Annotated in this window: 28 protein-coding genes, 1 rRNA gene and 1 pseudogene (1 of these 30 running past the window's edge); 19 read left to right on the forward strand and 11 right to left on the reverse strand. The window is 31.3% G+C overall.

Annotated elements, in window-relative coordinates:
• Nucleotides 1–28: 28 nt before the first annotated feature.
• Both RH82_RS02325 and RH82_RS02330 read right to left on the reverse strand, forming a co-directional pair.
• A complete protein-coding gene (locus RH82_RS02325; protein ID WP_034057746.1) occupies nucleotides 29–982 on the reverse strand; it encodes a transketolase family protein in 954 nt (317 codons plus the stop codon).
• 23 nt (nucleotides 983–1,005) lie between these two features.
• Nucleotides 1,006–1,851, reverse strand: a complete 846-nt coding sequence (locus RH82_RS02330) for a transketolase (protein WP_034057747.1) — start codon at nucleotides 1,849–1,851, stop codon at nucleotides 1,006–1,008.
• Nucleotides 1,852–2,041: 190 nt separating this feature from the next.
• Here RH82_RS02330 and tgt point away from each other — a divergent pair, with 190 nt between their 5' ends.
• The 10 genes from tgt (at nucleotide 2,042) to RH82_RS02380 (ending at nucleotide 12,746) form a co-directional block, all read left to right on the forward strand.
• Nucleotides 2,042–3,172: a tRNA guanosine(34) transglycosylase Tgt gene (tgt, locus tag RH82_RS02335; RefSeq protein ID WP_034057748.1), complete on the forward strand. Its 1,131-nt coding sequence runs from the start codon at nucleotides 2,042–2,044 to the stop codon at nucleotides 3,170–3,172.
• A 91-nt stretch (nucleotides 3,173–3,263) separates the two neighbouring features.
• On the forward strand, nucleotides 3,264–4,337 hold the full coding sequence (locus RH82_RS02340) for an LptF/LptG family permease (RefSeq protein WP_081979164.1): 1,074 nt from the start codon (nucleotides 3,264–3,266) through the stop codon (nucleotides 4,335–4,337).
• The gene (locus RH82_RS02345) at nucleotides 4,324–5,238 is read left to right on the forward strand and encodes a DMT family transporter (RefSeq protein ID WP_034057751.1); all 915 of its coding nucleotides are present in this window, start codon (nucleotides 4,324–4,326) and stop codon (nucleotides 5,236–5,238) included. The genes RH82_RS02340 and RH82_RS02345 overlap by 14 nt, the downstream gene beginning before the upstream one ends.
• A gap of 41 nt (nucleotides 5,239–5,279) precedes the next feature.
• A complete protein-coding gene (locus RH82_RS02350) occupies nucleotides 5,280–6,233 on the forward strand; it encodes an acetyl-CoA carboxylase carboxyltransferase subunit alpha (RefSeq protein ID WP_034057752.1) in 954 nt (317 codons plus the stop codon).
• Nucleotides 6,234–6,481: 248 nt separating this feature from the next.
• Complete coding sequence (gene dnaB / locus RH82_RS02355) at nucleotides 6,482–8,011, forward strand: replicative DNA helicase (protein ID WP_034057753.1); 1,530 nt, start codon at nucleotides 6,482–6,484, stop codon at nucleotides 8,009–8,011.
• 70 nt (nucleotides 8,012–8,081) lie between these two features.
• Nucleotides 8,082–9,107 (forward strand): AI-2E family transporter, encoded by a 1,026-nt coding sequence (locus RH82_RS02360; protein ID WP_034057755.1) that lies wholly within the window; start codon nucleotides 8,082–8,084, stop codon nucleotides 9,105–9,107.
• A 57-nt stretch (nucleotides 9,108–9,164) separates the two neighbouring features.
• A complete protein-coding gene (locus RH82_RS02365) occupies nucleotides 9,165–10,088 on the forward strand; it encodes an aminotransferase class IV (RefSeq protein ID WP_034057757.1) in 924 nt (307 codons plus the stop codon).
• On the forward strand, nucleotides 10,075–10,800 hold the full coding sequence (locus tag RH82_RS02370; protein ID WP_034057758.1) for a sulfotransferase-like domain-containing protein: 726 nt from the start codon (nucleotides 10,075–10,077) through the stop codon (nucleotides 10,798–10,800). The genes RH82_RS02365 and RH82_RS02370 overlap by 14 nt, the downstream gene beginning before the upstream one ends.
• Before the next feature lie 125 nt (nucleotides 10,801–10,925).
• The gene (locus RH82_RS02375) at nucleotides 10,926–12,110 is read left to right on the forward strand and encodes a hypothetical protein (protein WP_034057759.1); all 1,185 of its coding nucleotides are present in this window, start codon (nucleotides 10,926–10,928) and stop codon (nucleotides 12,108–12,110) included.
• 3 nt (nucleotides 12,111–12,113) lie between these two features.
• On the forward strand, nucleotides 12,114–12,746 hold the full coding sequence (locus RH82_RS02380) for a hypothetical protein (protein WP_156112394.1): 633 nt from the start codon (nucleotides 12,114–12,116) through the stop codon (nucleotides 12,744–12,746).
• 168 nt (nucleotides 12,747–12,914) lie between these two features.
• On the opposite strand, the gene RH82_RS02385 is transcribed toward RH82_RS02380, so the two are convergent.
• The 4 genes from RH82_RS02385 to RH82_RS02400 all read right to left on the reverse strand — a co-directional run bounded on the left by RH82_RS02385 (nucleotide 12,915) and on the right by RH82_RS02400 (nucleotide 18,504).
• Complete coding sequence (locus RH82_RS02385; RefSeq protein WP_034057762.1) at nucleotides 12,915–13,619, reverse strand: response regulator transcription factor; 705 nt, start codon at nucleotides 13,617–13,619, stop codon at nucleotides 12,915–12,917.
• Nucleotides 13,620–13,622: 3 nt separating this feature from the next.
• Complete coding sequence (locus RH82_RS02390; protein ID WP_034057764.1) at nucleotides 13,623–15,473, reverse strand: 7TM diverse intracellular signaling domain-containing protein; 1,851 nt, start codon at nucleotides 15,471–15,473, stop codon at nucleotides 13,623–13,625.
• Between the two features lie 397 nt (nucleotides 15,474–15,870).
• Nucleotides 15,871–16,515 carry a DNA-binding response regulator gene (locus RH82_RS02395; protein WP_034057765.1) on the reverse strand — a complete coding sequence of 215 codons (645 nt, stop codon included), beginning with the start codon at nucleotides 16,513–16,515 and terminating at the stop codon, nucleotides 15,871–15,873.
• A gap of 3 nt (nucleotides 16,516–16,518) precedes the next feature.
• Nucleotides 16,519–18,504 (reverse strand): sensor histidine kinase, encoded by a 1,986-nt coding sequence (locus RH82_RS02400; protein ID WP_034057767.1) that lies wholly within the window; start codon nucleotides 18,502–18,504, stop codon nucleotides 16,519–16,521.
• 388 nt (nucleotides 18,505–18,892) lie between these two features.
• Between RH82_RS02400 and RH82_RS02405 the strand changes: the two genes are divergently transcribed.
• The 8 genes and pseudogenes from RH82_RS02405 to RH82_RS18740 all read left to right on the forward strand — a co-directional run.
• A complete protein-coding gene (locus RH82_RS02405; RefSeq protein WP_034057769.1) occupies nucleotides 18,893–21,580 on the forward strand; it encodes a T9SS type A sorting domain-containing protein in 2,688 nt (895 codons plus the stop codon).
• Nucleotides 21,580–21,984 carry a hypothetical protein gene (locus RH82_RS02410; RefSeq protein ID WP_156112395.1) on the forward strand — a complete coding sequence of 135 codons (405 nt, stop codon included), beginning with the start codon at nucleotides 21,580–21,582 and terminating at the stop codon, nucleotides 21,982–21,984. The genes RH82_RS02405 and RH82_RS02410 overlap by 1 nt, the downstream gene beginning before the upstream one ends.
• Before the next feature lie 385 nt (nucleotides 21,985–22,369).
• On the forward strand, nucleotides 22,370–23,440 hold the full coding sequence (locus RH82_RS02415; protein WP_162182442.1) for a T9SS sorting signal type C domain-containing protein: 1,071 nt from the start codon (nucleotides 22,370–22,372) through the stop codon (nucleotides 23,438–23,440).
• 46 nt (nucleotides 23,441–23,486) lie between these two features.
• Entirely contained in the window at nucleotides 23,487–24,473 is a 987-nt protein-coding gene (locus tag RH82_RS02420) for a hypothetical protein (RefSeq protein ID WP_034057774.1), read from the forward strand.
• Between the two features lie 35 nt (nucleotides 24,474–24,508).
• The gene (locus RH82_RS02425; protein WP_034057775.1) at nucleotides 24,509–26,659 is read left to right on the forward strand and encodes a hypothetical protein; all 2,151 of its coding nucleotides are present in this window, start codon (nucleotides 24,509–24,511) and stop codon (nucleotides 26,657–26,659) included.
• A gap of 73 nt (nucleotides 26,660–26,732) precedes the next feature.
• Nucleotides 26,733–28,535, forward strand: a complete 1,803-nt coding sequence (locus RH82_RS02430; protein ID WP_034057778.1) for a hypothetical protein — start codon at nucleotides 26,733–26,735, stop codon at nucleotides 28,533–28,535.
• A gap of 79 nt (nucleotides 28,536–28,614) precedes the next feature.
• Nucleotides 28,615–35,403, forward strand: coding sequence for a hypothetical protein (locus RH82_RS02435; protein ID WP_034057779.1), 6,789 nt, complete (start codon nucleotides 28,615–28,617; stop codon nucleotides 35,401–35,403).
• Nucleotides 35,404–35,975: 572 nt separating this feature from the next.
• Nucleotides 35,976–36,047 (forward strand): annotated as a pseudogene (locus RH82_RS18740) (EF-hand domain-containing protein); the annotation flags it as partial.
• A gap of 11 nt (nucleotides 36,048–36,058) precedes the next feature.
• Here the strand turns inward: RH82_RS18740 and RH82_RS02440 are convergent.
• The 5 genes from RH82_RS02440 to thrS all read right to left on the reverse strand — a co-directional run bounded on the left by RH82_RS02440 (nucleotide 36,059) and on the right by thrS (nucleotide 40,311).
• Nucleotides 36,059–36,880: an HAD family hydrolase gene (locus RH82_RS02440; RefSeq protein ID WP_034057781.1), complete on the reverse strand. Its 822-nt coding sequence runs from the start codon at nucleotides 36,878–36,880 to the stop codon at nucleotides 36,059–36,061.
• Between the two features lie 162 nt (nucleotides 36,881–37,042).
• Nucleotides 37,043–37,387 (reverse strand): 50S ribosomal protein L20, encoded by a 345-nt coding sequence (gene rplT / locus RH82_RS02445; protein WP_034057782.1) that lies wholly within the window; start codon nucleotides 37,385–37,387, stop codon nucleotides 37,043–37,045.
• 108 nt (nucleotides 37,388–37,495) lie between these two features.
• A complete protein-coding gene (gene rpmI / locus RH82_RS02450; RefSeq protein ID WP_034057784.1) occupies nucleotides 37,496–37,693 on the reverse strand; it encodes a 50S ribosomal protein L35 in 198 nt (65 codons plus the stop codon).
• A 102-nt stretch (nucleotides 37,694–37,795) separates the two neighbouring features.
• Nucleotides 37,796–38,305, reverse strand: a complete 510-nt coding sequence (infC, locus tag RH82_RS02455) for a translation initiation factor IF-3 (protein ID WP_262494836.1) — start codon at nucleotides 38,303–38,305, stop codon at nucleotides 37,796–37,798.
• Between the two features lie 71 nt (nucleotides 38,306–38,376).
• Nucleotides 38,377–40,311 carry a threonine--tRNA ligase gene (gene thrS / locus RH82_RS02460; protein ID WP_034057787.1) on the reverse strand — a complete coding sequence of 645 codons (1,935 nt, stop codon included), beginning with the start codon at nucleotides 40,309–40,311 and terminating at the stop codon, nucleotides 38,377–38,379.
• Nucleotides 40,312–41,310: 999 nt separating this feature from the next.
• Between thrS and RH82_RS02465 the strand changes: the two genes are divergently transcribed.
• Nucleotides 41,311–42,500: ribosomal RNA gene (locus tag RH82_RS02465) — 16S ribosomal RNA — on the forward strand (it continues 329 nt past the right edge of the window).

A 42,500-nucleotide genomic window follows, 5' to 3' on the forward strand; every position in this document is an offset into this window, starting at 1 on the left:
TCTTTTTATTTTTATATCTAAAAGAAAGTTACTTTCTTTTTATCACTTTTTCACAAGCTTTTATAATAGCGTCAGCATTTAAACCATACTTTTCCATTAGTTGAGCAGGTGTTCCAGACTCACCAAAAGTATCGTTTGTAGCAACAAATTCTTGAGGCGTTGGTTTGTGTTGCGATAATACTCTTGCAACACTTTCTCCAAGTCCCCCCATATAGTTGTGCTCTTCGGCAGTAACAATACAATTTGTTTTACTTACTGAATCTATAATTGCCTTGGCATCTAAAGGTTTAATAGTATGAATGTTAATGACTTCAGCAGATATCCCTTTTTCATTTAAAGCCTTTGCAGCTTCAAGTGCTTCCCAAACTAAATGTCCAGTGGCAACAATAGTGACATCTGTTCCATCTAATAAATGCAACGCTTTTCCTATTTCAAATTTGTGATCAACAGGTGTAAAGTTGGCTACTTTTGGTCTTCCAAAACGCAAATAAACTGGTCCCTCATGTTCTGCAATGGCAATAGTTGCTGCTTTGGTTTGGTTATAATCACATGTATTAATTACAGTCATTCCTGGTAGCATTTTCATTAATCCAATGTCTTCAAGAATTTGATGAGTTGCACCATCTTCTCCAAGTGTTAAACCTGCATGAGAAGCACAAATTTTTACATTTTTATCTGAATAGGCTATACTTTGTCTTATTTGATCGTAAACACGACCTGTAGAAAAGTTAGCAAAAGTTCCAGTGAAAGGAATTTTACCGCCAATAGTTAAACCAGCTGCAATACCCATCATATTAGCTTCTGCTATTCCTATTTGAAAAAAGCGTTCTGGATTTTCTTCTATAAATTGATCCATTTTTAGCGAACCAATTAAATCCGCACAAAGTGCTACCACATTAGGATTTGTTCGTCCTAATTCTGTTAATCCTGCTCCAAACCCTGAGCGTGTATCGTTATTTCCTTGATTTTCGTATGTTTTCATCTTTTGTCTCTTAATTTGAAGGATTAATAATCGCCTAAAGTTTCAGCATTCTGTGCCAATCCAGTAGCTAACTGAGCATCGTTTGGTGCTTTTCCATGCCAAGCATGTGTATGCATCATAAAATCTACGCCATTACCCATAACTGTTTTTAATAATACACAAACAGGCTTTCCTTTGCCAGTTAAAGACTTTGCCTCTGCCATACCTTTTAAAATAGCATCAACATTGTTTCCTTTTTCAATTTCTAAAACGGTCCAGCCAAAAGCTTCAAATTTACCTTTGATGCTTCCCATTGGTAAAACAGTATCGGTAGAACCATCAATCTGCTGTCCATTTAAATCTATAGTTGCAATTATATTATCTACATTTTTTCCTGCAGCATACATAATAGCTTCCCAATTTTGTCCTTCTTGTAATTCACCATCACCATGTAAACTATAGATTACGTGTTTGCAACCGTTTAATTTCTTGGCTTGTGCAGCACCAAGTGCAACACTCATACCTTGTCCAAGAGATCCAGAAGCTATTCTAATTCCTGGCAAGCCTTCATGTGTAGTTGGATGCCCTTGTAAACGTGTGTTAATTATTCTAAAGGTGTTCAACTCATCTACAGAAAAATAACCAGCTCTGGCTAAAACACTATAATAAACTGGTGAAATATGACCGTTTGAAAGGAAGAATAAATCCTCACCAATACCATCCATATCAAAACCATCTTTTCTGTCCATAATCTCGTTGTAAAGTGTTACAAGAAATTCTGCACAGCCTAAAGATCCTCCTGGATGTCCAGAATTTACTTTGTGAACCATTCGTAAAATATCTCTACGAACCTGAGTTGTAATGTCCTCTAATTGTTGTGTGTTTGCCATTGTTTTTAGCTTGGTTTATAAAGCATCAAAAATAGCTTTTTAAAGAGGGAATACAATATTAGTACAAAGGCACTTATTAACGAATTGATACGATTTGCTAACAATTTCAAACTTTTTTGAATTTTATTAAATGTTTAAGAACGTATGTTATTTTGTTAATTATCTTTACGAGCTGAATATTTTCATAACTATGACATTCGATTTAAAAGGAAAAGATGCACAAAGTAGTGCGAGAGCTGGAGTACTTACTACAGATCATGGCGTTATAGAGACACCAATTTTTATGCCTGTTGGTACTGTTGCTTCTGTAAAGGGAGTGCACCAGCGCGAGCTAAAAAATGATATCAATCCAGATATTATTTTAGGAAACACCTATCATTTATATTTAAGACCACAAATAGATGTTTTAGAAAAAGCTGGAGGTTTACATAAATTTATGAATTGGGATCGTAATATTTTAACCGATTCTGGTGGTTACCAAGTGTATTCTTTATCTGCAAACAGAAAAATTAAAGAGGAAGGCGTAAAATTTAAGTCTCATATAGATGGAAGTTACCATACGTTTACACCAGAAAGTGTAATGGAAATTCAACGTAGCATTGGAGCAGATATTATTATGGCTTTCGATGAGTGCACACCATATCCTTGCGATTATAACTACGCTAAACGTTCTATGAAAATGACGCATAGATGGTTAGACAGATGTATTAACCATTTAGAAAAAGTGCCTTTTAAGTACGATTATTCTCAGGCATTTTTCCCAATAGTTCAAGGGAGTTGTTATAAAGATTTACGTGTGCAATCTGCGGAATATATTGCAAATGCAGGAGCAGTAGGTAATGCTATTGGAGGCTTGTCTGTTGGTGAGCCTGCGGAAGAAATGTATGCTATGACGGAAATAGTAACAGCGATACTTCCAGAAGATAAACCACGTTATTTAATGGGAGTTGGAACACCAATTAATATATTAGAAAATATTGCACTCGGTGTCGATATGTTCGACTGTGTTATGCCAACACGTAACGCTAGAAATGGAATGTTATTTACAGCTCATGGTTCTATAAATATTAAAAATTTAAAATGGCGTGATGATTTTTCTGTATTAGATGACATGGCAATTACTTGGGTAGATACAGATTATTCTAAAGCATACGTTAGACACTTATTTACCGTAAACGAAAGATTAGCAGCACAAATAGCAACCATACATAATTTAGGATTTTACATGTGGTTAGTACGTGAGGCAAGAAAACATATCTTAGCAGGAGATTTTAGGACATGGAAAGATATGATGGTAAAACAAATGGATAAAAGACTTTAGAGTTTAGAAGTTAATTAAGAAAGTTGATAGAGAAGAGAAAAGAGATAAAAAGAACAGGATTGTCACTCTCGTTTTGAGAGCTTAAGAAAGAATGAAAATACTAGATTGGTACATATTAAAGCGATACTTACTCACATTTTTAATGATGATATTATTGTTTATCCCTATTGGAATAACAGTGCATCTTGCAGAGAAAATTGGTAAAATATTAGAGCGAGAAGCACCTTTTGGTGAAGTCATGGTTTATCTATTAGATTTTACTGTTTACTTTGCGCACTTACTATTTCCTTTATTTTTATTCCTGTCGGTAATATTATTTACTTCCAAATTGGCCAACAATACAGAGATTGTTGCTTTCTTAAGTTCGGGAGTTTCCTTTTCAAGGTTTTTAAGACCTTATTTAATTGGTGCTACTATTGTGGCTATGATCTCAATCGTTTTAGGTTTATATTTAGCACCTAATGCTAGTAAAGGTTTTAACGATTTTAAATATAAATATTTAAGTGGTAAAAAACACAATCAAAACCAAAAGCTTTTTAAACAGATTAATGATAACGAAATTATATATGTTAGCAGTTTTGATGCTAAAAGAAATCAAGGCTTAAATTTTTCATTGGAACATTTTGAGGACGATAAATTGGCCTATAAAATTGAAGCAAACAGTATTAGATATGTTGAGAAAGATTCTACATATAGATTAAGAAATTACTTTAAACGTTCTATTACTGAAGGTGATGATATTCTTGAAAGCGAAAGAAGAAAAGATACTATTTTTAATTTCGAATTAGAAGATTTAGTTCCAGACGACTACATAGCAGAGACCTTAAACTATATAGACTTAAAGCGATTTATTTCACGTGAAGAAAAACGAGGTTCGTCGAGCATAGGACGGTACAAGTTAGAATTATATAGAAAATGGAGTTTACCAGTTTCGGTATTTATATTAACAATAATAGCAGTTGCTGTATCCTCAATAAAAAGAAGAGGAGGAATGGGTGTAAACCTTGCTTTTGGTATTACTATCGCCATGATTTTTGTTTTCTTCGATAAGGTCTTTGGTACAATGGCAGCACAATCAGATTTCTCTCCACTGATAGCAGTTTGGTTTCCAAATGTAATTTTTGGTATTTTAGCTGTAATACTATTGTACAATGCTAAACGATAAACTTAAAAGTTATTTACACCTACATTTTTTAGTTTTTATAGCTGGATTTACTGCTATTCTTGGAAAACTTATTACTATCGAAGCGGTCTCTCTAGTTTGGTATCGTATGGTAATTGCATCTATATTTATGTTTGTTTACATAAAAATAGCGAAAGTAGATATCTCTATAAATATAAAAACACTTATTAAGTTTTCTGTAGCCGGAATTATTATAGCTTTGCATTGGATTACTTTTTTTGCAGCAATAGACGTTTCTAATATATCCATAACATTAGCTATGTTTTCTACTGGAGCTTTTTTTGCCTCATTTATTGAACCAATAGTCTATAAGCGAAAAATTATTTGGTATGAAATTCTCTTCGGGATTGTAGTAATTATTGGTATTACAATCATTTTAAAAACCGAGATGAAGCATATTATGGGAATATTATTGGGTATTTCATCCGCCTTTTTTTCATCACTATTTGCTGTATTAAACGGTAAGTTTCTTGAAAAAGATTCAGCGACAAAAATTTCATTTTACGAGTTTATTGCTGGCGTTATTTTTATTTCACTTTTTATATTAATATTTGGAGAGGGTTTTTCTTTAGAATACTTGCAATTAAGTGCTAAAGATTTCCTTTACTTGTTACTATTAGCATCTATTTGTACTGCTTATGCTTTTATTGCTTCAGTTTATGTTATGAAACAAATTAGTCCTTACACGGTTGTACTGACCTATAATTTAGAACCTATTTATGGCGTTATTTTGGCATTAATAATATTTCCGAAAACGGAAACGATGTCACCCTCCTTTTACTATGGTGCATTTATTATATTATCCACGGTATTATTAAATGGAATAATAAAAAACACAAAAGCCTTTAAAAATAAGAATACACAAAACCAAAAAATTGTGTAATTTTGTAACCTAACTAAGAAACTATATTAATACAATTCTCAATGGAATATTTAGAATTTGAATTACCAATAAAAGAGCTAGAAGACCAATTAGACAAATGCCAAGTTATTGGTAAAGAGAGCAATGTTGATGTTACAGAAACCTGTAAACAGATAGAGAAAAAGCTTGTTGTAACTAAAAAGGAAATTTACAAGAACTTAACGCCTTGGCAACGTGTCCAAATGTCACGTCATCCAAACAGGCCATATACTTTAGACTACATTCAAGCTTTATGTGGAGACTCTTTTTTAGAGCTACATGGAGATCGTAATTTTAAAGACGATAAGGCTATGATTGGTGGTTTAGGCAAAATTGGAGACCAGAGTTACATGATTATTGGTCAACAAAAAGGATACAATACTAAAACAAGACAATATAGAAATTTTGGGATGGCAAATCCAGAAGGTTACCGTAAAGCATTACGCTTGATGAAATCTGCTGAAAAATTTGGTATTCCTGTAATAACACTTTTAGATACTCCTGGAGCGTATCCTGGTTTAGAGGCCGAAGAACGTGGTCAAGGAGAAGCTATTGCTAGAAATATTTTAGAAATGACACGTCTTAAAGTACCAATAATTACTATTGTAATTGGTGAAGGTGCCTCTGGAGGAGCTTTAGGAATTGGAGTAGGAGATAAGGTGCTAATGCTAGAAAATACTTGGTATTCTGTAATCTCTCCAGAATCTTGTTCTTCAATCTTATGGAGAAGTTGGGAATATAAAGAACAAGCTGCTGATGCTTTAAAGCTGACTGCAACAGATATGAAAAAAATGAAGATTGTAGACGAAATCGTTAAAGAACCATTAGGTGGAGCGCATAGCGATAGAGAAAAAACATTTTTAGCAGTTAAAAATGCGATTATAAAATCTTATGAGGAGTTTAAAAACTTATCACCAAAAGATTTGGTTGCTCAACGTATGGATAAATATTCTCAAATGGGAGTTTATAAAGGCTAACAGTTACAAATACTGAAAACATTAAAATCTGAAAGCTGGTCTTTCAGATTTTTTTTATGCTTATTAACAAAATTATTGACTTATTAACAGTTCAATTGTTAAGATTGAACAGTATTAAAATTCACATGCTCTTAACAATTGTTTTACTTTCGCTTAACATGAACCAAGCCAAAATCAAAGCTAAATCTATGTCCGAATCCCTTAATGGCGAACACCATCTGACATTTAATAAAAATAGAAAATAACAGATGAAGCAACCACAAAATATATCTGGATATAAAGTAGATAAAAGTACAATTATTTCTCTTGAAAAAGGAAAAATACCACCGCAGGCTCTAGATTTAGAAGAGGTTGTACTTGGAGCGATGATGATTGATAAAAAAGGTGTCGATGAAGTTATCGATATTTTAAGTGCAGATGCTTTTTATAAAGAAGGGCATCAACATATTTTTGAAGCTATCTTTATGTTGTTTCAAGAAAGTCAACCAATCGATTTATTAACCGTTTCTACACAGTTAAAGACTAATGCAAAGTTAGATTTAGCAGGAGGCGATTTTTACCTTATTTCTCTTACGCAAAAAGTATCTTCTTCTGCACATATTGAGTTTCATGCACGTATTATTTTACAGAAATTTATTCAAAGAAGTTTAATTAAAATTTCAAGTGAAATTATTGAAACGGCTTATGATGAAACTCAGGATGTTTTCGATTTATTAGACAAAGCAGAATCTAAGTTATACGAAGTTACACAAGGAAATATTAAGAAATCGAGTGAAACAGCACAAGATTTAGTAATACAAGCCAAAAAGAAAATTGAAGAGATTTCCAAGAAAGATGGAATGAGTGGTGTTCCTTCTGGGTTTGATAAGCTTGATAAATTGACATCTGGCTGGCAACCAAGTGATTTAGTTATTATTGCTGCACGTCCAGGAATGGGTAAAACAGCCTTTACTTTAACCATGGCTAGAAATATAGCCGTAAACCATAATATTCCTGTGGCATTTTTCTCTTTAGAGATGGCATCTGTGCAGTTAATAACTCGTTTAATTTCTAGTGAAACGGGATTGTCTTCAGAGAAATTAAGAACTGGGAAATTAGAAAAACACGAATGGGAGCAACTAAACGTAAAAGTAAAAGCACTTGAAAAAGCTCCATTATTTATAGATGATACACCATCACTCTCAATTTTCGATTTGCGAGCAAAAGCGAGACGTCTATCATCTCAGCATGGTATTAAAGTGATTATGGTAGATTATTTGCAATTGATGACGGCTGCAGGTAATGGCGGAAACCGAGAGCAGGAAATTTCTACTATTTCTAGAAACTTAAAGGCACTAGCCAAAGAATTAGAAGTGCCTGTAATAGCGCTCTCGCAATTATCGCGTGCTGTAGAAACTCGTGGAGGAAGTAAAAGACCTTTACTATCAGATTTACGTGAATCTGGAGCTATTGAGCAAGATGCAGATATTGTGTCGTTTATCTATAGACCAGAATATTATAAAATTGACGAATGGGATGACGATGATCAATCTCCAACGGCGGGACAAGGTGAATTTATTGTTGCCAAGCATAGAAATGGTGGCTTGGATAATATTCGTTTAAAGTTTATTGGCAACTTAGGTAAGTTTGATAATTTGGATGATTTCGATACGCCATTTGGTCAAGAATTTCATAGTAAAATGAATGCCGCCGCTAACGACGATACTTTTAAAGCTGATAATTTTTCAGCTTCTCCAGAAGACGCCTTTGGCGCTCCAGACGATGAGGTGCCATTTTAACAACTACTGTTAAATTCTATCAAAAAAGAAATCATTAAATTATATTTACATAAAAATAAGCGTAACAATAATGGATAAACTCCGTACCACAAATTATTTACTATTAATTGTAGTAATACCAATAGTATTTTATTTACTTAAAACGCTATCGTTCATTTTTGTACCACTGGTGTTTTCTATGTTTATCGCGTTGATGTTTTTACCACTATTGCGTTTTTTAAAACGTAGAGGAGTACATAAAATCATTAGTATTTTTATAGTAATATTAATTATTATTCTTGGTGTAAAATTAGGGGTGGAGTTGGTTAAGCTTACAAGTAAGCAAATAATGGAAAGCGATTCGTCTTTCTTTTTAAAAGCGGAAACTAAAGTTAACGATTTGGTGTACGAAGTACAATCTGTTTTAGGAACTGAAACGATAAAAAACGACCATGCAAAACTAACACGCTTTCTAAATAAAGATACTATTTTTAATAATTTTGGAAACACTTTAACGGTTATAAGCCGAACGTTAACAGCTCTGTTAATGACTATTTTCTTTGTCGTACTTTGGTTAGCAGAATCTATAAATATAGAAAACCTTCTCAATCAAACCTTATTAAGGAAAAGACACCAATCTATTAAAACATTCATTAAAATTGAAAACGAGTTAATAAAGTTTATTAAAGTAAAAGTATTAGTTAGTTTTCTCACTGGTTTGTTTACTGGGCTAGCATGTTTTTTCTTCGATGTTAGTTTTCCAATTTTTTGGGGATTATTTGCCTTCCTTATAAATTTTGTACAAATGGTGGGCTCTTTTATTACAGTTATATTACTATCAATTTTCGCATTTGTAGAACTAGAAGCATCAAGTACATTGCTATTCTTTATACTTGCAATTGCAGGGACACAAGTACTTTATGGTAGTATTCTAGAACCAATATTTATGGGAAAATCTTTTTCAATAAACATTATTACAGTTCTTGTATCGCTAATGTTTTGGGGATTTATTTGGGGAGTTCCAGGTTTAATAATGGCGATTCCTATTACTGTTTTTCTTAAGATTATCTTCGAACAATTTCCGAGTACTAAAACAATATCAAATTTAATTTCTTAGATTAATTACCGTCTTTTTTGCTATCTTTCTTTTTTAAAATAAAAAGATAATAATTTTATGGTTCATGGTACACATAATGCAGTAGAAGACAGTAGAAATAAAGATATTCAAATTTATATTAATAAAGAATTTTTTAAACGGGAAGATGCTAAAATTTCAGTTTTTGATAGTGGTTACCTTGTAGGAGATGGTATTTGGGAAGCGCTACGTTTACACAAAGGTGTTTTAGTTTTTCTTAAAGACCATTTAGATAGATTATGGCAATCCGCAGCAACTGTTGGGATGAAATTCCCTTTTACTAAAGAAGAATTAGTTGCCGAAGTTTGGAAAACCTTAAATAAAAATAATATGCAAGACAATGTTCATGTTCGTATTATGATTACAAGAGGCATTAAAAAAACACCATCTCAAGATCCTAGACTTACTATTTCTGGCCCAAATGTGGTTATTTTACCCGAGTATAAAAAAGCTTCGCCAGAAAGTAAAGAAAAAGGAATAACATTATTTACAAGTACTGTTCGCCGTGGTTCGCCAGATTATTTAGATCCAAGATTAAACTGCCATAGCAAATTGCATGAAGTGCAAGCGCTAATTCAAGCTATTGAAGCCGGAGCAGACGAAGCTTTAATGCTAGATGTTAATGGTTTTGTTTCAACATGTAATGCAACCAATTTTTTTATTATAAGAGATCAAGAAGTGTATACATCTACAGGACAATATTGCATGAATGGAATTACTAGAGCAAAAGTAATTCAAGCATGTAAAGAAAATAATATTGTATGTCATCAAAAAGATTTCTCGTTGTTTGATGTTTATGGAGCAGACGAGGCTTTCGTAACAGGAACATTTGGAGGATTAACTCCTGTAACTAAAATTGATGGAAGAACAATAGGAGAGCAAACCTATGGAGATTTCACCAGGAAATTAAGTAGTTTATATCACGAATTAATAGTCAAAGAAGTAGAAAGTGATAAATACTAAACGCATCTGTTTATGGTCTGGACCAAGAAATATCTCTACAACATTAATGTATAGCTTTGCACAAAGACAAGACACCAAAGTATTTGATGAGCCTCTATATGCACATTATTTAAGTAATACAGATGCAAAGGAATACCATCCAGGAGCGCAAGATATCTTAAATTCCTTAGAGCATGATGGTAATAAGGTGATTGAAAAAATGTTGACTAATAATGAAAAGCCAGTCTTCTTTTTTAAAAACATGACACATCACTTATTGCATTTAAATCGAGACTTCATGAATGAGGTGTATAATGTTATACTAACTCGAGATCCTATAGAAATGCTACCTTCCTTTGATAAAGTAATAAAGAATCCAAGTCTAGATGATGTTGGGTATGCTAAACATACTGAACTCTTAAATTATTTTGAAGCTAATAACATTAAACCAATAGTTTTAGACTCTAAACAAGTATTATTAAACCCAAAGAAAGTATTAACACAATTGTGTGCGTTTATAGGTATTCCTTTTGATGAAAATATGCTGCATTGGCAAGCAGCAGCAAGACCAGAAGATGGTGTCTGGGCTAAATATTGGTACACAAATATTCATAAATCAACAGGGTATTTACCATACAAACCAAAAACTAAAACTTTTCCTGAGCATCTTAAGCCATTATTAATGGAATGCACTCCACATTATAAAAAACTGCTTAAATATGCAATCCGTTAAAATTGTACTAAAACAGTTTTAGACAGACTATTTTTTGATTAACTTTCGGACCCATGAAAAAACTAGTAAAACTAATAATACTATTATTTGTAACGCAAAGTTATGCATCGTACATATTGGTTCCTATGGATGCCGAAACACAGGAAAATCATCTAAAAGCTTATGGTATCACCTATTGGTCTTTAGCTAAGGACATAAAAGTTAAATGGCTATTAAACTACAGAGGCGGTTCATTTTTATTACCAGATACAGCCGAAATTCAAAAAGAATGTAAAATTCGAGGTGTAAGCTTCGAGGTTTTAAGTAATGACAAAGCAGAAAGCATTCTTGAAGATATTAGCAGTCCAAGTAAAAATATGGAAGCTGTAGTTTTAGAGAAAGCACCTAAAATTGCAGTTTATACTCCAAAAGGGAAATTACCTTGGGACGATGCCGTTACAATGGTATTAACCTATGCAGAGATACCTTACGAAACTATCTACGATGAAAATGTATTAAAAGATGAACTCATTTTATACGATTGGTTGCACCTACATCATGAAGATTTTACAGGACAGTTTGGTAAATTCTACTCACGCTATAGAACAGCTGCTTGGTACATAGAGAAGAAAAATCAAGCTGAAGCTTTGGCAACAAGACTTGGTTACAGTAAAGTGTCTAACGAAAAAAGAGACGTGGCGTTAAAAATTAGAGACTATGTTGTTGGAGGTGGTTTTATGTTCGCCATGTGCAGTGCTACAGATAGTTTTGACATTGCATTATCTGCAGAAGGAGTAGATATTTGCGAGCCAATGTTCGACGGAGATGGAAGCGATGCAAACTACCAATCTAAAATAGAATACCGTAAAACATTCGCATTTAAAGATTATAGATTAGAACGTAGTCCATTGGTGTATGAGTTTTCAAGCATAGATATGACTAGAAAACGAAAAATCCCTAAGCAAACAGACTATTTCTCATTAATGGATTTCTCTGCAAAATGGGATCCTATACCAACCATGTTATGTCAAAATCACACGGCTTTGGTTAAAGGTTTTATGGGTCAAACCACTTCTTTTTCGCGTGAGGAAATTAAAAGTAATGTACTTGTAATGGGAGAAAACAGAACAAATGGTGAGGCAAAATACATTCATGGTATTAAAGGAAAAGGCTTTTTCACATTCTATGGCGGTCATGATCCAGAAGATTACACACATAAAGTTGGCGATCCTAAAACAGAACTAGACTTACATCCAACATCACCAGGTTATAGACTTATTTTAAATAATGTGTTATTTCCTGCAGCTAAAAAGAAGAAGCAAAAGACTTAATTTATGGATTTTTTATTCGTTTTTATTATTAGTTTACTTGGATTGTTTTTTTTATTGTTCAATACCATTTTGTTTGCAACCAATAGTGATGTTAGGAAGAAAGTGTATAAAATGTTTTTGGCATATTTGATAGCATTGTCAATAATAGAAATTGCTTGTCATATAATAGGCTTTTTACATCCTAATTTAAATTTTTTTATTTCTCATTTTTACTTTATTTTTCAATTTGCCTTTTTAAGTAGCTTATTTTATAAGTTGTTTAAAGAAAAAGGAATGAAGCAGTTAATTGTTTTAATTTTTATTGTACAAATAATAATTTTAATATGGACATATTATTCAAATCCTCAATTGTTTTGGAGTTTTAATATTTATGAAATTAGTTCAACATCTTTCATTTTAGTGGCGTATGCGCTATTGTTTATTTTTAAAAATCTAGATGTAGAACACAATTATTTTAATTTTTCAATTGGTTTAATTTTGTATTTATGCTGTAGTAATTCAATATTTTTATCAGGAAACTTAGATTTAGTATTATTAGAAAACCCTTATATAGATATATGGGTTTTTAACTCATTATTTTATATTATTTTTCAGTATATGGTTTATAGAGAGTATTTATTCTTTAAAAAACAATAAAAGGTTAACTATAGAAACATAAAGTTGGTGGTCCTGAAACAGAATTAGACTTCCAACAGCTCCAGGTTACGGACTTATTTTGAATTCTGTACTCTTTCCTGCTGCTAAAGAAAAGAAACCATAAATCACATCTATTTACTACATAATCAATTAGATAAAGATGTTAGATTAATCAAGAAAAGTGACATCTTTAATTTGTTCTAAGAAATTCTCCTTATAGGTTCTTCCTAATGGGAGGTTTTTATTATTTACTCTTACATATTGGCTATTATAGCCTTGTATAGTATGTTTGTTAATTATTACAGATTTGTGGATTCTAATAAAAATAGTTGTATAGAGTTCTAAAAATTCAGCTAAAGATTTTCTAACAAAATGTATTTTTTCGCTAAAGGGATAGATATTAATATAATTACCATCTGCTTCAACGTACTTAATTTTAGAAAGTAATATATGATCTTGCATACCTTTATTTGTATAAGTAAAACAAGCTTTATCATTTATAGAATTTAAGGCCATTGCAACATTTGCATAAATTGTAGTAGTAATAAAAGGTTTTACTATATAGCTAGAAGGCTGCGTTGTTTTAGCTTTTTCTATTGTTTTTTCATCAGCATTTGCAGTGATATAGATATAGATAAAATCATATTTTTGGAGCAAGTGTTTTATTAGGTCTATACCATCCAAAGCACTATTGCCACCTAAATTAATATCCATTAATACCAAGTCGTACGTTTTTATTGTAAACAGTTGCTTCGCTTCTTCAACATCACCTGCTACATCCACACAGTTATAACCATATTTATTTAGAATAAACCGTAAATTTTCAGCAATAATAAGCTCATCTTCGACAATTAATATTTCTTTATTCTTCATCTTTTAATCTTTATATTCTTCTATGGGTATTATTAATTCTGTAACAAATAATTTTGCATCAAAGTAACGTGTAATCGTTCCACGTAATTGTTTCGTTAATGATTTAACTAAAAATAATCCTAAATATTTTTTAACATCTTGTTTTTGTGTGTTATGGTCAAAACCAATACCTGAATCTGCTACTATTAACACCCAGTTTTTTTCTTTCTGACTTATAGCAATTTTAATTATATTATTGACATTAGTTTTTAACCCATATTTAAAGCTATTTGCTAGTAATTCATTTACAATTAATCCTAAAGGAACAGCTTTATTTATAGGCATGTCTTTGTTGTCTATCAATAACTGATATTCAATTTTCGTATCGCCTGGGTAATAGCTGTCTCGTATATAGGTAAACAATTCCTCTATGTAACTTTTTACATTTATTCTAGCCAAATTATCAGACTGATATAGTTTTTGGTGTATTAAGGACATAGAGTACACACGCGATTTACTTTGCGCAAGTATCTCTTTATTTTTGCTGTCTGTTATAGAAGCTACTTGTAAATCTAATAAGCTAATTACTATTTGTAAGTTGTTTTTAACACGATGGTGAATTTCTTTTAGTAATACCTCTTTTTCGCTTAGTGAAGCTTCTAATTCTGCAGTTTGAATGGTAACTAATTCCTCTAGTTCTGCTCTGGTTTGATTTTCTAAACGATTTTTTTCTATTCCTACTAAAGAATATTTGTGTCCTAATGCAAAGGATAATAATATGACCTCCAAAAAAGTACCAAAGTGCATAAAATGATCAGTAAAGCCATTATGAGGTAAAATCCCAACTGTTTTAAGGGCAAAAACAACCATCCCGAAAAGATAAAAAGTCCAAGCGATAGTAAAATAAAGTGCTATTTTATTTCCTTTAATCAGACTATATAGCGCTGAAGAAAAAATAATTGTAGAAGTTCCAATGATCGCAAGAATATTTATTTTTCTAGATATATAGTCAAACTTCATGAACTCTAAGGCAATATTAAATAGTAGAATTGTAATTGCGAATAATAATAGGTAGTAGAAAAAAATACTGGTCTTTTTTATACTTAAAAAGCGAATGGCAAACAATGCACTAAAAATGCCTGTAAGAGACATAATAATAACAGGGAATCGAAATGAGAATTCTGGTGATTCTGGGCTTAAATAAGGAATTAAAATTCCAAAAATATACCCTTGAGATAAAATGGCAGAAAACAAAGCCAATACATATAAAAGGTAACTAAAGTCTCTAGTACTAAAATATAAAAACAAGTTATATATTCCCATTAACAATAAACCTCCAATAAGTAAACCGCTTATTAAATAAGAATTTACACGTTCTTTATAAAATTGCTCTTTGCTTTTAATAGTAACAGGTACAAATAAAGAAAATCTACTTGTAACTTTAAGGTATACAACAGGAGTTGCTAAATCATTTAAAGGGATATTAAAAGTAGGTAAGTAGTGGTTAAATTTATTTTTAGAATATGGAAACATAACACCCAAAGACTCTTGTACTATTTTATTGTTTTTTAAGGTATATAAAAGCGTTATGGTATCCTTTAATGGTGTTTTAATTTCTATAACAGTTTCTGGGTCTAATATTTTGTGATTTAAATTAATTTTTACCCAAAGTGTACTTTTAGTAATCCCTAAATTAATAAACTTTTCTTTTGAAGGTGTAAATATTCTCTCTTGTACAGACCTAAAAGAATGAGAAGAATTTACATCTTCAAAATAAGACATTTCAAATAAAGAGCCTGATTGCGCTATTACTTTTTGAGTGCTTATTGCATTAATAAGAAAAACGAATACTAAATAAATAACATATTTATGCATGTATAATTTTGTTGATAAAAGTATCAAATTATACAAATTAAAGACATAAGTGTTAACCCTGATTTTTGGTAAAAACAGCGTTTAACACCTAAGGGATAACCCTGATTTTTAGTATCAAGCGTTGAAATACTAAGTATTCTGTTTATTAATTAAAAGCGCATCAATATTAAAGTATTTTTATTTATCATTATAATAAGAGGTCTATAATGGTAAAAACTATGCCGTTTGAAACATAATTATATTGGTCATTACATTTTTTTGAGACTACTAATATTATAAACTAACTTGGTTTTAGTATGCTTTTTTTATTGCTGTAAATCATAAATAAAATAACGATTTACCGTTCATAATAAAAGTAGGGTAGAGTAGTGGTAAAACTTCTATCTAGTGAAAAAAACTAATCCATTAAAGAAAAGAACCCTTTGTTTTCTATTGCCCAAACTAAAAGCGCATTGTTTTTTTTAGTCAGTTCAAGTTTGTTTTTTATATTTCTACGATGGCTTTCTACGGTTTTTTCGGTAATAAACTGTTCTAAAGCAATTTCTTTTGACGACATATTATTAGCTATGCAGTTAACTATAGAGCGTTCTTTAGTTGTTAATTTACAGTACAATTCTGGGGAGAATTCAGCTTTTCTATTATTAAGTTTTTCTTCTAATTTTGGGTTATACCAGTTGTTACCTTTTTCAATTTCATTTAAACATTCTTTTAAGTCATCTATTGCAAATTCTTTTAATAAATAACCATTAACGTTTAATTCCATAGCTTGTTTAAATACGCTTATATCTGTAAACATGGTATAGATAATAATTTTTGTTTTTAAATTTTTGGCACGAATATTTTTAACAATATCTAAACCGCACATGCCAGGCATTTGCATATCTAATAAAGCATAGTCTGGTTTATGTAAACAAATGTTATTAAAAGCATGCAAGCCATTTGTATACAGGCCAATAACATTAAAGCCAAGACCTTTTAAAATGGTTTCCATGCCTTTTGCTGTTATAGGATGATCGTCTGCAATAATAATAGTTTTAGGCATTATTTATGTTTTTATGGTTAAACCTAACTCGGTTCCTTTTTTGGAAGAAATAATATTAAATATTCCTTTTATTGTTTTTGAGCGTTGCTCGATATTCATAAGCCCAAAACTGTTTTTATTATCCTTTAGTTTGTTAGTATCAAAACCTTCGCCATTATCTTTAATTTTTACTTCTAATTTAGATTCTGTACTCACTATTTTAATAAGCGCATGGCTAGCCTTACTGTGCTTAATAATATTATTTAACGCTTCTTCAACAATACGATAAATTTGTAATTCTTGCTGTGTGCTTAATACTTTAATGTAAGATAATTGTGTGGTTATTTGCAAAGGTGTAGTATCCATAAGGTTGCGAGCTAACTCATCAATACTTTTTTCTAAACCAACTTTTTCAAACATTGCTGGATGTAAATTATGACTAATATTACGAACCTGTTCTATAACTGTAGTAAACTCATCGAAAGTTACAAGTTCTCCTTGCTTTGCTTTACTGCTTAGTTGTAGTAATTTATGGTTTACACTATCATGTAAATCTCCTGCAATACGACTACGTTCATGCTCTGTGTTTTGTAAAAGTTGTTTCGTGTAATCTTCTTGCAATTCATATTCTTTTTTTAGCCTCAATTTTTTTCTTTGATTGGCGTATACCATAAACCCTAATCCAGCTGCCAATATACTAAACCCAAGAAAACCAATAATACTATTTCTCTGTAAAAGCGTGTTTTTTTGTTCTATAATTTTTTGTTCTTTCTTTGCTGTTTGATACTTTTTTTCGAATTCATATATTTTTGATTTCAAATCATTATTCCATAAAGAATCACGCATGCTGTTATGGTCTTTTAAATAAAAAAAGGCACTGCTGTAATCCTTAGCTTTTTCTTTTGAAGCAACCATGTCTGCAAGTAAACCTACTGCTCTAGAATAATCTTCATATTTTTTAGATGCTGTGAGCATTTTTGTAAAACGCTCTTTGTTATAACTTCCGTTTTTTGCATACTCTAAATTTAATTTCAAATTATCCATTTGATAATTTGCAAAATAACTGGAAGGATTTATTAATGAATCTGCCTTTATGGCTTCTTTTTCCGCATTGGTAATATCTTTATTATGCAGATAGATATTAGCTTTTATTAAGGAGTTTTTAAATAAGTAAGTCGGTACAGGGTCACTCCAATGTTTTATATAGTGATCTAGACTATCACTATATTTATTAACGTTTTGGTAAGTAGTATCTGTATTTATAGCATTATTCGCATGGCTAGTAAAAGCTAAACAAATATTTACTGTGTCTTTTACGGCTTTTCCATACCGTATCATCTCGTCTAATGCTTTTGTAGCAGAAGCAGTATCGTTTATACTTGACGATATTCTAAAAAGATTATATTGTATCGTACTAATATTTGTAGTGTCTTTGGTTATTTCAAAGACTTTTAATGCTTTAAAAGCATGAAGTTGTGAACTATCTAATTTACTAGTTTGTCTATATAAGGACGCTAGTATTAAGTGAGAAAACCCAACCATAGTTTCTTGTTCCGGGTTTTTACTATAAGTAATAGCGTTTAATAACCATTTTTTGCTTTCCGTTACATTGCTTTCAAAATCGTATTGCGACCCAATAAAGTACCTGATTTCCATGTTTTGGTTCTCACTTATTACAGTATTATGTTTAGTAATAAAGTTAACAGATTGTTTTAAGTAAATAGAATCATACTTTAGGTAATAATCTAAAGCATTTCCTTTTACCATTAACAATTTTGCAACAATAGGGTATTCTTTTTTATCTAAATATTTTTTGTAGGCTTTAGAAAAAGTGATTTCATAAAGTGAGTCCTTAAAATTTTCTCTTTTTTCTAGTAAAGCAAACTCTTCTGGTATTTTTATTTCGTCGGTTGTATTACAACCTATAATCATACTAAATAATAAAATGGGTAGAAGTATAGAATAGAGATATCTTTTAATAAAACAGCCATTTTTTAATTTTATTTTCATGAGCTCAATGTATAAAAAAAATAATCAAATGTTGTAAAAGAAACCAAGGGTTAACCCTGATTTTTACTAAAAACAGAGTGTAATACCTCAGGGATAACCCTGAGCTTTGGTGTAAAGCGTTGCTATACAATGTGTATTGTCTTATAATTGTATTGATTAATTTAAAGCACATCAATATTAAAGTGTCTGTGTTTTTATTAATCATTATAATAAACGGTCTAAAAATGCCAAAACCATGTCGTTTGTAACATAATCCTGTCGTTCACCACATTTTTATTGAATTGATAATTCTTTTTGATACTATTGTGTGAAAGACCTGAAAAGTGCATCAATATTAAAGTGTATATGTTCTTATTAAATAATTAAAATAAAAAAAACTACAAAATTCATGAAAAAAATTTTACAATTAGTAACTCTGTTTTTTATAACAGTAAGTTTCGCTCAAAACAAAGACGTTCCAAACTACAAGTTTGAGATGTCACAACCAAATAGTAATTTTCATACTATTACTAATGCCGTTAAACCTATTTTAGAAGAAAACGAAAAAAATGCAGTTACAGCTGTAGAAAAGAAGAATGCAGAAAAAGCATTAAAGCAATTTGGAAGATGGCAATATTTTTGGCAAGATAGAATTGCTCCAGATGGTTCTTTTACACAAACTTCTGGTGATGATATTTTAACAACATTAAAGCCTAATACTAAATTAAGTGCTAATGTAAATACGTCACTTAAAAATCAAAATGCTAATAGTCAAAAAAGTTCAGCATTAACTTGGGAACAAGTTGGGCCAACAACAACACCTTTAGCACATGGTTATGTAGCATATCCTGGGCAAGGATTGGTTAATGTTATTAAAACATTATCTGGTACGCAAGCTTTAGCAGGTACATCTAATGGTGGTATTTGGAAAACTAACGATATTACAGTAGCTAACCCAGCATGGTCTCCAAAAACAGATTTTTTGGCAAGAATTGGTATTGTAGATATTAAAGTTGCTAGTAATGGCGATATTTATGCATTAACTGGAGATAGAGATTCTAGTGCTGGACGTAGTAAATCTATTGGTGTAATTAAATCTACAGATAATGGAGATACTTGGAGTACAACAATTCTAGTTTTAGATCCAACACAAGTTACTTATATTACCAATTTAGGAATGAAACCTAACGACAATAGTAAAATGGCTTTTGTTGAACAAGGAGCAGCTGGTAGTAATCTTTATTATACTTCAGATGGTTGGGCAACATCTTCAAATGTATCGTCTCCAGGATGGTATGTTAACGATGTTTTATATACTGACGATTTCTTATTAGTATCTGATATTTTTGGTAAAATATATAGATCTACAGATGATGGTGCTAACTTTACTGAAATCTATAATAATAATGAAGGATCAGGTAATATAGTATTACGTTTTAATCAAACAGAAAGTACTGGAGACGTATATTTTCTTGCAGCTAAAAAAGATGGTGCAAAAGTATATAAGCTTACAACTACTGAAATTTTAAACGCAGCTGCAGCAATTTCTGCAACTCAAGTTGGTACTACATTATCCACTTACAGCCCTCAAGGGACTTATAATATTGCTTTCTCTGTAAGCAATACAGATGCTAATAGAATGTTTGTTTTAGGTGTTAATGGATGGTACACTAAAGATGGTGGTACTAATTGGGCTATGAAGTTAGATGCTTATAATTCTACAACTAGTGGAGAAACTTATGTGCATCCAGATCATCACTATGTAGCACATAGTTCTGGATCTAAATGGTGGTTAACACATGATGGTGGTATACATGAAATAGATATGACTAATTATGATGCAGGTTCTGGTGTAGCTGTTGTAGACGATAAAACTAGCGATTTACAAATAGGTCAAATTTACCATTCTGCAATTGTACCTTCTAATACAAGTTTTTCAGATGCACTATTAGGTTTACAAGATAACGACGGGATGTCTAAAAGCCCAAATACGCAAGGTGGACAATGGGTTGCTGTACAAGCTGGAGATGGAACTGCAGCTGCTATTGTTCCTTCTAATCCTTTAATTAGAATGATAGGTGGAACTAGAGGAGCTCTTTATAGAACAACAACGGCGTATCAAGCCAGTTCAAATGATCAAACGTCTGTAATACCTGCAAATAACAATGCACCTTTTGTGTGTAAAGCGATGCCTCATGATACAAATAGTTCTTGGGTTTTTGCAGGATATACTAATTTAGCTGTTTCTTATACTTCTGGTCAAAGTTTTGGATTTGAACCGAATGCAGGCGGTCTTGGAGCAACAGTAGATTTTGATGTACATGGTTCTAGATTAGCTGTTATTGGTGCAAATGGACAAAAACATTTTGATTTTGATTTTGCATTAGGTAATACCTCTAATGGGCAAACAATAGCGCAACCAACAGGAGTTTCTACAAACTTTAACTCTATTTCAGTAAACAGTGCAACAGCAGGTAATACCTATGCAACATTAGGAGGTTACGATGCTGCTAATAAAGTATTTAGATCTACAGATAATGGTGCTACTTGGTCAAATATTACATATAATTTACCAAATGTAGTAATGAAAAAAGTATTAAATAAAGTTACAGGTTTAGGGACTAATGATGAAATATTATTTGTTGCAACAGAAGTTGGTGTATACTATAAAGTAGGGACAGCAACTACAATGTGGACTAAATTAAATGGAGCAGTTTTACCAAACGTTACAGTAACAGATATGTCTATTAACTATACTCAAGATAAATTATACGCAGCTACTTTTGGTAGAGGTTTCTGGTCTATAGATATTAGTACTTTATCTAGTACATTAAGTACAGAAGAAGCTGTTTTAGCAGATGGTTTTAAAGTATATCCTGTGCCTTCTGGTAATACAAAAGATGTTTTTGTACAATTACCAAATAACTCAGATCAATTAAACTATTCAATATATAACTATATTGGTGGTAAAGTGAGCGAAGGTAATGTTACAAAAACAAGAAATAAATTAAATACAAACGCATTAAGCGCTGGAGCATATTTAGTAGTATTTGAAATTAACAACACTCAAATTTCTAAGAAAATTATTATTAATTAATGAGAAAGTTTTATATCTTTTTTTTAATAATGAATGTGTTTGGTTGTGCTTCTAAAAAGCAAACTATAGAAAGGGCAGAAATCTATAATGTAATGCCAGGTCTCGAGCATAGTAAAATATCTAAAACGTTAATGTTTAAGATTGTTACTAAAGAGCCTATACTGTTAGATTCTAATATAGTAGAAACAACAACTAAATCAGTTTTTATAATTGCGTCTGTTTTTAATAACGATAATGTGCTTAAAAATAGTGCTTCGGTGTTAAAAGCAGGAACTTATAGAATTGTTGCAAAAAACACAAATAATGATTTTGTTTTAAAAGCGCATTTAATTTTTAAATTAAAAATTAATAATCACTTTGTCGAAATTATACCAGTATTAAAAGATGATTTATTAATGAAATAAAAACTATTTCTTATACTTTAAAAAAGCCTCGAAACTAAATTTTTTTAGTTTCGAGGTTTTCTATTTTCATAAAATAAAAATATTCAATTGCAGTGAAAACGCTATAAGGGTTAACCCTGATTTTAATAAAAACAGGCTTTTTTCACTAAGGGAGAACCCTGAGTTTTGCTGTTAGGTGTTGCTATAAAACGTGTTTTGGCTTATAATTGTATTGGTATAATAACGAAAGATTACATTCTAGCCTTAGATCTCTCTCTCCTCTAGAAATGGAAATAAAATTGAGAGGATTTATTAAAAAAGCAGCTTAATAAAATAGTCGCAAAATTACTAGGTACTCCAAATGTTTATTTTTAAAAAAAAAATATTTTTTCAAAAAATTAAAGTTATGAATAAAAAACAAAAAATAGCAATATTATCCTTAATCCTAATATCTAGCCTGTCCTATGCACAAAGCGAGTTAAATATTGGTTCTGGTGCATTTATAACCACAACAGGAGCAAGTACGCTAACTTTAGATAATGCAAAATTGGTTAATAATGGCACGTTAACAGACGCCAATGGCACATTACAATTTAAAGGAAACCAAGCAACAGCAAATACAACAGTATCTGGTACAGGTACAAATACACTAAACAATCTTACTGTAAATAAAAGCAGTAATGCTTTACAATTAGATAGTAATATAGCAGTTTCTGGCACTTTAAATTTACAATCTGGAGGTGTAGAATTAAATAATAGCAACGTGAATTTAGGAACTACAGGACAGTTACAAAACGAAAACGAAACAAACTATGTTTCTGGCGCAACTGGTAATATTGTAGCAACGTCAACTTTAAATGCACCAACAAACAGCAATCCAGGTAATTTAGGCGCAAGTATTACCTCTAGCAGTAATTTAGGGATAACCACCATTACAAGAGCGCATAATATAGAAACAGTACAAGACCAAAGTATAAAACGTAATTATACCATTACTCCAACCAATAATACAGGTTTAAATGCCACGCTTACGTTTAATTATTTAGAAACAGAGCTTAATGCTAATACAGAATCTGGATTATTTATATGGGAAAGTACCAATGGAGGAACTACCTGGACGCAATTTACAAGTACACTAGATGCTGCAAATAATACCATAACACTTACAGGTGTAAATAGTTTTGGTAAGTACACAGCAGATACAGCAAATACACTTAGCGTAACAAGTTTAGATGCAAACCAAACGTTTAGCCTTTATAAAACTAATAACCAATTAAATGTAAAATCTAGTTTAGAGATAAAGCAAATTAACGTGTACACAATAACAGGTAAGCAAGTGTATAATTTTAATACTATAAACAAAAATACTTTTACTATTAATCTAAACCAACACGCAAACCAAGTTTACATTATTAAAACACAATTTAATAATGGACAACAAATAACAAAAAAGATCCTTTTTTTAATAAGAAGTTAAAACCAATTCTATAACAATTTACTAATAAACAATTAATACCATAAAGATGAAAAAACAACTACTAAGTATAGCCCTATTTATTTTAGCATTAAGCCTACAAGCACAAAGTGTTGGTGTAAATACAAATTCACCAGATGCCTCTGCCGCCTTAGATGTTACCTCTACAACACAAGGTATGTTAGTACCACGTATGTTAGAAGCTAACCGTACAGCTATTAGTGCTCCTGCAACAGGTTTAATGGTGTACCAAACAGATGCAACAGCAGGTTTTTATGTTTACAATGGTAGTGCTTGGACTAGTTTAAATAGTGGTGCAACCACAGTAACAACAGACAATACTACCTTAGAAGGTAACGGTACAGTTGCTACACCATTAAAAGTGAAAGCAAGTACAACAAACGGACAAGTATTAACAACAACTGCTGGAAACGTTGCTTGGGAAACACCTAGTTCTGGTGGTGGAATAACCAATGTTACAGAAGCGCAAAAAAATGCAATGACTACCGCAGCTAACGGTACATTAGTATTCCAAACAGATGAATATAAAGGTATTTATGCAAAAGAGAGTGATGGATGGCGCCATCAAGGGAAAGAGGTGCCTACTTTTCTTATTAATATTGGTAATATTGATACAACGCCTTATGCAGGGACAGTGTATCAACTTGATGCATCTCATCATACGCTTATAGTAGAAGGTAACTGGCTTCAACAACCTTTTGACTTGTTTACTTTACCAGCAGCTAGTTCTTGTAAAGGACGTATATATTCTTTTTATATAATTAATTCACAACCTGGTTTTAGTAATTTTCCAATTCCATACGAAGAAAATGGACTAGGCGTTCATTTTAGCAATTCTGACGCTTATATAAGATTAGATAAACGAGCAATAGAAACTGATGCAAATAGAAAAGTTGTAGTAATACCTGCCCAAAGACAATTTGCAATACAAAGTGATGGTACAGATTGGAGAGAAATTCTAACCGATAAAGCTGGAGTAGAATTTTTTAATACAAATCTTAATGATGGTAATTAAGAACTAAATTAACAAGTAATTTTACATCTTCTAATATGGCTATAAAAACAAACGGTTGGGATTATATTTATAATATTAAAACAGATAAATTAAATACAAGTTTAAGTGATATAAATAATAATCCTAATTTTAAAAGCTTAATACAAAATATCAGTTTTAATGATGTAGCTAACACTAAGGCAGTGGAATTGGTAGTTAAAAGTTTTGAAATTCTACCAGAAAGTGATTATCCATATTTACATTCAGTAATGGGTTTAGATGGCAAATATGGTGCAGATTCTTTTACTGGTTTAAAAGTGAAAATTATTATAGATATTAATTGGTTAAACCGCACAGGTAATAATATATTGACTACAACTGCTACAGATGTTGTTATGGATAGTACTTTAATAAGTGCTGGAACTTTAACTCCTTTTGTTATTGTAGCATTTACAAATGTTTTACAAAACTTATTTAATCATAATAATACAACTGTTGCAACAGATATAACAGACAGACACTATGATAAATATTATAAATTATTTGCAGGGTTAAATAAATTTAGTGTTGCAACGCCTTGGATGACAACTACAACACAAACCTTTTCGGTAAGACGAAATGTTCATAAAGCTTTAGGTACTGAAAACTGCATTTTTTCGTTTTGCTGTATGATTAATAATAACCAAAACAATGATATAGGTTATGTAGATATTAATTCAATACCAAAAGGAGCAACTTCTGCTTTGGTAATAGAGCGTAGTGTATTTGCAGAGAAAATGGTGATGCCAGAATTAATTAAAAACTTCAAGTATAAAGGCAGTAAAGCTAGTATTTTACAATTTGATAAAAACGGTGCTTATTCTTATAAAAACAAAAAAGAACTTATTTTAAAATCTTCTGATTTTATAACAAAAAAACCTGAAGATAATAAAGGTAAAATATCTGATAGTAAATTATTAATTAATGTTGAGCAAGATAGAATATTGTTATCAATGTTTCAAGTAGAGTATAAGTATGACGATGATACTCTTGTAGGAATAGATCAAGTATATACTTGTAAAGTATCTGGAAAAAGTGAACTAGATGTGCAAGTGCTTGAAAAATCATTTAGCATTACGCCTAGATATAAAGATGAAGTCGCGAATTATCGGGATATTTTTACTCGTAATTTGGTTTCAATAGGATTTATTACAAGTGCAATAGGAAATGGTATTATAGATAATATTTTTGATTTGCCCTGGGAGAAAATAGGGAGTGCCTCTTATGGTGTAGGAAGAGGGATGAAATTTTATTACTCTAAATTACTACAGAGAAATAGAACTTCTCCTGATGATCATCAATCTGATGTTGCACATAGCAGTGGTTCAGAAATGGTTAATCAATCTTCTGATAATTTGTTATTAGAAACTATTAGTGATCTAAATGAACTTCAAATACTTAATGAAGTTAAAACTGTAACTGAGCTTATTTATAGAAAAAGTGGTGTTTCTATATCGCTTGATACAGAGATAAAAACTAGTGTTAATGAACATAGAATTGTTACTTTAGATTTTTTAATTACTCACAATACCACTCGTAATAGGTCTCATACATTAAGTGATATTTCATTTAAGAAGACTTGGCCTTTGTATGAAATTTTTAACATAGAAATATATCAAGAAGAAAATAATATAGCCGTTAATCAAGATAATTTTCACGTTGAAATGTGTTCCAAACGGGGAAATGCAATGAAAGTGTTTACTGATATTTTTATAAAAAGTGTTTGTTCATATTTAATTAAAGATATTGACAAAATAAAAGACTGTGTGGAACTGAACGTAGAATCATTTAAAGAAAAATTTAAGTCAAAAGAAGACGCTATTTCTTTGATAAAGACTAGGCTTAATGAAATTGAAAAAAATGGAATTAATAGTTACGGAAAAAATATAAAAGAAATCATCAAAAGACCAGTGACTTTTGTGGGTAAGGCAGGATTAGATTTGTTTTTGTCTACGAACTCTGCGGTATTAAGTATAAATGAGTCGAACAGAATATATAATTTTAAAGAAACAGTAAAAAAAAGTAAAAGTGATAGTGATAGTCCAGATACTACAGTCAAATTATTAAAACAAGAATTAGAAAAAATGATTCTACCAAAACCAGCCAACTTAGAATACACAAACATAGAATTAAATGACTCTTTTAGAATCGCATTTAAAGAAAAGTAAAAGTCTCTCAAAATCAATTAACGGTCAATTTTTATAAAACATTATAAATGTCAACCAACCAAAACTAAAAAAAATGGAATTAAAAGAAGCTTTAGAATTCCCAGAACATTTTTGGAAAGACGTTTTGGATAATAACCCTAAAACGGAGGAGTTGTTAGTTGATATAAGTACTGCCATAACTAAAAAAGAAGAAAAAGCCACAGCGCTTATAGATTTTATTTTTAACCAAATAAATACAGCAAGTAATGGTGTTGTTACAGAACTTAAAAACACTTCTTTTTATAAAGACATAGCAGATGTTAAAATAGACCTTTATAGTATTTATACTAATTATAAAAACCTAGATGAGTACAGTGTTACACCAATTATAGAATTATTGCATAGTATTAAAGACGCAATTTTAGTGGTGCTAAATGCACTTATAAAAAACAGCTCAAGCTTACAATGGTTAGAAAAAGAAGTAGAAAACTGGTTTACCTTTGCAGAAACCATATTAAGTGATACCAGTAAAACATTAAAACAAAACTTAACAGCACTACAAACAAGAGTATTTGAGTTAATTAAGCACCTGCCAGGTATAACAGAGAACCAAAAAGAAGCCATAAAAAACACGTTAAACAGTGTTGTAAATGTTACAGACACGGTACATAAAATAGAAGAAACAGTAGAAGATACTACAGCATATTTTGCAGCACTTAAAGAAAATGCACCAGACATAGAGCAAGAACTTAAAAACATAAAAATACCAAAAGGCTTTAGTTTTGGTGCCATTACTTTAGATAGTGTACTACAAGATTTAGAAAATTTATATACAGAAACTACCACCTTTAATCTTTACAAAACAAAAGAGATACTCACTTTTATTAAAGACAAAATCATTGCTTTTCTAGAGTATATTGGCACCATATCTTTTAAAGGTGTAAACCTAAGCGAACAACTTAAAAATGCAAAAAAGCACATAACAAGTTGGTTAACGTTAGATAGTAATGAATTTAATGGCATACTAGATGTGTTAAAACACATTTTAGAACAAATAGTGTATAGTTTTAAAGGTGTAATTGATACTGCAGGAGATTTAGCTAAAAAAATCTACCATCAAATGCGTCAATTGTTGCACCAATTAGAAAAATTGAAAGACAGTGGTGTCACTTTTAGTGTAAAAGACAAGGTGTCAACGTCCAAAAACAGAGACCATTTATATAGTGAAGAAACCTATGAACCAAAAGAAACTCTAAAAGCACAAGCTATAGCAGATAAAAAAACAGCTCCAAAACTTAAAGAAACCACACCAGAAGATAAACAAGAAAATAAGAAGAGTAATAACACAACAGATGCTAATCACCACAGTTTTACAAAAATAGTAAAACAAGAAATAGATAAAGTGATTGCAACCTTTACAGAAGATAATAACGCATTAGCTAAGGATTGGCAAAAAATGGCGAATTTATTATTTAAAGGGCATTTACGAGAAAACGTATTAACAGATATAGAAGATATTATTAGTAACCTAATAGATATAGATGCTATAGAAACTGGCGTAGAAAATTTTAAAGAACAGTTCTTACAAAAAGGTAAATTACAATTAGGAGCATTGCTAGATTATGTAGTAGAAACTTTTGTAGCTTTTATAAAAAAAATGATAAAAATCTTTAAAGCGCTAGTAGACTATTTTATAAAACAAGTGTCAGATTTTTTACAATTAAATATAGAAATTATACAAAAATTAGAAATACCAACAGCGCATTTGCCCATTTTTTTAAAGCGAATAATAGGAGAAAATAACCATAAAAATATTTTAGTATATCTACTAGCCATACCATATACCGCTCTAGAGAAACTTAATAATACTGCTTTGCCTACCCTAAAAACAATTTAGTATCAAATAGCGGTGGCAGCTTTACAAAAAAATAGCGCTATTACGTATCGTATTTTTTTAAACCTTAAAAAACAAAAAAATGATCCTAAACTATTTAGAATCTAAAACCTATAGTATTTCTTGTTCGGATGTAGAAGTAACATTTGATTACACTTCAAAAAAACAAAAAGACTACGAAGTTATTTTAAGGGCGACACCTACACATGGACTTAAGGTTATTGATACTTTAATTACGACTCTAAGCAAAAAATTAACAACCGCAACAGGAGAGTTAGATGTTGTTGCAGCAGTTTTAAAATATGCAAAAAATGGACTGGATACATTTATAGTATTTGATGATAAGGGAATAACAATTGCAAAAACATTTACAATAGGTTTTAAAGACCTTGTTTTTACTTTTATAAAAAAAGGAGACGATTTTACATTTCAATTTGAAATGGAAGCGGCTAATTTTAACTTAAACCTAGAGCAACTCAAAGACCTAGGCGTTAATTTAGATATTTCGGTTAAAGGTTTGCTGAAAATGTCTTTTACTGTAAGACATACTGAAATTTCAGGAAGCAAAAAAGCAGATATACAGCCACATATTCAGTTTGTTCTTAGTAAAAGAAGCCCTCAATTACCAGAACTAAAAATTCCATTACCCAGTAACGAACATATAACATTTGTTTGTACAATTTATAATTTTGTATTTGAAAAGGATAAAACTAAAAGTTATGGTATAAGACTTTTTGGAAGCCTTAAAGTAAAGGAAGATGTCCCTGATTTTTTGAGTTTTATTAAAGATCATGAAGCCAAATTTTTCTTAGGAGCTAACACAAAAGGTTTACAGTTAGGCATCATAGATTTGCTTAAAGATAAAGAAGTGAATTTAGGAAGTCTAAAATCTTTAAAAGAAAAGAATATAGATCTGGGTAAATTAATAATAGATATAAAAAACACCAAAATAACTTTAGGGGCACTTAAAGGAATAGAAACTGATATATATTTAAGCTTACCCGAAGGATTAAATAAATACCTAGATAGTTTAGGAGTTCCCGAGTTGCTTTTAACTAGAAAAGGAACTGAAGATAAAACAGGAACCGAAAAATTTGGTATTAAAATAAATGCAAGTACAGCAGGAATATCTGGAATGTTAATTGGCAATCCTTTTAACTTAAATTTAGTCAAAAATAGCGTAGTAAACATCACTAATTCAAAAGTTAAGAACAAAGACTGTTGGGATATAAAATTTGGTAAAAAAGGTGATTATGGTGAGATAAAAATTTCGAACTTTACTTTTTCTAAAGGAACAGGTACTTCAGGGTTTTCTATAAGTGGATTATTTAATATCACAAAAGACCTTGCAATTCCTTTAGGGTTTTTAAAAACTATTTTACAAGAGATTGAACTAGGTAATTTATCAGAATTAGTTCCTGAAAAAGTACCTATAAAGGGGTTTAAGCTATTAGAACCAAAAAGGGAAGGCAAAGATAGAGAGTTTAATTTTACTGAAGTTAATAAAATAACTACAGAGCTATTTGAGAAAAAAGAGGTAAAATCAATAATAAATACGTTAGGTTTAGATCCTATAAAAGATGATGTACTCTCGGGAGAAGATAGTATTAAAAAAACCTTAAATGGGTTCCTTAATAATTTCCCTACAGAGTTTCAGGAATATTTACAAGTTAAAATTCCAAAAGACATTAAAATAGATTTAAGTGTATCGCCTACTGGCTCTATTACTGGAGGTATTGACTTACTTAGAGAAGATGTTAAAATGTTATTCTTAGCAGGGCCAAGTATATATGGTATTACACTTAGAAGTTTTGAAATTGGTCAAATTTCGGCTATTACATCTGCATCGGTAGATATTGATGCAACAGTTCATATGTTTAATTTAATCGACATTTTTGGAACAAAAGCCATTAATGCATCTGGTCTAATATCGGCTCCTAAAAGTACTGAACTACTTACCACAATTGAATTGAAGAAACTATTTCTTGTAATTCCTGAGGAGTTTCCTATTCCTGTCCCTGTATTTTATGACCATATTAGGTTTTCTTACAGTAATATTTTAGGCCTAAAACTTGAAAGTAATTTTAGGTTTCCTAAACCTAAAATAGATTTTGTGGATTTGTTTAGTAAAACAATGAATTTTACTGAATATTTAACAGATAATACTACCCTAATAGATATAACACCCATAGATGTAACACCTATAGATGAAACAGGTAAACCAACAACGAACAAAAATGATCTAAAACTTTCTGTAGGATCAAATTATATTCAACTACCAGAATACCTTGGTGGTAAAAAACTTGGTGTTGAGTATAAAACAGTAGCAAAAGAGAAAAGCATTAGTGCATGGAAACCAATAGCCAAAGGGCTTAATTTCATTAAACAAACTAGTGTTAATGATTTAGTAGCTATGATCCCTATTGAATATAGAATAGGTAGTGAATCTTATAGCTTTTTAGATTTTTTTAAAATAGAAGGTCAATGGTTGTTGCTCTCTGTAAAAGAGATTAATGAGGCAAAGAATAATGGAGATCCAAAACTAATTCCAAGTAATTTCCCTGCAAAAATAAATGATTTAAGTGGTTTAGTCGCTTTGCCAAATACTAAAGATGGTGCGCTGCTTTTTTTACAGGGTAAGTTTGAAATTGGCTCATTATTAAGCATGGGAGCTCTATTTGGTTTGGTAGCTACAAACAATGGGTTTATAACCAAATTTAAATTTGATGGAGCGTTAGCCAAAATACTTACGTACAAATTAGAAGGGGAAGTTGGTGTTATACAAACTAAAGGAAAAACCAATTTTAATGTATCGGGTAGTGCAGATGTTAGTTTTCTAGGAAAAACAATACTAGGAGGCTCTATTTCTTTAAATAATGACATGCTTCATATTCATGGAGAATTTTTTGGAGGTAGCTTAGATTTGTTAATAGACCAGTCTAATCTTGAACAAAAAATAGCGAAAGTAAAATGGTTAATTCTTGAATATGAAATTATTACAGGGACAATAATAATAAGCAACGAAAAATTAAGTTTAAAAGGACGTTTTTTAGGAGCTCATCTAGGTTTAGAGCTCTTAAGTAATAGTACATTAAGTGGAGGGGCTAGTTTTAAATATGATATGTCAATAAATTTATTTATTGAATTAGAAATTGATATCAACTTAAAAGTTTCTTTTTCTATCATCAATGAAAAAATTAGTTTAAATCTGGAAGCTTCCTTTCTTATAAATGGTGTTGGATTAAGTGCTGAAATAAGGTTAACAGGAAAGATACCTACTACTCTTGTAAAACTAAAAAAGGAAATTGAACATAAAATTAGAGATGAAGTAACGAAAGAGTTTGATGGTCTAAAAAAGGAATTTGAGGAATTTGAGAAAGCTGTTGAAGAAACATTTGAAGAAACTGAAAAAGTCATAACAAAAACTTATTCCAATACAAAAAAAGAAATAGAAAAAGATGCTACAGCAGCCATTAGTATAGCAGAGCATACATATAAATTCGCTACTAAGGGTGTTGAAAATATTATTGCCTTTTGTGACAATGCAATAGAGTTGTGTGAAAAAGCTATAGCAGATTGCGAAAGTGAAATAGAGAGTTTAGGTAAGAATTTGTTTTCATGGTTTGAAGAACACATAGAGTGGGTTGAACATTTAATTGGAGTCCAAAAAACTAAAATAGCCCATGAGAAGGCCTCAAAAACAAGGCATGAAAAGATAAAGAATAGTAAAAAGATAAGAAAAGATTCAATAATAGAAATCCGTAATAAACAAAAAACGCTTGCTAAAAACATTGAAAAATCAACAAAAGAAGCACTAGAAAAAAGAGTATGTAAAGAAAGAGTAAGAAATGAAAATACGAGACAGAAAAAACTAGACTTACTTTTGGAAGGTATCCATAACAATTTTTTTATTTCAAAAATAGATAACCAAAATAAAATTTGTTCTTTAACAAACCCATCATCTAGACAAAGAAATAATGCTTTAATATTAAAAGAGTATTATCCAAAATTAGTAAGTTTTTCTATAGGTGCTAAAAACTACATCTCTGGTCAAAGTGAGGATAGTAATTATTTTTTTATCCAGAGAATATTTGCCAATGGAGTATTAGGAGAAAAAACTGCTGAAGTTAAAGATTGGAAAGAGAAAAATTATCATTTATTAGCGGCTACGCCTAACAATAATACGGATAGTCCTGTTTATATCTACTTTTTATCTAAAAATGATAATGAAGTTAAGAAATTTTCTATTACCAGTGATGGAACAATATACCCTTATATTGAATCTGTTTCCAAAGAACGTTTTTCAGAACTAGATATTCTTTATAATCCTTATTCTGAAAGTGATTTATTGATAGGATATCACTTAGATGAAAAATCACCTTATATTTTAATTATAGATGATTCTGAAAAACCAGATCACTCTTCTGAAAAACGTAAAAAGCGTTTAGAAGCTGGCATACACACAGTAACAGCATTAAATATAGAAGAGAAACAGTATGTTTTAGTCCAATCAAAAAAAGATTTAAATGTAAAAGTATGGGAGGTATTAAACAATTCCGATAACTTTTTTTCAAAAGAACCAGTACTTGAGGTAGAGTGGGGTAATTATTACTCTAATTTAATTTCTTTTAATAATGAAGATAAAACCTATATAACAGGACAAAGTGATAATGGTTGGTACATTACACACAGAGTTTTTAATAACAATTTAGGTGAATTGAAGTTCGAAACAATAATTAATTCCTATGACTGGTATTTAAAAATGGACAACTTATTTCCAATACATATTGATGATGATACATATATTGCTGGGCAGGCTAGTCAGTTATTTAAAGGTTACAAAGACATAAATATTAAAAATTTCTTTTCTAACTCAAACGAAGTATTCAATACCTTTCTTAGCTATGAAATAAAAGAAGATGGTAATGTCGATTTATCTTTAGATAATACCATAGCACAAATTGCAGAGCAGCAGTATGATGTTTCTGCGGTAATAAAATTGAATAACCACTACTCTAAATTGGTTAGTGTTTCGATTGGAGAGACCACATTCATAGCTGGGCAAAGTTTGGATGGGAAGGAACTTTTTATCCAAAAAATAACAGTCAACGGACAGCTAGGAAAAAGAACCTTTCAAGATAAAAATTGGGATCTTGACAAAGTTCTTCTTGCTTTTAAGCCTAAACATCTTAAAAACACTCTATCTACATTATATAAATATGATATACTTTATTTCTCATCAAAAAAAGACAATACGGTATGCTATAAAGTTATTATTGATGGAAAACTACATGGTGATTTTCACATACTCTACCACTATTCCTATTCACAACTTAAATTTATTCATGATTTAGAATTTTCAGAATTCAGATCTATTGGCTTGCGTAAAAACGAAAATTATCAAGGTATAATACTTACACATTACTTTGGTGTTGAAGATATGATGAGTTTAAATAAAGAAGGGAGCCATTCTTTAGCTGTATTTAACATAAAAGAAAAATTTTACGTTCTAGTCCAATCTAAAATAGATTTAAAAGTAAGAATATGGACAATTTTAGGAGATTCTTTTTCAAAGAAAACTTTATACAAGGAAACTTGGGATTATTATTATCCTAATTTATTTTCATATACTAAAAATGGCAAAACTTATATAGGAGGCCAAAGTGAAAACAAACATGTGTTTTTTATTTCTGAGTTTTTTATTAAGAATATAAAAATCGTAACTAAAAGTATTCAACAAATTAAAAACCCACCTTTTGGAATTGGAAACCTATTGCCAATAGTTGTTGGTGATAAAGTATTTATAGCAGGCCAAGTTAATGGCATTGGAACGAGCAATATAGATAGTGTAAAAGATCTAAAACAGAGAGTGAAAAGAATAAAAAAAGACGTTCATTTAAAAATTATAAACAGAAATAGGCGATTACTACTAAATGGGTTGCAGAATACTTTTTTGTTTTCAAAAATAACAAGCCAAGGGAAGTTAGGGACTAATTCTCCTTTTCAAACACTTACTGATTATCAAAAACAATATGATGTTTCTATACTGGAACATTACTACCCACAATTAGTGAGTTTTTCTATTCAAAATAAGAGCTATATTACAGGTCAAAGTGAGTCTGGAGATTACTTCTTTATACAAAAAATAAATAAAGATGGATCTTTAGGAGAAATTACATTTGAAGATCACGATTGGAGGGATCAAGCTAGTTCAATTTTTGTAGACCAAATTGATGAGAGCATTGTCCTCCTCCATTGTTTATCGAAAAAAGATAATACGATTACTTTACGAGCGGTTACAGAAGATGGAAAGTTAGGTGTCTACTCATTAGCAGACATTAAATTGAATGATTTTTACACTCATTTAGCAGGAGCAAGTGATCATCTTTTTAATAATCATTCAGATGGTTATCTTATAGGTTTAAAAGAAGGTGGTAGTGCTATTTTTATCTATTGTTTTTCTAAAGAATCTAAAACGGTTAAACAATTAATAAATTATGAACTCTCTTCATTGGTAGTTTTAAAAATTAAAGATAAAGATCTTGTTTTAGGACAATTGAAAGACAGTACTGAAACAAAAATTTGGGAATTTTTATCAGATGGAACCCTTTCAGAGAAACCAATCTATAATCGAAATTGGAAAAATCATTATCAACGTATATTTTCGTTTAATAAAGAGGGGAAAACCTATATGTCAGGGCAAAGTGATACAGGAATCTATTTTATAGATCAAGTCTTTATTAATGAAGAAGGAAAGTTGAAATTTAAGAAAGTTGATTATATCTCTGATTTTTCATACGAAATAGGCAATTTATTTCCAATACAAGTTGGTGATGATACCTTTATTGCAGGGCAGGTAAAGAAACCATGAAAAGGTTAAAAAAGAAATAACGATAACGTAAATTCAGGTTGTTTCATAATAACTACATTTAAACAGAATAGGTCTACCTTTTATAGCTGGGCAAAGCGATGATAGTTTACATTTTTTAATTAATAAAATTTCTAAATATTCTAGAAAGGACAACAAACCCGCAATTAAAATAGAACGCCTACAGACTATTGATAATTTACATTTAATATAGGTAATTTAAAGATAATTGAATGTGGTGGTACAATTTTATTGCAGGTCAAATAAATGAAATCTTAGATGTTGGAATAACAAATACAGAGCATAAACTAAAAGAGCTACAATTAATTTTGTAGCTCTTTTTTTTTGTAAATTAGGGACTTCTTAAAACATAAAGAATATCAGCTGAAGACGAAATATTAAAGAATAGTAAAATACTAATAACTAATCATTTTAGTACTACAGAAGAAGCTTTTCTTTTTTTCGATGAAAATGGAGATAGAAAACTCTCAAAACCTGAAATTATAAACCTCTTAAAAGAAGTAGAGATTATTGGTTTTATTAGTGTTGTGGTAAGCTCAAAATTAATATAAGGTTACGATAAGGATGGAGACGGTTTTATAAACTGGGAAGAATTTCAAGCAGCAATAAACGAAATTTCTAATTAGTCTACTTCTAATTAAAGAGTGCTTAAAGCGTTCTCTTTTACTTCAATCACTTTTTTTATTATTACCTCAACGCCATGTTCATCATTACTTTTTGTTTCAAAATTGGCAACAGCTTTAACATCTGGATGTGCATTTTGCATGGCGAAGCTAAACTTAGCTAATTTTAGCATTTCAATATCATTATTATAATCACCAAAAACCATGGTTTCCTCAGGTGTAATATTATAAGTGTCTTGAATAAACGCAATCGCATGTCCTTTATTAGCTTTGTTTTCCGAAATATCTACCCAATGGTTGGCGCTAACTTTAACTTTATAACGGTCTTCAATATGTTTTACAAACGGATAAATATAACGCTCAGAGCTTTCTTCATGAAATAATGCAACCTTATAAATAGGTTCTTTTATCTCCAAAGGATTAGAAACCACATTATATTTTGGATAGTATTCTTTTAGAAGCTCTAGAAGTGTTTTAGAATCACTAATAACATATGCTTGATTTTTTGCGCAAAAAACGGCATGAGAATCTTTTATGTCAACAATTATATTACATATTTCTACAAAATGATCTCCATCAATAGGGTTTGACAGAAACTGTTGTCCTTTTTTTATACCAAGACCTCCATTTTCAGAGACGATAATAATTTCATCTTTAATTTTCGAAAGTTTGTCTATCATACTATAATATGGCCTTCCACTAGCAGCAACAAATAAAATATTATGAGATTTTAGCTGATTAAAAAGTTCAAAAAATGCATCACTTATTTCATGTTTAGAATTAAGTAATGTGCCATCCATATCTGTGGCTATTAATTTTACTTTAGAAAAATCCATATTATTGTGTTTTTAAACTTCAAAGATAATTAGTATTGGTAATAAATACTTAGCAAGAGTATTAAGTTATTGTAAATTTATGGTACAAAAAAAGTCCGATTCTTTCGAATCGGACTTTCTATCATATAAGTGAAATGATATTATTCAATTGGCAAAATGCCCTTATTTTACTTTGTTCACAATGGCTTCAAAAGCAGCCGGTTGGTTCATTGCTAAATCAGCTAAAACCTTACGGTTTAATTCGATATTGTTAGCTTTAAGTTTTCCCATAAATTGTGAGTAAGTCATACCGTGTAAACGAGCTCCAGCGTTAATACGCGTGATCCATAATGCACGAAATGTTCTCTTTTTTACTCTACGGTCTCTATACGAATATTGCATCGCTTTGTCAACCGCATTTTTTGCTACTGTCCAAACGTTTTTACGTCTTCCAAAGTAACCTTTTGCTTGTTTAAGCACTTTTTTTCTTCTGGCTCTTTTGGCAACAGAATTTACTGATCTTGGCATAATTTTAATGTGTTTTGTAGTTGGCGGTCGTTAAAAATGACACTTTTTTAAATCTAAGTTTGCCGAACTCCAGGGTTTATAAATAATTTTCAACCTGTTAAGGTAATGTTACTTTAAACGTAGCATTACTTTAACATTGTTCTCATCGGCTTTATGTACTAAACCATCATGAGTTAATTTAAGCTTACGTTTCTTAGACTTCTTTGTTAAGATGTGACTCTTAAACGCGTGCTTTCTTTTAATTTTACCAGTACCTGTAAGCTTAAAACGCTTTTTAGCACTAGATTTTGTTTTCATTTTAGGCATCTTGTTTCCTAGTTTTTAATTATTTCACTTATAATATTTTATGCTGAGCTTGTATCAGCATCTTTTCGTTATTAGGTTGAAAATGTCAACACTAACAAAAAATTATTTTTTAGGAGCAATAAACATAGTCATTCTCTTACCTTCCAATCTTGGCATTTGTTCAACTTTACCAAGTTCTTCTAGGTCTTGTGCTAAACGCAACAATAATATTTGACCTTGCTCTTTAAACACTATCGAACGCCCTTTAAAGAATACAAATGCTTTTAATTTAGCACCTTCTTTTAAGAATTTTTCGGCATGTTTCTTTTTAAACTGATAATCATGATCATCAGTTTGAGGACCAAAACGAATTTCTTTAATAATAACTTTGGTCGCTTTACTTTTTAAAGCCTTATCACGTTTCTTTTGTTCGTAAAGAAACTTCTTGTAGTCCATAATTTTACACACTGGAGGATCTGCTTTTGGTGAAATCTCCACCAAATCAAATTCTTGTTCTTCAGCAAATGCTAAAGCTTCTTTTGTTGTGTAAATACCAACTTCGATATTATCTCCAACTAGACGCACTTTTTCTGCTCTAATTTTCGAGTTAATTCTGTGTTGGTCTTCTTTAATGACTCTTAAAGGGCCTCTTGATCTTTTTCTACGAATTGCTATGGCTGTAAAATTTTAGTTAAACGTTATTATTAAAATTGTTTTAATGTCTTATTTATCTCTATTTCGACAATCTTTGAGAATTCTAATACACTTATCGTGCCTAAATCTTCTCCTCCGTGTTGTCTTACAGATATCATGTTTTCTTTTTCTTCATTCTCACCTATGATAATCATATAAGGCGTTTTCTTCATTTCGGCCTCTCTAATTTTCTTACCAATAGTCTCGTTCCTGTTATCTATAAGGGCGCGAATTTCGTGTTTTTCTAGCAAATTTAAAACTTTTTCACCGTATTTTTCATATTTCTCGCTAAGAGTTAATACAGAAACTTGATTTGGCATTAACCAAAGCGGGAAATTTCCACCAGTATGTTCTAATAAAATAGCTATAAAACGTTCCATACTTCCAAAAGGAGCACGGTGTATCATTATTGGTCTATGTAATTCGTTATCACTTCCTTTATAAGTCAATTCAAAACGCTCAGGTAAATTATAATCTACTTGAATAGTACCAAGCTGCCATTGTCTTCCAAGAGCATCCTTAACCATAAAGTCTAACTTAGGACCATAAAAAGCAGCTTCGCCAGTTTCTATAACATAATTTAAACCTTTGTCTTTTGCTGCACTAATAATAGCTTGTTCAGCTTTCTCCCAGTTTTCAAGACTACCAATATACTTTTCTGGAGTTTCTGGGTCTCTTAAAGATACTTGTGCTGTGAAATTTTCAAAGCCTAAAGAACCAAAAACATAAAGCACTAAATCAATAACATCTTTAAATTCCTTATCTAATTGATCTGGAGTACAAAATATATGAGCATCATCTTGAGTAAAACCACGAACACGAGTTAAGCCATGTAATTCGCCACTTTGTTCATATCTATATACCGTACCAAATTCTGCGAATCTTTTAGGTAAATCTTTATAAGACCATTGCATAGCATTGTAGATCTCACAGTGATGTGGACAGTTCATTGGTTTTAATAAAAACTCTTCATCGTCCTTTGGTGTTTTAATAGACTGAAAACTATCTTCTCCATATTTAGCATAATGTCCGGAAGTAACATAAAGCTCTTTTTGTCCAATATGAGGTGTCATAACCATTTCGTAACCTGCCTTTTTCTGTGCAGCTTTCAAAAAGTTTTCTAAACGCTCACGCAAGGCAGCACCTTTTGGTAACCATAAAGGTAAACCAGCACCAACTTTTTGAGAAAATGTAAATAATTCTAACGCTTTACCAAGTTTTCTATGATCACGTTTTTTAGCCTCTTCTAATAAAGCTAAATGTTCGGTTAATTCCTTTTGTTTTGGAAAAGTAACGCCATAAACACGTGTTAATTGTGGTTTCGTTTCATCACCTCTCCAATAAGCACCAGCTACAGATAGCACTTTTGCGGCCTTAATAATTCCAGTATTTGGAATATGTCCACCACGGCATAAATCTGTGAAAGTAGCGTGGTCACAAAAAGTAATCGTACCATCTACTAAATTTTCAATCAATTCAGTCTTAAAAGGATTGTCTTTATATAAATCTAAAGCTGCAGCTTTCGAAACATCACGAATTTTAAACTCATGTTTACCACGAGCAATTTCAATCATTTTAGTTTCGATAGTCTTAAAATCTTTGTCAGACAAAGTCTCTGTGCCAAAATCAACATCATAATAAAAACCACGATCAATAGCCGGACCAATAGTCAATTTAGCATTTGGGTATAATTCCTCTATAGCCTGAGCCAAAACGTGAGCACTCGAATGCCAGAAAGCTTTCTTTCCCTCATCATTCTTCCAAGTATATAAAACAAGTGATCCATCTGTGGTTAATTTCGTAACAGTTTCAACAGTTAAACCATTAAAACTAGCTGAAATCACATTTCTAGCAAAGCCCTCACTAATGCTTTTCGCAACATCCATAGGGGTAACATTCGCCTCAAACGATTTTACACTGCCATCAGGTAAAGTAATATGTATCATATATAATATTAAATTCAGGCTGCTAAGATAATAGGTTATAAACAGACAAGCAATACATCTATATCAAAATGCATAATAATATTTCGGGCGTTACCTTTAAGGTCGGGCTTTCGTCAGTCGCTCTCTGCGAGGAGCTTCAACAATGTCTCAATCCCTAACGCTGGTAAATAGGTACAGCCTATTTTAAATCAAAGTTTAATTTTATTAAGTAGTGGTCCTTAGATTCAGCTTTGTGTATTTTTCACTTTTACAAGAGCATAAAAACAAGAAAGACTTGTAATGGTTAAGGATCTACGCGTAGATTTTTTTTTTTTTCGTATTAAATCAATCCTATTTTATCTATAATGAAAGAGTAAAAAGGCTACAATAATTAAGTAATAAGAATTCTGTAGCAATAGAGAGTTTGAAAACACGGTAAAAGAGGGTCTATATAATAAGGACAAAGTCTAAAAAAAAGAGCAAAAAAAAGGCCGCTATAATCCTTTGTAAATAAGGGCATTAAAAGAAGTTTTAAATTAAGTTCAAAAAAGATTAAAAAAAGTATTGTGGGATTGAAAAAGGAGTCTATATTTGCACCCGCTTAGCAACGCAGCCATTGGCAAAGTAGCAAAAGCGACGTTCATTACAAGACTTAAAAAAAATATTAATTTTTATTTAAAATAGGTTTTGGGATAACAAAAAAGGTTGTATGTTTGCAATCCGAAAAAATAGCAATATTTTTTCATAACGTTCTAAGTAAAAATATTGATTAGAGAGCTTCGAAAAAATAATTTAAAATTATTTCAAAAAGCATTGTGGTGTTAAAAATAAGTTTTATATTTGCACCCGCTAAGAGATAAATATCTTAGAAAAAAAGAATAAAAGTTCATAAACATATTGAATTGACAGCGTAAGATTTTTACTGGAAACGGTAAGAATCAAACAAGAGAATAAACCATTTAGAGTACTTGAAAATTTCTTTGGTTGTTAAGCAAATTAGTCGAAAGACTTTAAAATTTAACGATGAAGAGTTTGATCCTGGCTCAGGATGAACGCTAGCGGCAGGCTTAACACATGCAAGTCGAGGGGTAACAGGGAGCTTGCTCCGCTGACGACCGGCGCACGGGTGCGTAACGCGTATAGAATCTACCTTGTACTAAGGGATAGCCTTTGGAAACGAAGATTAATACCTTATAGTATTATTGATTGGCATCAATTAATAATTAAAGATTACGGTACAAGATGACTATGCGTTCTATTAGCTAGATGGTGTGGTAACGGCACACCATGGCAACGATAGATAGGGGCCCTGAGAGGGGGATCCCCCACACTGGTACTGAGACACGGACCAGACTCCTACGGGAGGCAGCAGTGAGGAATATTGGACAATGGAGGCAACTCTGATCCAGCCATGCCGCGTGCAGGAAGACGGCCCTATGGGTTGTAAACTGCTTTTATACAGGAAGAAACACTCTCTCGAGTAGAGAGCTTGACGGTACTGTAAGAATAAGGACCGGCTAACTCCGTGCCAGCAGCCGCGGTAATACGGAGGGTCCAAGCGTTATCCGGAATCATTGGGTTTAAAGGGTCCGTAGGTGGATAATTAAGTCAGAGGTGAAATCCTGCAGCTCAACTGTAGAATTGCCTTTGATACTGGTTATCTTGAGTTATTATGAAGTAGTTAGAATATGTAGTGTAGCGGTGAAATGCATAGATATTACATAGAATACCAATTGCGAAGGCAGATTACTAATAATCAACTGACACTGATGGACGAAAGCGTGGGGAGCGAACAGGATTAGATACCCTGGTAGTCCACGCCGTAAACGATGGTCACTAGCTGTTCGAACTTCGGTTTGAGTGGCTAAGCGAAAGTGATAAGTGACCCACCTGGGGAGTACGTTCGCAAGAATGAAACTCAAAGGAATTGACGGGGGCCCGCACAAGCGGTGGAGCATGTGGTTTAATTCGATGATACGCGAGGAACCTTACCAGGGCTTAAATGTAGATTGACAGGTTTAGAGATAGACTTTTCTTCGGACAATTTACAAGGTGCTGCATGGTTGTCGTCAGCTCGTGCCGTGAGGTGTCAGGTTAAGTCCTATAACGAGCGCAACCCCTGTTGTTAGTTGCCAGCGAGTCATGTCGGGAACTCTAACAAGACTGCCAGTGCAAACTGTGAGGAAGGTGGGGATGACGTCAAATCATCA

It is taken from the genome of Lacinutrix jangbogonensis, assembly GCF_000797445.1.
Lineage (GTDB): Bacteria > Bacteroidota > Bacteroidia > Flavobacteriales > Flavobacteriaceae > Lacinutrix > Lacinutrix jangbogonensis.

What these genes read in the sequence shown, in the direction of transcription:
- RH82_RS02325 (WP_034057746.1), bottom strand. Translation starts at nt 982, where the DNA reads ATGAAAACATACGAAAATCAAGGAAATAACGATACACGCTCAGGGTTT.
- RH82_RS02330 (WP_034057747.1), bottom strand. Translation starts at nt 1,851, where the DNA reads ATGGCAAACACACAACAATTAGAGGACATTACAACTCAGGTTCGTAGA.
- tgt (WP_034057748.1), top strand. Translation starts at nt 2,042, where the DNA reads ATGACATTCGATTTAAAAGGAAAAGATGCACAAAGTAGTGCGAGAGCT.
- RH82_RS02340 (WP_081979164.1), top strand. Translation starts at nt 3,264, where the DNA reads ATGAAAATACTAGATTGGTACATATTAAAGCGATACTTACTCACATTT.
- RH82_RS02345 (WP_034057751.1), top strand. Translation starts at nt 4,324, where the DNA reads ATGCTAAACGATAAACTTAAAAGTTATTTACACCTACATTTTTTAGTT.
- RH82_RS02350 (WP_034057752.1), top strand. Translation starts at nt 5,280, where the DNA reads ATGGAATATTTAGAATTTGAATTACCAATAAAAGAGCTAGAAGACCAA.
- dnaB (WP_034057753.1), top strand. Translation starts at nt 6,482, where the DNA reads ATGAAGCAACCACAAAATATATCTGGATATAAAGTAGATAAAAGTACA.
- RH82_RS02360 (WP_034057755.1), top strand. Translation starts at nt 8,082, where the DNA reads ATGGATAAACTCCGTACCACAAATTATTTACTATTAATTGTAGTAATA.
- RH82_RS02365 (WP_034057757.1), top strand. Translation starts at nt 9,165, where the DNA reads ATGGTTCATGGTACACATAATGCAGTAGAAGACAGTAGAAATAAAGAT.
- RH82_RS02375 (WP_034057759.1), top strand. Translation starts at nt 10,926, where the DNA reads ATGGATGCCGAAACACAGGAAAATCATCTAAAAGCTTATGGTATCACC.
- RH82_RS02380 (WP_156112394.1), top strand. Translation starts at nt 12,114, where the DNA reads ATGGATTTTTTATTCGTTTTTATTATTAGTTTACTTGGATTGTTTTTT.
- RH82_RS02385 (WP_034057762.1), bottom strand. Translation starts at nt 13,619, where the DNA reads ATGAAGAATAAAGAAATATTAATTGTCGAAGATGAGCTTATTATTGCT.
- RH82_RS02390 (WP_034057764.1), bottom strand. Translation starts at nt 15,473, where the DNA reads ATGCATAAATATGTTATTTATTTAGTATTCGTTTTTCTTATTAATGCA.
- RH82_RS02395 (WP_034057765.1), bottom strand. Translation starts at nt 16,515, where the DNA reads ATGCCTAAAACTATTATTATTGCAGACGATCATCCTATAACAGCAAAA.
- RH82_RS02400 (WP_034057767.1), bottom strand. Translation starts at nt 18,504, where the DNA reads ATGAAAATAAAATTAAAAAATGGCTGTTTTATTAAAAGATATCTCTAT.
- RH82_RS02405 (WP_034057769.1), top strand. Translation starts at nt 18,893, where the DNA reads ATGAAAAAAATTTTACAATTAGTAACTCTGTTTTTTATAACAGTAAGT.
- RH82_RS02410 (WP_156112395.1), top strand. Translation starts at nt 21,580, where the DNA reads ATGAGAAAGTTTTATATCTTTTTTTTAATAATGAATGTGTTTGGTTGT.
- RH82_RS02415 (WP_162182442.1), top strand. Translation starts at nt 22,370, where the DNA reads ATGAATAAAAAACAAAAAATAGCAATATTATCCTTAATCCTAATATCT.
- RH82_RS02420 (WP_034057774.1), top strand. Translation starts at nt 23,487, where the DNA reads ATGAAAAAACAACTACTAAGTATAGCCCTATTTATTTTAGCATTAAGC.
- RH82_RS02425 (WP_034057775.1), top strand. Translation starts at nt 24,509, where the DNA reads ATGGCTATAAAAACAAACGGTTGGGATTATATTTATAATATTAAAACA.
- RH82_RS02430 (WP_034057778.1), top strand. Translation starts at nt 26,733, where the DNA reads ATGGAATTAAAAGAAGCTTTAGAATTCCCAGAACATTTTTGGAAAGAC.
- RH82_RS02435 (WP_034057779.1), top strand. Translation starts at nt 28,615, where the DNA reads ATGATCCTAAACTATTTAGAATCTAAAACCTATAGTATTTCTTGTTCG.
- RH82_RS02440 (WP_034057781.1), bottom strand. Translation starts at nt 36,880, where the DNA reads ATGGATTTTTCTAAAGTAAAATTAATAGCCACAGATATGGATGGCACA.
- rplT (WP_034057782.1), bottom strand. Translation starts at nt 37,387, where the DNA reads ATGCCAAGATCAGTAAATTCTGTTGCCAAAAGAGCCAGAAGAAAAAAA.
- rpmI (WP_034057784.1), bottom strand. Translation starts at nt 37,693, where the DNA reads ATGCCTAAAATGAAAACAAAATCTAGTGCTAAAAAGCGTTTTAAGCTT.
- thrS (WP_034057787.1), bottom strand. Translation starts at nt 40,311, where the DNA reads ATGATACATATTACTTTACCTGATGGCAGTGTAAAATCGTTTGAGGCG.